The following is a 55,970-nucleotide window of genomic DNA, read 5'->3' as shown; positions in this document are numbered from 1 at the left end:
GCGGCTTTCGATCTTCGCGCCGCCGACGTAGCAGCAGTATTGATATTGGGTCGAGGTGCCGACCGAAATCGCGGCATTGCGGCGTTCGACCTGGTACACCGCAGCCTGCGCGTTCAAGTTGCCGTCGAACCAGCTGCCCTTGATGCCGAGCTCGAAGGTATCGCCCTCGATCGGATCGATCGGCTTGCCATCCGTGCCGATCGAATACGACTGCGGCTGATAGATCTGCGCATAGCTGAAATACGTCGTCATCGCCTGCGTGATGTCGTAGCTGAGCCCGGCGTACGGCGTGCGGACGTTTTTCTCCCGCGTGTAGAACTCGCGCGCGGTGAACAGGTTCTTGAAGTTGCTGTTGCGCAGGCCGATCACCGAATGCAGGCCTGCGAACCATTCGGAACGCAGCGTCGCGTAGGTGCCGGACTGGCGCTGCCCGCCGTAAGGCAGCAGCGGCACGTAGGTGGCAGGCGTGCCGGGCTCGGCGAAATCGCGGCTGCCGAAGTCGAACACGTCGACCGGCGGCTGCGTGGTGTAGAGGCTCACGCCGGTGCCGTCGCTGAACATGTCCTGCCAGTTCCAGCCGAGCACGAGTTCCTGCTGCAGGCCGAAGACTTCGAAGCTGCCGTCGAGCGTGATGTCGGCGAGCTTGGTGATGTTCGAAACATCGGTGCGGCTCGCCGCCAGCGCGGCGCCGGCTCCGCTGGCCGGGCTCACGCCGCCCTGGACATTGCCCTGCTTGTACCAGTAGTCGACCCACTGCTGCCCGAGGTTGAGCTTCAGTTTCCAACGCTCGCCGAGCTGTTGTTCGACGCGCGCGAACATTTCGCGCATATCGTCCTCGCGTCCCGACCAGTCGGTGCACAGGCAGCTGCTTCGCGGCAGCTTCAGATCGGCGCCGGTGGAGTAACGCGGCAGCCCCCAGAACAGACCTTCGCGATCGAGTTGCTCGAAGCTCGTGCCGACCGTGAACAAGGTGCTGTCGCTGAGGTCGGCCTCGAGCACGCCGTAGAGCACCGATTTCTCGGTGCTGACCGTGTCGTAGAAGTAGTGGCGCCGTTCCTCGGCCGCTGCGAAGCGTCCGCGCAGCTTGCCGTCGAAGGCCAGCGGCGAACTCACGTCCACCTGCGTGCGATAGCGGTCCCAGCTGGCGGCGAGCGCATCGAAAGTCACCTGCTGGTGATCGAGCGGACGCTTGCGCACGATGTTGACGGTGCCGCCCGGCGAGCCCGAGCCGGTGAACAGGCCATCGGAGCCACGCAGCACTTCGATGTGATCGATGATCGCCATGTCCGGCAGGCCGGTGTTGTACCAGAGGTTGTTGACGTTGACCGCGCCGCCGTCCATCTGCACCGCCATTGCGAAACCACGCGAATAGAACGTGGCGTTCGACGAGTAACCGCTGCCTTGGGCGACCGTCACGCCGACTGCCTGGCCGATCGCTTCTTCGGCTGTCGTCAGCGCTTGGTCGCGAATGCGCTGCGCGGTGACCACGGTCACCTGCTGCTGGATCTGCCGGGGCTCGCGAGCGGTCTTGCCGCCGACGGACACCGCCGGCGTGGTGTACGAGCGCGTGTGCTCGGTCATCGTCGGATCGCTCACTGCGGCCTCCACCTGCACGGCCTGCAGCAGTGTCACCCCACCGGCGACGGGCGGCTTGGCCGCGAGCCGATAGCCGCCCTCGATGGCACGCACGGCCTCCAGGTCGGTTCCGCCGAGCAGCTGGCGCAAGGCCTGGTCGATGTCGTATCGGCCGCTCACTCCGGGGCTGGTCTTGCCCGCCGCGAGCGAGGAGTCGAACGACAGCGAGATGCCGGTCTGGGCCGCGAAGCGAGCGAGTACGTCGGCGAGCGGCCCGGCCGCGATCGCGAAATCCCGGGCATCTTCGGCGGCCTGAGCCGAGGCCGGCGCGGCGACCAGCGCCGCCGACAGCGAAGCCAGCGGCAAGGCTGCCGCCAGCGGCAGCAGCATGAAGCGAACCCTCATTTCCCAACCCCTTTTTCGTCGTGCGGTCTGTGCGCCGCTACTCCCCATGCCCGGCGAAATTCAAAAAGGGGACAGGCCCAGGCCTGCCGTGCAAAAAAAATCAGCGAGCCCGTAGCGTCGTCCACCATTGCGAGCGCTCGACGCGCACCGGGAAGGTCTTCTCGATGAGCTTCAGCGCGCGGTCCGGATCGGAAACCTGATAGGCGCCCGAAATGCGCAGCTCGGCCACTTCCGGATCGCAGCGCAGCAGGCCGCGCCGGTAGCGCGAGAGTTCCGCCGCGAAATCGCCGAGCCTCTGGTGGTCGGCGACGAGCACGCCACCGAGCCAGGCTTGAGTCTCGATGCCCAGCGGCGATGGCGTCTGCGCCGAACGCTCGTCGAAGCGCGCCTGCTGGCCCGCATCGACGATCACGGCGGCCGAACCGCGCGCCGGCTGGATCTCGACGGCGCCTTCGCTCACCGCGACACGGCTGTTCCGCTCGAACTGCCGCACGCTGAAGCGCGTGCCGAGCGCGCGCAGGCGACCGTGTTCGGTTTGCACGAGGAAGGGCCGATGCGCCGCGTCGGCTGCGGTCTCGATATGGATTTCGCCGCGACGCAGCCGTACGAGGCGTTGCGCGGCATCGAAGCGCAGATTCACCGCGCTGTCCGTATTGAGCACGAGCCGGCTCCCGTCGGGCAGCGTGAGATCGCGGCGTTCGCCGACGCTGCTGTGCTCGTCCGCCAGCCAGTCGGCCGACGGCGCGGCGCGATACGCGAGCCAGACCGCGGGTCCGGCGCTCAGCAACAGCGCGAGCGTGCGCAGCGCGGCGCGCCGGCTGTGCGTCTGCGCGCGCTGCAGGGTCGGCAGGCCGATGCCGGCCGGAATGCTGCCGAGCGTCGCCGCGAGCTGCTCGGCGCGCGTCCAGGCGCGCTCGTGTTCCTCGCTGAGCGCTTTCCACTGGCGAAAACCCTGGCGATCGGCCTCGTCGGCCTCGCCCGAGTGCAAGGTCGCGAGCCAGAGCGCGGCTTCCCGCAGCACCTGCGGCGCGATCGGCTCACCTGATGCGGCGCTCATTCGAGCACGCTCAGGCACTGGGCGAAGGCCTGCACCATGTAGCGCTTGATCGTGCGCGTCGACACTCCGAGCCGTTCGGCGATCTGCGCGTAAGCCAGGCCTTCGAGCTGCGACAGCAGGAAGGCGCTGCGCACCGGCGCCGGCAGGCCGCGCAGCAAGCTGTCGACGCGCAGCAGGGCCTCGAAGACCAGCGCGCAGGTTTCGGGCGACGGCATCTCGGGTTCGGGCAGCGAGGCCAGCACTTCGAGATAGGCGCGTTCCAGGGCCTGGCGCTGGCGGAAGTTGATCAGCAGGCCCTTGGCGATCGTGGTCAGATAGGCGCGCGGTTCGCGCAGCAGTTCGCGCTCGCGCTTCTGCAGCACGCGCACGAAGGTGTCCTGCGCGAGGTCCGCCGCATTCTCGGTGCAATCGAGCTTGCGGCGCAGCCAAGCCTGCAACCAGCCATGATGGTCGCTGTAGAGCGTGTGGACGGGATGGACGGAATCGGCGGTCGAATCGGTCATGCGCGAAACCCAAGGCGGCGGTTGGGCCCTGGCTGCGCAAGCTGGCTGAGGCGAAGAGACGGCTAGTCTAACCGGCGAAACCGCAGGCCCGCAGCGCGCACGCCTCGGCACGGCATTGGTGAGCCCCGCTTATAAGGGCATGCGCTGCCACTGAACTAATCAGTTCAGCCAGCGTCGATTAGGATCGGTCACGGTGGCGCGAGCCGCCACATCCACGCCAGGCACGGAGCCCAGCATGAGCGATCACAGCGACATCACCCTCACCCGGCGCGGCGTGCTGATCGGCGGCGCGGCCTCGGTTGCTGCGTTTGCGGCACCTTCGCTACCGGCGGCGCAACAACCCGTGGTCCGCGCGCCCGTGCTGTCGACCGTGAAGCTCGAGGTCAACGGCAAACCTTATGAACTCGAGCTCGATACGCGCACCACCCTGCTCGATACGCTGCGCGAGCACCTCAAGCTCACCGGCAGCAAGAAGGGCTGCGATCACGGCCAGTGCGGTGCCTGCACGGTGATCGCCGACGGCCGCCGCATCAACGCTTGCCTGTCGCTCGCGGTGATGCATGAAGGTTCGAAGATCACGACGATCGAAGGCCTCGGCACGCCCGACAAGCTGCATGCGATGCAGGCTGCGTTCATCAAGCACGACGGCTATCAATGCGGCTACTGCACGCCGGGCCAGATCTGCTCGGCGGTCGCGGTGCTCGACGAGATCGAGCGTGGCGTGCCGAGCCACGTCAGCGCCGATCTGCTCGCCCGGCCGCAGCCGACAGCCGAAGAACTGCGCGAGCGCATGAGCGGCAACCTGTGCCGCTGCGGGGCCTACTCGAACATCGCCGAGGCGATGGCCGAAGTCGCCGGAGCGCGCGCATGAAGGCCTTCAGCTACGAGCGTGCGCGCACGCCGGCTGAGGCCGCCGCAGCGGCCGCGAAAACCAAGGGCGCGAAGTTCATCGCCGGCGGAACCAACCTGCTCGATCTCATGAAGCTCGAGATCGAAGCGCCGACGCATCTGATCGACGTCAACGGCCTCGCGCTCGACCAGATCACGGCCACCGAGGATGGCGGCCTGCGCATCGGCGCGCTCGTGCGCAACACCGATCTGGCCGCGGACGAGCGCGTGCGCCGCGACTACGGCGTGCTGTCGCGCGCCCTGCTCGCCGGAGCCTCGGGCCAGCTACGCAACAAGGCGACCACCGCCGGCAACCTGCTGCAGCGCACGCGCTGCCCGTACTTCTACGACACCAACCAGGCCTGCAACAAACGCCTGCCCGGCACCGGCTGCTCGGCGCGCGAAGGCTTCAGTCGCCAGCATGCGGTGGTCGGTGCGAGCGAGGCTTGCATCGCCACGCATCCGAGCGACATGGCGGTGGCGATGCGCGTGCTCGACGCGACCGTCGAAACCGTCAGCGCGAGCGGCAAGCAAAGGCGCATTCCGATCGCGGATTTCCATCGCCTGCCCGGTAAGACGCCGCATATCGAAACCGCGCTCGCGAGCGATGAGCTGATCACCGCCGTGAGCCTGCCGAAATCGGTCGGCGGCGTGCAGCTCTATCACAAGGTTCGCGATCGGGCCTCGTATGCGTTCGCGCTCGTGTCGGTGGCCGCGATCGTGCAGAAGGACGGCAACGGCCATGTCGCGATCGGTGGCGTCGCGCACAAGCCCTGGCGCGTCGAAGCCGCCGAACGCGAGCTTCCACGCGGTGCGCAGGCGGTGACGAAGCAGCTGTTCGCCGACGCCAAGCCGACGCACGAGAACGAATACAAGCTCACGCTGGCCGAGCGCACGCTGGCTTCCGTGCTCGCGCAGGCCCGCACGCAGAGCGAGGGCTGAGCGATGAAATTCGACACGCCCGCGGGCCGCAATCCGATCGATCAGCTCAAGGTCGTCGGCAAGCCCACCGATCGCATCGAAGGCCCGCTCAAGACCACCGGCACCGCGCCGTATGCCTACGAGCGTCACGACGTCGCGCGCAATCCGGCCTATGGCTACATCGTCGGATCGAGCGTGGCCCGCGGCCGCATCGAGACGATCGATCTCCACGACGCCCGCCATGCGCCGGGCGTGCTCGCGGTGGTGACCGCGGCCAACGCAGGCCCGCTCGGCAAGGGCAGCCGCAACGCCGCCAAGCTGCTCGGCGGGCCCGAGATCGATCACTACCATCAAGCCATCGCGCTCGTCGTTGCCGAGAGTTTCGAGCAGGCGCGCGCCGCCGCGCAGCTGGTTCGCGTGCAATACGCGCGCAGCAGGCTGTCGTCCGACCTGAGCCTCGCCCGTCACGGCGCCGCGCCGCCGAGCAGCGGAAAGCCCGACACCGCCGTCGGTGATTTCGCGGGTGCTTATGCGAGCGCTCCGGTGCAGCTCGACGTCACCTACACCACGCCGGGCCACGCGCACGCGATGATGGAGCCGCATGCCTCGATCGCGGCCTGGGACGGCGACCAGCTCACGGTGTGGACGTCGAACCAGATGATCGACTGGGGCGTCGGCGATCTGGCGACCACGCTCGGCATTCCGAAACAGAACGTGCGCCTGGTGTCGCCGTACATCGGCGGCGGCTTCGGCGGCAAGCTGTTCCTGCGCGCCGACGCGGTGCTCGCCGCGCTCGGCGCCCGTGCGGCAGGCCGCGCGGTGAAGGTCGCGCTGCCGCGTCCGCTGCTGTTCAACAACACCACGCATCGACCGGCGACGATCCAGCGCATCCGGCTCGGCGCGAGCGCCGACGGCAAGCTCAGCGCGATCGGTCACGAAAGCTGGTCCGGCAACGTGCCGGGCGGGCGGCCCGAACAGGCGGTGCAGCAGACTCGCCTGCTCTACGCGGCGCCGAACCGGCTTACGTCGCTGAGGCTCGCCACCGTCGATCTGCCCGAAGGGAATGCGATGCGCGCCCCGGGCGAAGCGCCGGGTTTGATGGCGCTCGAAGCCGCGATCGACGAAATGGCCGAAAAGCTCGGCCTCGATCCGATCGAATTTCGCATCCTCAACGACACCCAGGTCGATCCCGAAGATCCCAAGCGGCCGTTCTCGCAGCGCCAGCTGATCGAATGCCTGCGCCTCGGCGCCGAGCGCTTCGGCTGGAACCGCCGCAACCCCAAGCCTGCGCAGCTTCGCGACGGGCGCTGGCTCGTCGGCATCGGCGTCGCGGCCGCGTTCCGCAACAGCCCGGTGCAGAAATCCGGTGCGCGTGTCGGCGTCGATTCCAAAGGCATCGTCACCGTCGAAACCGACATGACGGACATCGGTACCGGCAGCTACACGATCATCGCGCAGACCGCGGCCGAGACCATGGGCGTCGGGCTCGATCGTGTGATCGTGCGGCTCGGCGATTCGCGCTTTCCGGTGTCGGCCGGCTCGGGCGGTCAATGGGGCGCCAACAGTTCGACGGCCGGCGTCTACGCGGCCTGCATGAAGCTGCGGCAGACGCTGGTCGACAAACTCGGCTTCGTTGCCGAAAAGACGAGTTTCAGCGACGGCGAAATCCGCTCCGGCAAGAAGCGCGTGACGCTCGCGCAGGCCGCGGGCGAATCCGGCGTCGTCGTCGAAGACAGCATCGAATTCGGCGAACTCAGCAAACAGCAGCAACTGTCGACGTTCGGAGCGCACTTCGTCGAAGTGGGCGTCGATGCGGCGACCGCCGAGATCCGCATCCGGCGCATGCTCGCGGTCTGCGCGGCCGGCCGCATCCTGAATCCCAAGTCGGCGCGCAGCCAGGTGATCGGCGCGATGACGATGGGCGCCGGCGCCGCGCTCATGGAGGAACTCGCGGTCGACAAGCGCCTGGGCTTCTTCGTCAATCACGACCTCGCGGGCTACGAAGTCCCCGTGCACGCCGACATTCCGCACCAGGACGTGATCTTTCTAGACGAGACCGACCCGGTGTCCTCACCGATGAAGGCCAAGGGCGTCGGCGAGCTCGGCATCTGCGGCGTCGCGGCAGCGGTAGCGAACGCCGTCTACAACGCCACCGGCATCCGCGTGCGCGACTACCCGATCACGCTCGACAAGCTGCTCAAGCAGATGCCGGCGATCGTCTAGCCAGCCTGGATCGCGCTCACGCGCAGGCTCCGCAGCACACGGGTTCCGCGCGCCTGCTTCTCGAGGCGAATGCTGCCGCGATGCGCGGTCAGCTTGCCCAGGGTGAATGTTATGTTATAACGTCACCAATACACCTTCGCAGCGATCCATTTGCTCATGGAATTTTTCCTAACATGACCACTTTGCCGGTCACGGTCCTATCCGGCTATCTGGGTGCCGGCAAGACCACGCTCCTGAATCACATCCTGGCCAACCGCAACGGACGCCGGGTCGCCGTGATCGTCAACGACATGAGCGAGGTGAACATCGATGCCGCAATCGTCGATGGCCGGTCGGCGCTGTCTCGCACGGAGGAGAAGCTCGTCGAGTTCAGCAATGGCTGCATCTGCTGCACGTTGCGCGATGATCTGCTCAAGGAAGTCACCCGGCTCGCACGGGAAGGCCGTTTCGACCATCTGCTGATCGAATCCACCGGCATTTCGGAGCCGATGCCGGTCGCGGCGACGTTCGCGGTACGCGACGAGGCAGGCTTCTCGCTCTCGGACCTCACCCGCATCAACTCGATGCTCACCGTCGTCGATGCGCAGAACCTGCTGCGTGACTACTGCTCGACCGACTTCCTTCGCGACCGCGGCCAGTCTCTCGGCGAAGACGACGAGCGCAATATCGTGGATCTGCTCGTCGAGCAGATCGAGTTCGCCGACACCATCGTCGTCAACAAAATATCGGAAGTCGATGCGGCCCAGCGGAGCGACGTGCTCGCCGTCATCAAGGGACTCAATCCCGGTGCACATGTGGTTTTGGCCGATTTTGGCCAAGCCCCACTCGATGAGCTGCTCGATACGTTCCGCTTCGATCCGGATCAGGCGGAGCGCAATCCGCGTTGGGCCAAGGAACTGCGCGGCGAGCACACGCCCGAGTCCGAGGAATACGGCATCACGAGCTTCGTCTATCGCGAACGCCGCCCGTTCCACCCTCGCCGCCTGTACGAGCTGTTCCAATCGAGCTGGGACGGCGTCATCCGTTCCAAGGGCTGGTTCTGGATCGCGAGCCGCCCTGATTTCGTAGGCCAGATGTCACAAGCGGGCGCCACCCTGACCCAAGGCGCCGTCGGTCTGTGGTGGGCAAGTCCGCGCGCCGACAAAGCGCCGCCGGAGGTGATGCAGCGACTCGCGCAACGCTGGGACCCGCTCTACGGAGATCGCACCCAGGAGCTCGTGTTCATCGGCATCGATCTGGACGAGGCTGCACTTCGCGCTCGCCTGGACAACTGCCTGCTCACCGATGAAGAACTCGCGCTCGACCCGATGCGATGGCGCGAGTTCGATGATCCGTTCCCGATATGGCGCATGGAATCCGCCGACGATGGATCAGCGACCTCGCGCTTCTGAGCGGCCTCATCATGATCGGCATGCGCGTGGTGGTGCTCACCGAACATTCGGCAGCGGAGCACTGATGCAAGCGGAATCGGATTCGCGCCTGCCGGTTTGCGTGCTGACCGGGTTTCTCGGCGCCGGCAAGAGCACCTTGCTGAACTTCGTGCTGCGCCACCCTGGCATGACGGGAACCGCCGTGGTGATCAACGAGTACGGAGCGGTCGGCATCGACCATCACCTCGTCGAATCCGCGCCGGACGATACCGAGCTGGTCGCGGATGGCTGCATCTGCTGCACGGCCAACGGGCAGCTCGCGGATGCGCTGATGAGCTTGTTCGGACGCGCGCAGCGGCGGCAGTTCGCACTCCGGCGCGTGATCGTCGAGACCACGGGCCTGGCCGAGCCGGGGCCGATTCTGCAGCAGCTGCTGCGACATCCCCAGCTGGCCGAACGCTTCGTGATCGACAGCGTGGTGACGCTGGTCGATGCGCTGAATGCGCCGACCACACTCGATAACCTCGACATCGCGGTACAGCAGGCCACCGGCGCCGATCGCTTGCTGATCACCAAGACCGATCTCGTCCACGAAAACGACGCTCTGGCGCTCGAACGACGGCTTGCGCAAATGAATCCCGACGCCACCGTCGAACGCGTCATCAACGGTGCGGCGCGGCCCGACCAGCTCTTCAGCGGCGCGCATCGACGGGCGGCCTCGGGCGAAGATTTCGGCGCTCTCTTCGCCAACGTCGATCGCTTCCGCTTCACGCCTGGCCCCTCGATCACGAAGTCCCCGGTAGTGGCGACCGCACCGGCCGATCAGGACATCCAGACTTTCAGCTTGATCCTCGACGAGCCCATTCCTGCCTCCACCTTCTACGGCTGGCTCTCGTTCCTGCGGCAGCTCTGCGGTCCCACGCTGCTGCGCATGAAAGGCATCGTGAATCTCGAGGGGCTGGCCACGCCGGTGGTGATCCACGGGGTGCAGAAGACCTTTCATCCCACACGGCAGCTGGCGGCCTGGCCCGACGAGGATCGCCGCACCCGCCTGGTTTTCATTACCCGTGGCTGGGGGCAGGACGTCGTCGGATCGACGCTGGACTGGCTGCGATCGCGCCGAACGCCCACGGCATGAGCGCTCCTGCGCTGGAGATTCAATCGCTGCGGTTCGCGTATCGCGATCGCGAGGTATTGCGCTTGGAAAGCCTCGTCTTGAATGCGGGTGAGACCTGCACGGTGCTGGGACCATCCGGTTCGGGCAAGACAACGCTGCTGCATCTGGTCGCAGGCTTGCTGCATCCGACGCAAGGCTTCGTCTCCATCGGTGGACAGCGCCTCGACGCGCTCGGTGCCGCCGCGCTTGACCGCTTCGGGGGCAGCGGCTTGGTATCGTGTTTCAGCGGTTGCATTTGCTTCCAGCGCTCAGCGTGCTCGACAACTTGCTGCTCGCGCAACGGCTCGCGCGCCAGCCTGTTGACTCCGATTCCAGCACCGCTCACGCACTGATGAAGTCGCTGGGCATCGACCCGCAGGCAAACCGCTATCCGTCGGCGCTGAGCCAGGGTCAGGCCCAGCGCGTCGCGATTGCCCGCGCACTGGTGCACAAGCCTTCGCTGTTGCTGGCGGACGAGCCGACGTCCAGCCTCGACGATGACAGCGCCGCGAGCGCTATCGCGCTGCTGCGCGCGCAAGCGAGAGCCGCGAATGCGGCTCTGCTCGTCGTGACCCACGACCAGCGCATTCGCGGAGTCCTCGACCGGGAGATTCGTCTGGGTGACAAGCCATGACCTGGCTGCGCCTGGCGGCCGCCAACCTGCGAGCCGCACCGCTGACGTCGTTCCTCAACGTGCTGCTGCTCGCGCTCGGCACCGCGAGCATCGTTTTTTTGCTGCTCATCGGCGAGCAGTTCTCGCGCACGCTCTCGCGGGACGCGCGCGGCATCGACTTGGTGCTCGGTGCCAAGGGAAGTCCGGTCCAGCTTATCCTGTCGAGCGTCTATCACGCCGATGTTCCGACCGGGAACATTCCCAAGCGCGAAGCCGATCGCTGGGCCACCGACCCCCGCGTCGCCCGAGCCGTACCGTTATCGCTCGGGGACAGCTATCGCGGTTTTCGCATCGTCGGCACCACCGCGGACTATCTGGCGCTGTACCGGGCGCAGCTCGCCTCGGGACGGCAATGGCAGGCGCCGATGGAAGCGGTCGTCGGTTCGGTGGCGGCGCGCGAGGCGAGCCTTGCGGTGAACGGCCAATTCTCGGGGGCGCACGGATTGGTCGCCGGCGGTCACACGCATGCGGGAAAGCCGTATCGCATCGTCGGCGTGCTCGCGCCGACGGGCACCGTGCTCGATCGCCTGATCCTGACGTCGCTGGACAGCGTGTGGGCGCTGCATGCACATCACCATGATGATGGCGATGAAACGCGTCAGGATCATGAATCGGGTGAAGATGAAGAACGCGACATCACCGCGATGCTGTTGAGCTATGCATCGCCGCTCGCCGCCACCACCCTGCCGCGGCAGATCAATGCGGCCTCGGGCCTGCAGGCCGCGGCGCCGGCATTCGAGATCACCCGGCTGCTGCAACTCGTCGGTATCGGGTTCGATGGGCTGCGCGCCTTCGCTGCGGTGCTGATCGCGACGGCTGGATTCAGCGTGTTCGCGGCGCTCTATGGTGCGCTCAAGGCGAGACGTTTCGATCTCGCCATGCTGCGATGCCTTGGTGCGACACGCGGCGAGTTGCTGCTGTGCCTGTTGATCGAAGGCTTCATGCTGGCCGCTCTCGGTGCGCTGCTCGGCTTCGCGCTCGGTCACGGAGCGATGGAGCTGCTCGGTCAGTGGCTGGCACGATCGCGCGGTGTCTCGGCCACGGGCCTGATCTGGCTCGGTTCCGAGAGCCTTCTGCTCGGAGGATTGCTCGTCGTCGGCCTGCTCGCCGCCGCGCTGCCGGCGCTGCAGGCCTATCGCACGGACGTCGCCCGCACACTGGCAGAGGCTTGAGATGCGCGGGATCCTGCTGTTGATTCTGGGGGCGATGGCCATCAGCGCTTGCGGCCAGTCCGTCAACGATTCTTCGCTGACGCCGGAAGAACAGCAGCTGAGGCCTGCAGGCGGTGGAGAAGACGCCGCACCCGCCGCCATCGAGAGCGACGGCGCGGCGCCGGATCTCGGCGAGTCCCCGGAGCCCATCGCAGCAGAGGACGCCAAGGCCGTCACCGTGCAGGTGTTTTCGGAGAGCGGCTACGTCAACGAGCGCAAGCAGTACGTGATCGATGTGCTCGAGCGGGATTACGCCTATCTGAGCGCACGGGTCGAGACGCCCGACGGCCGACCGGTTCGGGGCGCACAGATCACGTTCGCCACCCAGGGCAGCAGCCGTGTCGCGGGCGTCGAGAATCCGGCGGTCGGTGCGACGACCGATGAGAACGGCATGCTGGAGTTCGGAGTGGTTGGCGGAAGCATGGGGCTCGACCTCGTCAAGCTCCGCACGGGTAATGCGACGAGGGACATCGTGGTCAACGTCATCAGCCTCAAGGCCGCCGGCTACCAGTCGCTGATCGCCGTGAAGGGCGCCGTGAGCTGGGACGATCTCATGAAAGCCCGCGTCCGCTATGAAGGCGAGGTGATGCGTGCCGAGTTTCCGGCGAGCGTCGCGGCGCTGAGCGGCAAGGCGATCAAGCTCGTCGGCTTCATGATGCCGCTCGATCCCGACCAGAAGCAGATGCATTTCCTGCTGGCATCCAACCCGCCTAGCTGCTTCTTCCACGTTCCCGGCGGCCCGGCAGGCGCGATCGAAGTCTTCGCGGACAAGGGAATCGAAGCCTCGTGGGATCCGATTGCCCTGGAAGGCAGGTTCGAAACCGTCTCGCGCAGCGAACTCGGCGTCGTCTACCGTCTGCGGGATGCGCGGGTGATCAAGCCGTAGCGCGGCTGACCGTGCCAACCCGCCACGTCACGATTATCCTGTCGCTATGGCCACCAAAACTCCCGCCAAACGAGTCTCCATCATCCCGAGCGGTCTGCCTCCGGCCATGCTGCGTCGCGCCGAGAAACTCTGCGCCGATGCGGGCGAACAACTCACGCCGGCGCGGATCAATGCCTACGCGGAACTCGTCGCGCAGCGAAAAGCGGTCAGCGCCTACGAACTGCTGGCCTTGCTGGAGAAGCGCGAAGGAAGAAAATTCGCGCCTCTGACAGTCTACCGCCAACTGGATTTCCTGACCCGCGTCGGCCTCGTGCATCGGCTTTCATCGACGCAGTCTTTTCTCGCCTGCGACCATCCCGACCATCCGCACGAAGGGCTTTATCTGGTGTGCTCATCGTGCGGTCGCGCTGACGAGCTCGAATCGGACAGCCTGACTCAGCTGCTCGGAAAAGCGGCCAAGAGCCGAGGATTCAAATCCGAGAAACGCATCGTGGAAGTTCAAGGAATCTGTCACGAGTGCAGTCTGTCGTCATAGCGCCGATTCAAGTGCGCAACGTGACCGATGAAACCTACGGGCCTGGCACGGACTTCTTCGTGCCGGCTACGCCTTCGGCTGCTGAAGAATTTCGCCGAAACGCTTGAACGCGGCGACGCCGCCGGCCAGCAGCTCGGCATCGGAATCGTCGGCCAGGGCCAGCGCATCGAGTGCACCGACGAACTGCTTCCAGTGGCGCGCACGGCCTTCCGGGCTCGCGGCCAGGTGGCGCGCGCCGAAGCTTTCGCCGAGGCCAAGCTGCTGGGCTTTCTTGAACAGCGTCGCGGCGCCGAGCGTGGAGCCTTCGGACACGTAGATCCAGCCGATCGCCTCGGCATCGCTGATGCTCGCGGTGCGCTGCAGATCGGGCTGCGGCAGCGCCACGCCGAGATCGGCGAGGTCGGCTTCGGCCGCGCTGCGGCGGCTGCGTGCAGGCAGTTCGGGCAGCAGGGCCTGCAGCGCCGGTCGCTGGTAGAGCCCTTCGATCTCGCGCTGGAACTGGTACTGCGCCGCGGCAAAGCGGCCGAAGTTCTCGCGGCTCTCGAACGGAGCGATGCCGGCGACCACCGTGTGCAGGTGCTCGTGCAAGGCATCGGTGGCGGCGCTCAGGCGCTGGTGGCGCGGAGCGAGGGTGGGTTCGGCTACGGGGCTGCTCATCGGTTTCTCTCGAATCGTCGGTATCGGGACATCACCACCATAAGACGTTCGAGCGACGACGATATTGACCGTGAGTTTCCACACCGGCTCCACCAGGCACCTCAGCGTTCCCAGGAGGGCCGATCCGCCGCCTGCCGCCCGTAACGCTCGCGCGCCTGGGCCCAGACGCTCGCCTCGATCGCGCGCTCGTCGGCGAGCGCCTTGAGCGCGGCGATGACGATGGACCGCGCGTCCACTTCGAAGAACTCGCGCAGCGCCGCCCGCGTATCGCTGCGGCCGAAGCCGTCGGTACCGAGCGTGACGTAGCGGCGCGGCACGAAGGCGCGGATCAGCTCGGGCAGCGCGCGCACGTAGTCGCTCGCAGCGATGACCGGCCCCTGCGTGGCCGACAGCTGCTCGGTGACGAAGGCGCCTGGCGTCGTCAGTCCGTGGCGCTGCCGGCGCTCGCTTTCGATGCCGTCGCGATGCAGCTCGCTGTAGCTCGTCGCGCTCCAGACTGCGGCGGCGATGTTCCAGTCGGCTTGCAGCAGGCGCTGGGCTTCGAGCACCTCGGCCATGATCGCGCCAGAACCGAGCAGCTGGACCTGCGCGCCGTTGGCTTCGTTCGTGAGCGGATAGAGGCCGCGCAGGATGCCGTCGCGAACGCCTTCGTGCGCCGGCATCGACGGCTGCGCATAGTTGGCGTTGCCGACAGTCAGGTAATAAAAGCGATCCTGCTGCTCGACGAGCATCTCCTGCATGCCGGCCTCGAGCAGCACGGCGACTTCGTAAGCGAAAGCCGGATCGTAGGCCCGGCAGTTCGGCACGCCCGCGAAGGCCACGTGGCTGCTGCCGTCCTGATGCTGCAGGCCTTCGCCACCGAGCGTCGTGCGGCCCGCGGTGGCTCCGAACAGGAAGCCACGCGCGCGCTGGTCGGCCGCGGCCCAGATCAGATCGCCGATGCGCTGGTAACCGAACATCGAGTAGTAGATGTAGAACGGCAGCATCGGCAGGTCGTGCACGCTGTAGCTCGTCGCGGCGGCGATCCACGACGAAATCGCGGCGGCCTCGGAGATGCCCTCCTCGAGAATCTGGCCGCTTTTTTCCTCGCGGTAATAGAGCATCGAGCCGAGGTCTTCGGGCTCGTACATCTGGCCGAGCGGCGCGTAGATGCCGACCTGGCGGAACAGGCTCGCCATGCCGAAGGTGCGCGCCTCGTCGGCGACGATCGGCACGATGCGCTCGCCGATTTCCTTGTCCTTGAGCAGGCTGCCGAGCATGCGCACGACGGCCATCGTCGTCGACATTTCCTTGCCTTGCGCTTCGAGCGCGAACTTGCCGAAGTCCTGCGCCTTGGGCGGCGCCGGCGTTTGCGTCGAACGGCTGCGACGCCGTGGCAAGGCGCCACCGAGCGCTTCGCGACGCGCTTTCAGATAGCGCAATTCGGCGCTGTCTTCGGCCGGCTTGTAGAACTCCAGATGCTCGACCTGGGTATCGGACAGCGGCAGATCGAAGCGATCGCGGAAGGCCTTGAGGCTGTCGAGTTCGAGCTTCTTCTGCTGGTGCGTGGTCATGCGCCCCTGCCCGGCCGCGCCCATGCCGTAACCCTTCATGGTCTTGGCGAGGATCACGGTCGGCTGGCCCTTGTGCGCGATCGCGGCCGCGTAGGCCGCATGCAGCTTGCGCGCGTCGTGGCCACCGCGTTTCAGGCGGTCGATCTCGGCATCGCTCATGTTCGCGACGAGCGCCGCGAGTTCGGGCGTCTGCGAGAAGAAGCGTTCGCGGTTGTAGGCGCCGTCATTGGCCGAAAACGTCTGGAACTGCCCGTCGACCGTGCCCGCGAACGCGCGCAACAGCTCGCCCTGCGTATCGCGCGCGAACAGCACGTCCCAGTCCGAGCCCCAGAGCACCTTGATCACGTTCCAGCCGGCGCCCGTGAACAGGGCCTCGAGCTCGTCGACGATGCGGCTGTTGCCGCGCACCGGGCCGTCGAGCCGCTGCAGGTTGCAGTTGATGACGAAGGTCAGGTTGTCGAGCCGCTCGCGCGCGGCGAGTGAGAGCGCGCCGATCGATTCGGGCTCGTCCATCTCGCCGTCGCCGAAGAAGCCCCAGACGCGACGGCCCTCGGTCTGCAGCAGGCCGCGGTCCTGCAGGTAGCGCATGAAGCGCGCCTGGAACACCGAGTTGATCGGGCCCAGGCCCATCGAGCCGGTCGGGAACTGCCAGAAATCCGGCATCAGCCACGGATGCGGATAGCTGCAGAGGCCGCGTCCCGAGATTTCGCGCCGATAGTGCTTCAAGTGCTCTTCGTCGAGAAAGCCTTCGAGATACGCACGTGCGTAGACGCCTGGTGAGGAATGCGGCTGGAAATAGACCAGATCGGCCCCGTCCGCATGGCCGGCCGCCTTGAAGAAATGATGAAAGCCGACCTCGAACAGATCGGCCGCCGAGGCATAGCTCGCGATGTGCCCACCGAGCTCGGCCGAGGCCTTGTTCGCGCGCACCACCATCGCGAGCGCGTTCCAGCGGATCGCGGCCATCAGGCGTTCTTCGAGCTTCAGATCGCCCGGATAAGGGCCTTCGTGCTCGACCGCGATGCTGTTGCGATACGGCGTGACGCGCGCGCGCTTGGACTGCACGCCGCGGCCGACGACGTGATCGGCGAGCCGGTCGAACAGGAACTGCGCGCGCTGCTTGCCCTGCGTGCGCACGATCGCGTCGATGGCGTCGAGCCATTCGCGGGTTTCGGTCGGGTCGGCATCGGCAACCGAGCCGCTCGCGGAGAGCACCGTACCGGCACCGGTCGGAAAGTCGTTCGTATCGTTCATATCGCTCGTGAGTGAACGCGCCAGTAAGGGGCCCGATAAGCTACTCCAGGCCACGCAGGATAGGCTTCTGAGTTGGTGGTAAAAACGGTCGCTTCGCAGTGATTTATTCTTCCGCCTCGTTCTTTTCAGGTGGAATCCTCTAATGTCCCGGCCGACCACGCTCGATCACATCGACCTCGCGATCCTCGACCGCCTGCAGGCCGACGCGCGGCTCAGCAACGTCGAACTCGCGAAGGCGGTCAACCTCACGCCGACGCCCTGCTTCAATCGCGTCAAGGCGCTCGAAGCGGCCGGGCTGATCCGCAGCCAGGTCACGCTGCTCGATCCCGAAGTGCTCGGCCTGCGGCTCAACGTGTTCATCCAGGTCAGCCTCGAAAAGCAGCGCGAGGATGCGCTGAGCACTTTCGAGCAGGCGGTGTCGTCGCGGCCCGAAGTCATGGAGTGCTATCTCATGACGGGCGACTCCGACTATCTGCTGCGCGTGGTCGTGGCCGACATTCGCGAACTCGAGAGCTTCATTATGAGAAGCCTGTCGAAGATTCCCGGAATCTCGAATATCCGTTCGAGCATTGCGCTCAAGCAGGTGCGCTACAAGACGGCGCTGCCGCTGCCCGCCAGGGGCTACACGCTGGCACCGGCAGGCGACGCCCGTTGAAGCGGCTCAGCAGTCGTCGTTCTTCTTGACGCCGCGAATGTTCAGGGCGACGAGCCCGAACTGCAGTGCGACGAGTGCCCAGGCCTTGGCGTGCCAACCCCAGGCGACCCAGAGCACGTTGCTGACGAGATAGATCCAGAAGCCCCAGTTGCGCCGGGCCTTGCGTTGCGAAGCGACCAGCCAGGCCGCGAACAGGGTCGCGGCCATCGCCAGCCACTGGAGGGCGTCCCAGGCGATGGCGATCAGCTCGCCGAAACCTGGCGCGACTCGAGCTGCGCGCCTGGAGCGATCACGTCGAGCATCGGTGCGACGCTGGCCTGCGCCGGCTTGCTCGTCGCCACCACCCGGGACAGCGGGCGGAAGCGTGGAAGCATCGCCGCGGTCGGCGGGGCGTCGACCCAGTGGCTGCCGCAGGCGAGGCAGCAATACGGCTGCCCGACGACCCGCTCGCGCCCGCGAAAGCCGGCGGGCAGCACCAGAGGTTCGAGATAAACCGGCACGCGATCGGAATAGCTCAGAGACAGCAGCGATCGGCAGCCGAAGCAGTCCTTGCTCATGGCGCTTCCTGAAAAGACGAGGGTGTCGGGGCGACACGATAGGCTCGGTGTGTGAACCCAAAATGATTCGTGCCGCACCGTCATCGACCGCCCTGTTTCTCGCTGGTGCAGCTTCCGCGAGCCCTACGCCGGAATTTTCCCGATTACGCGAATCGCGGATGAAAAAATGCTCGATGACGGTGCATTTCGGGCGCAGCGGCGTCTCAGGCGCAGACGGCCGGATGGTTCTTGCGGTTCTGCAGCCGGGCCTGGCCGATCTTGCGGACCGGCCTGGAGCGGCGTTTGTCGGCGTAGATCAGCCCGGCGAGGATCAGGCCACAGGCGGCCGTCAGGGCGATCAGCGGAAGGACGAATTCGAGCGCGGAGAACGAGGGCATCGGGCGGAACCAGGATCATGCTGCACTGCAACAGGCTCAGTATCGCCCGCGCTGGGCTGCCAAGCAAACCCGGGGTGTCGGCGAGTCGTCCGTGTTGACGAGGTTTGCCCCGAAGTCGGCCGATAAGCTCGGACCTCGAACTTCTTGGAGGGAGGCTTTTCTATGGACGTGGTCGACTTTCTCAAACAGCTGCCCCAGGCCCTGGTTCCCGAAGAGGCCGCGGATACCCAGTGCGTGCTGCAATTCAATACGTCGAAGCCCACCTACGCGACGATCAAGGACGGCAGCTGCTCGGTCACCGAAGGCTCGGCCAGCGATCCGGACGTGACGATCACGATGGAAGACAAGGACCTCATCGAGCTGCTGCAGGGCAAGCTCAACGGCATGACCGCGTTCATGACCGGCCAGTTGCAGGTCGAAGGCGATCTGATGATGGCGCAGCAGCTGCAGACGATCTTCGATCAGTCCAAGCTCGCCTGAATCCGTCGGGATTTCCCGAGCCGCAAAGCGAAAGCCGGATCGATCGATCCGGCTTTTTTGTTGGACCCGGTTTCTTTCGGCGCCGCAACGGATCAGCGGCGGCGCAGCGCGCTCGTGAGCTTGATGACGCCGTTGATGGCCTTGATCGCCGAGTTCGGCAGGTTTACGGGCTTGGCGAGCATCTGCGCGACCATCTTCTTGTACTTGTCCGAGTACGGCGGAAACATCAGGTTCGGATCGGTGATCGGCGGGCCTTCCTCGACCACGGCGCGCGCGTTCGAGCATTCGAGGAAGCTGAAACGCCCGCCGATGCGCCCGATGCCGCTCGCGTTGACGCCGCCGAACGGCAGGTGCGGATTGGTGCCCGATTGGATCAGGTTGTGATTGACCACGGTGCTGCCCGAGGTCGTGCGCGCGAGAAACCAGTCGATCGCCTCGCGATCCTTCGCGAAGATGTACGAGCCGAGCGGTTTCGGCCGGCTGGCGATTTCGGCGATGACCTCTTCACGCCGGTCGAACGGCAGCACGCAGAGGATGGGCCCGAAGATCTCCTCCTGCATGATGCGCATCTGCGGCGTGAGATCGGTCAGAACGGTCGGTGAAATGAACAGATCGTCCGCGTCCGTTTCGCCGCCGAAGGCCAGTGTCGCTCCCTTTTCGAGCGCATCGTCGAGCAGGCTCTTGATGCGATCGAAATGCCGGCGATTGACGATGCGCGGCAGGTCCGGCGAGTGGCGGAAGCCGCGGCCGTCGGCGTCGTACATCGCGCGCATCGCGCCGCCGAGCTGCTCGACGAACTCCGCCTGCACGCTGCGGTGCACGAGCGCGTAGTCCGGAGCGAGGCAAACCTGCCCGCAATTGGCGACGCGGCCCCAGGCGATCTTGCGGCCTGCGTCGGCCAGGTCGGCGCTCGCATCGACGATGACCGGATTCTTGCCACCCATTTCGAGCGTGACGGAAGCGAAATGCTCGGCCGCGGCGCGCATCACCAAGCGCCCGACCGCGTGGCCGCCGATGAAGAAGATGTGGTTGAACGGCAGCGACAGCAGCTCGCCCGCGACTTCCGGCCCGCCCTGCACCACCGCGAACTCATCGGGCTCGAAGACGCTGGCGACGATGTCGGCGAGCACCTGCGCCGATTGCGGCGCTAGCTCCGAAGGCTTCAGCAGCATGCTGTTGCCGGCCGCGATCGCGCCCATCAGCGGAACCAGGCCGATCGCGATCGGCGCGTTCCAGGTCGCCAGGTTGAGCACCACGCCCTTGGCCTCGTACTGCACGTAGCAGCGCTTGCCGAGCGTCATGATCGTGCCCTGCACGTCCTGGCGCTGCATCCAGGATTCGAGATTGCGCGCGATGAACTCGGCTTCCGACGTCACCATGAGCAACTGCGCGTCGATGTCGGTATCGCAAAGCCGCAGCTCCTTGCGGCCCGCCTCGAGGATCGCGGGCCGCGCGTCGAGCACGGCCTTGGCGAGCTTGCGCAGCTTGTCGGCGCGAATCGCAGCCGGGCTGCGCGCAAGCAGGGGCGCCTTGGTCTTGAGCCGGGCGAACAGCGTGCCGAGTTCGCTGTCGGTCGTTTTTTCGAATGCGGGAGCGGCAGCGTTCACGGTGATCTCCGGCTCGCTCAGGCGCCCTTGCCCAAGGGCTTGTAGGCGGGAATCTTGAAGGTCATTCGCATCATGCTTTCGAGCTGGCTGTCGGACATCAGCCGGCGCATGAGGCCCATCGGCTTGACGTCCTTGCCGAGATATTCCATCGGCGCCCACTTCTTCTTGTCGAGAATCTTCAGCGTGCCGTCGAGCGCCTGCTCGGGCGAGCTGCCGGTTTTCTCGAGCATGTCGGGCAGCACCTGCGTGACGACCTTCCGCAGATAAGGGTCGTAGACCTCGCGCACGGCCGCGGGCTGCTCGCCCCAGGTGCGCTGGGTGTTCGCATGCGAGTTCGCGGACATCGCCGTCAGCACGCCGCCCGGAATGATCGACGTCACCTGGATGCCGAACGGTGCGAGCTCGTGACGCAGGGTCAGCGTCATGCCGTGGATCGCGTGCTTGCTCATGTTGTAGGCGCCCGCCCCGACCGGATTTGCGAGAATCGCGCCCGAGCTGTAATTGGCGATGCGCGAGCCCGGCGCGTTGCGGCGAACCAGCGGCAGAAACGCCTGGATCACGCGCAGCTGCCCGAACATGTTGATGTTGAACAGGCGCTCCACGTCGGCAAACTTCGCGCCTTCGAGCACGCCGACGCCGACGTTGGCGACACCGGCCACGTTCATGAGCAGATCGAGTCCCTTGCCGGCCAGCGCATCGGTGACCACCTTCGCGCTCGCCGTCACCGATTCGCCGTTCGACACGTCCTGGTCGACGACAACGATATTGCCGCCAGTGACGAGATCGGTCGGCGCACCAGGCAGAACGCCCGCGAACACGCGCCATCCGCGCTTCGATAGCGCCTTCACGAGCAGGTTCGCCTGCCCGACGTTGGCGCCCGTGATGAAAGCGGTCTTCTGCGCCGTGCTGTCGTTCTTCGCCATCGTTCTCCCCTGCCCCTGGCTCGTCGTTATCGTTTCGTTGCGTGCAGTGCGGATCAGTGACCGCCGCGCGCGGCCGCGTCCGGACTGAACTGCGCAGGCGTCAGCGGTATGTTGATCTTCCACCAGTCCTTGCCGCGCTCATTGACGAGATAGCCGGCCTCGTAAACGCCCGAGGTCAGGTCGTGATAGACCGAGACGCCACGGTGATAGGTCTTGGATTCCGGCGAGTAATGGAAGGTCACGTAATTCGCGCGCCAGAGCTGGCCGCGGCTGTCGTAGGCATCGGCCCAGTTGACGAGCCAGGTGTCTTCGTCGGCGTAAAGCTCGCGCTTGCTGTAGATGTGGCGAACGCCCTGCTTGAGCGTGCCCTCGATCACCCAGACGCGATGCAGCTCGTAGCGCACGTAGTCGCCGTTGATCGTGTTGGGCTTGACGAGATCGGCGTACTTCACCGACGGATCGTTGATCTTGAAGTTGTTGTACGGAACGTAGAACTCCTTCTTGCCGACGAGCTTCCAGGTGTAGCGCTCGGGCGATCCATTGAAGCCGTAGTCGTCGTCGACCGTGCGCAGTCCCGCGGGCGGAACCGGATAGTCGAAACCCACTTCGGGCGCCTGGCGCACGCGTCGGATACCGGGCTGGTACTGCCAGCTCTGCGTCGCGTCGGCCGAGAAATCATTCGGCTGATAGCCGACCGCGACGAAGCCCTTCTGCCGCTCGGGCAACTGGAAGCCCTGGTAGAAGTAGGCGTTGACCTTCTCCTGGAAGCTCTTGGGCTTGCCGGGCTGGTTGCCGATGTTCATGGTCATGAACTTGGCGCGGCCCCAGGCGATGTTGCCGTCGGCATAGACGTCGGCGATGTCGCAGACCGCGGTTTCGGTCCATGGGCGAATCGAGTTGACGACGTTCCACATCGCCTCGATGCCGCTCTGCGGGAACGGGAACGGAATCGAACCCGTGGTGCCGGTGATGCCCTTGCCCTCGTGGATCACTTCGGCGGTCGTCGCGTTCTTCTTCGCGGTTTCGCATACGCCTTCGCCATAGCCGAAATCACGATGACTCGGATAGACGTTCATCTTGAAGGTCTGCGGATATTTCTTGAGCAGGGCCTTCTGGCCCGCAGTCAGGCTCGCCGCGTACTTGTCCGCGTTCTGCGCGGTGATCGTGAACAGCGGCTTCTCGTCCGCATACGGGCCGGGCTCGTAGCTGTTGCTCTTCTTCACGCCGGGCCAGTTGTCGGTCCACTTGCCCGAATACGCCGGCACGCCGCCCGGTGTGCCAGCCTTCTCGGCGCCCAGACAGGTGTAGGTGGCGCCACCGAGTTCGGCGGCCTTCGCCTCGGGCACTTTGGCCTGCACGATCGAAGCCTGAAGGCTCAAGCCGCTTGCGATCAGGCCGGCCAGGAATGCGTTGCGATTCATTATGGTTTTCCTCCTGCACGGTTCTGCGAGGATGCTGCGCGCCGGCTTCGCCCCGCGCCTCATCCATATCGACGAGCGCAAACGGACGAGCCTTGCCGTCTTTTCAGCGATAGTCTTCGAGCAGCTCGAGTGCCACGCGGGTTTCGTCGGCGGCGCGGCTCTCGATGTCGTTGACGACGAATTTCTCGAACTGTCCGCCGACGACGGGAATCTTCGCCTCGATGCACCAGTCGAGCGTGACGATGCAGCCGTCACCGTCTTCGGCGATCGAGGAATCGCAGGACATCTGCAGCGGCATGCCCTTGGTCTCGACTTTCACCACGCCCTTGCGCTCGGCGAGATTCCAGTGCTCTTCGTTGATTACGGTGGTTTCGCCGGCCTTCTTGCCGCCCGGCATCGTCACCGGAACGCGGCGCTCGATGCGAATGCGGAACTGCTGGCCGTCGAAGGCGTGATCGAGGATTTCGTACTTCGGAAGGCCGAGCTTCTCGAGCTTGCGCGCATGGAAATCGCGATCGGTCAGCATGCGCAGCACGGTCGCCGCCGGCGCCGGATAGCGCGTCTTCATCGGATGCTTGGTCATCAATCCTCCGCTATCGCCGCTAGGCGAAGCCTGATCTTTTTGTGCCGTTCCTCTCTCCCGCTTGCGGGAGAGAGTCCCTCGCGCAGCGAGGGGAGAGAGGGTTCTTATGAGTGAGGGAGCACGCTTTCGGGCCTTCCCTCTCCCGGCGCTACGCGCCACCCTCTCCTGCAAGCGGGAGAGGGGAAAATCAGCGCCTTCGATTCGCTGTACGTTGACTCACTCTTCGTAGATCTCGAACGCCGACTTCGGCGATCCGCACTCCGGGCAGATCCAGTCGTCCGGCAGATCCTCGAAGCGCGTGCCAGCGGCGATGCCGTGTTCGGGCATGCCGACCGCGTCGTCGTAGATGAAGCCACAGATCACGCAGATCCAGCGCTTCATCTGTGCGTCCGTGGCGGACTTTTCAGCGGCTTCGGCGGTGCTCATCAGGCCGCCTTGCGCTGCGCCTGGCGATTGGTCTTGACCTTGAGCCGGGTGATGCGGCGCGCGTTGTGATGGTTGTAGTCGTAGTCGATCTCGCCGTCGCCGTTGGCGAGCTCCGCATGCGGGAATCGCTTCATAAACTCGGTCAGCATGAGCCCGCCCTGCACGCGCACCAGATAGGTGCCGATGCAGAAATGCGCGCCGGCGCCGAAGACCAGGTTGCCTTCGAGGTTGCGGCGGATGTCGAGCTTGTCCCAGTCCGGATACTTGGCCGGATCGTGCCAGGCCGACGGCAGGTTGATCATCACCGCCTGGCCCTTCTTGATCTGCTGGCCGTGGAAATCCTGGTCCTCGGATGCGAAGCGGAAGAACGGGAACTTGCCGAACGACCCCCAGCGCAGCAGCTCGATGATCGCGTTCTCCATGAGTTCGGGTTGCGCGCGCAGCAGCTGGTACTGATCGGGGTTCGACAGCAGACCGTGGATCACGTAGGTGTGCAGATCGGTGGCCGTATCCGAGCCCGCGGTGATCAGCGCGAGAATGATCGAAACGATGTCGTAGTCGTCGAGCTGGTCGCTGCCGTCGCGTGCGGACACCAGGCTACCGAGGAAATCGGTGCCCGGGCTCTCGGCCGCGCGGCGCTTGGCGATCTCGTCGAGGAAGAACTTGAGCCCCGGCAGCGTGCCGTTGATCGCATCGTCGCGCTGCTTGGCCGGCAGGTTGATGCGCGTGGACTTGACCACGTTGACCGCGAATTCGTGGAAGAACTCCTCCATCTCGGTCGGCACGCCGACCATGCGTGCGATCGAGCGCGCCGGCAGCTTCTCGGCGATCGTCGAGTAGACGTCGAACTCCTCCGCATCGGCCGGGATCGAATCGAAGCATTCCATCACGAGGTCGCGGATCTTGCCGTCGATCTTGCCCATCACCGGACGCGAGAACGCCGGCATCGTGAGCTTGCGCAGCTTCAGGTGATCGCGCGTCGACACCGTGAACAGCGAGTGGTCGAACACGCGGTCGTAGTCGTTCTTGTCGGCTTCGGCCTTGGCCGGCGGCGCATGTTCCCAGACACGATAATTCGGCGTGAAGATGTTGTTCTTGAGCATCTCCGCGCAGTAGTCGTGCGAGTTGACCATCCACATCTGCAAATCCTTGTGGTAGGCCACCGGGAATTCCTTCACGAGCCGCTGCCAGGTCTCGCGCGGCTGGCGGATGAAATCCTTCGAGTACGGATTGAACATGCGGCGATCGATCTCGATCCGGCCACTGGCTGCGGGTGCTGCGGTCATGAAAGCGACTCCTCTTATGATTTCGGCGAACGGCCCGGCGAAGGGCTCGACAAGGTGCGCAGCGAACTCGGCAGCGTCTCGCCACGGCGCGCCGCGATGCCTTCGAGCATCAGGCGCAGGGAATCCAGCCAGTCGCGCGATTCGGCATTGACATAGGTGTCGAGCACCGAGCGCGTGTGCTTGAGCGTTTCGGCCTCGCGCAGGGCGGCGGCCTCGCGCAAAGCCTGATCCATCGGCGTGCCGAGCGCTCGTGCGGACATCACCGAGATGGCGGCCACCGAAGCACCGATCGCGAGCATCGCGGCCGCGTGATGCAGCTGCATGCCTTCGTCGAGACTGAAGCCCTGGCGCGTCATCGCATCGAGAAAGCGCTCGAGAAAATCGAGCTCGATGTCCGGGCCCATCGTGCCTTTCATGAGCTCGTGGACGAGCTGCGGTTCAGCAACGAAGGATTCGTACAGGCTCAGCGCATAGCCGGTCGCGACCTCGGACCAGTGCAGGTCTTCGCGCTCGGGAGCGCGGCGCTTGAGCGTGAGCTCGAAAGCGGCCATGCGCACGAGTTCGTCGCGGCTGCGGATGTGCTTGTAGAGCGTCGGCACCGCGACGCCGAGATGATCGGCGACGCGCTTGAGCGTCACGCCTTCGAGACCGATCTCGATCGCCGCCGCGATGATCGCCTGTGTCGAAACCCGCGGCGGCCGACCGACGCGCGAACCCTTGCGGGGCTCGCCTGCCGGCTTGGAATCGGTGGCCGCTTGGCTGCGCATCGTGTGCTTGGCTTTCGGAGATCGGGGCATGGCTCGTGTCCAAATGAGCTTCGCAAACGGGCGCGCAGCTGTCCTACTCAGCTTGGACTAGCTGGCAACCGCCAGACCCTTGCGACGCTCGTTCCAGAGGAATTCCGCCCGCTGACGAACCCCTTCATTCATCACCGCGAAGCCCGCCCGCAGGCGCCGTCCGAGCACACTACGCACGAGCGGCATGAGCCATCCCTGAAGGCGGAAACAGGATTCGTAGACGCAGCGCGCCTCGTCGAGCGATTCGATGGAATGGGAGCGGCGGCTCGACAGCGCGCCGAGCGGAACCGGCTTCATGCTGTAGGCGAAGCCGCGACCCGCGACGAAATCGGTCATGAACTCGCGCTGCCACTGCGGCCTGGAGAACAGCTGCACATGCAGATCGATGGCATCGCCCGGCTCGAGCGTCGAGCGCGCCTCGATGCAGAAGCGATTCCATTCGGGATAGCGCGGCAGATCGCTGATGACCTCCCAGACCACCGAGGCCGGTGCCGCGATTTCGAGCTTGCGATCGATCAGAAAGGCCATGGTGATCAGACTTCCACCGGTTGAGCGAACTGCTCGCGCACGAGCCTGCGCAGGACTTTACCGAGCTCGTTGTAAGGCAGCTGATCGCGAAACGCGATCGTCTGCGGCACGCGCGAAGACCGAAGCCGGCTCTTGACGAGCGCCTGCAGTTCTTCGGCCTCGGCTCGCGCCCCGGCATGCAGCACCACGGCCGCCGCGACCGCCTCGCCCCATTGCTCGTCGGGCATCGCGACGACGGCCACGTCCGCGACCGCCGGATGCGAAAGCAGCACGTCCTCGATTTCGCCGGGCGAGATGTTCTCGCCTCCGCGAACGATGACGTCGTCGGCCCGGCCATCGAGGAACAGGTAGCCGTCGGCGTCGAGGTAACCGCGATCCCGCGTCGGAAACCAGCCGCCGTCGTCGAGCTGGCTGCCCTGCTGCTGGTATTCGCCCGAGACCTGCGGACCGCGCACGAACACGAGGCCGGCCTGCTCGGGGCCAAGCACCGCGCCCTGCTCGTCGCGTATTTCGATCTCGACCGCCGCGGTCGGCCTGCCGACCGAGGACAGCCGACGACGCAGCGCCGGCTCGCTGGCCGCAATCGCGGCGCGGTGATCGTCGGGACCGAGCACCGTGATCGTCGAACTGGTTTCGGTGAGTCCGTAAGCATTGGTGAAGTTCACGCCGGGCAGCAGGCGCATCGCGCGTTCGATCGTCGTCTGCGGCATCTTGCCTCCGCCGTAGGCGAGCGCACGCAGGCTTTGCAGCGGAACGGGCCTGTCTTGCAACTGCTCGACGATGCGAACCAGCATGGTCGGAACCACAAAGGCGTTGCTGACCTTCTCGCGTTCGACGGCGGTGATCCAGGCGGCAGGCTCGAAGCTTTCGAGCTGCACCATGCGCCGGCAGGCGTAGGTCGAGCTCAGCACCGCCGAAATGCCGGCGATGTGGTACGGCGGCACCGTCACGAGAATCGCGTCGTCTTCGTCCGCGCTCGCGAACTCGACCGTGCCGACGATGTAGCCCATGAGGTTTTCGTGGCGCAGGATCGCGGCTTTGGGCTGGCCGGTGGTTCCGCTCGTGAACAGCTGCACCGCGACGGCGCGCGGATCGTCGCCGGGCTCGATCGCGTCGGCTTCCGGCAAGTCCAAAAAGCTTTCGCGATCGATCACGCGCACGCCATCGATCGCATCGACGAGCGGCGCATGCTCGCGACCGGCGACGATGACGGCCGGCGCGATGCGCTGGATCAGCGCATTGATCTCGGCGCGCGTGAGCCGGTAATTGAGCGGCACGTACGGAATACCCGCGTAGGCCGCGGCGAACAGCGCGACCGCAGCGGCCGGGCTGTTGACGTCGAGCAAGGCCACGCGCTCGGCGCCGCTCTGGCGCAGATACGCGGCCGCCGCGAGCGCCTTGCGCTTGAGCGCTTCGAAGCTCAGCCGATGGCCGCCCGAGACGATGGCGATACGCTCGCCGAAGGCTTCGGCGGACATGTCGAGCAAGGTGGCGATGTTCATGCGGGTCGCTCGATGCGGTGGTTAGTCCGACGACGGCAGCTGCTTGGCCTGCTTGATGTCGAGCGCCTCGCCACCGAGCGAGAGCGTGCCCTTGCCGCCCTTGGTGCACAGCAGTTCCAGCGATTCGTCCGCGTTGACGTAGCGCTTGCCGATCAGCGTCTCGCCCTCGACGGCGCCTGCGGGCGCTTCGCTGGCGGCCGCGTTCGCGGCGAGCATCTCCGCTCCGCCGCATTGCAGCGTGTGTTCTCCGGCCGGCGCTTTCACGACCATCACCTGCACCTCGCTGACCGCACTCTTGTAGCGGCTGCCGGCCTTGAGCAACGTCCCCATTGTGTTCTCCGGATATCGAAATCGGTTGTCTGGAATGGCGTGAATCGCGGCCCGATCAGGCCTGCGCCGCATCGGCGGCCCAGCGGCCGATGCGTTCGAACAGCCGCGCTCGTGCCGCGAACAGGAAATGGCTGTGGCCCGCCTGGTCGAGTACCTGCAGCGTGACGTCGTGGCTGCGCGTGAACGCAGCCGGGATCGCATGCGCGGCTCCGGTCAGATCGAGATCGCCGACGCCGATGAAGGTCGGTACACCGATGCTCGCGCAGGCCCGGGCGACGTTGCCGGGCATCATCGCGAGCATCGCGGGCACCGGCAGCATCGGCGCGAGCGCGCTCTTGAGCGCGGCCATTCCACGCGGATCGGCCTTGGCTCCGGCGAACAGATCGCTCGGCGCCTCGCCGCGCTTCATCGCGCTCGGCACCGCGCCGAACTGCAGGCGCGCAAGGCGCACGAGTTCGTCGTCCTGCAGCGAATCCGGCGTCGCCGAATGCGCCTGCGGAATCAGGTACTGCGGCAGGCCCGCGGTCGAAAAGCCGAGCGCGGCGAGCGCCGCGTGCGTACCGAACTTCGCCTGCTGCAGGCAGGTCAGCAACGCGCCCATCGAATGGCCGACGCCGATGCTGCGCAGATCCGGCAAGGCCGGCAGCTCTTCGACCAGGCTGCCGTCGCGCAGTCCGGCGAGCAGCGCCGAAACCGCGCGCTCGTTCGCGCGAACCAGCAACTCGGGCGTCAGCGCGTAGACGTCATCCGGCCGATCGCTCTCGCCGACCCCGAGCGTATCGACGAGCACCACGAGATAGCCGCGGGAATTCATCTGCGCCGCGAAGCTGAAATCCCCGCCCCCATCGGCGGGCACCAGGTCGAAGAATCGCCGGTTCATGCCGCCACCCGGAACGCAGACGAACACGCTGGCCGGTTCGTGCAGGTGCTCCGGCCAGCAGAGCTCGAGCGCAATCGTCATCGGACGACCGTCTATCTCGACGCCGCTGTCGAGCCTCAGCGTGCGCCGTCTGGCAGACGGTGCCGTGCAGGCCTGCGCCGCGGACGACATCGAATCAGCCGCGCCCGAGGATCGCGCCGGCCATGCCCGAGGACACCAGCACGTGCTCGACCCTGGCGACCTGGTTCACCGCGCTTCCGCGCACCTGGCGCACCATCTCGGCGATGCTGTTCATGCCGTGGATGTAAGCCTCGCCGATGAGTCCGCCATTCGTGTTCACGGGCAGGCGGCCATCGAGCTCGAGATTGCCGGCGGCGACGAAATCGCGCGCCTCGCCGCGCTTGCAGAAGCCGAAGGCTTCGAGCTGCTTGAACACCTGCGGCGTGAACGCGTCGTAGAGCATCGCCGCCTGGATGTCGTCGGGCTTGAAGCCGGTTTGCGCATAGAGTCGCTTGGCCGTGCCTTCGGCCTCGGGCATCAGCGCGAGATCGGCGTCGTGGTAGTAGTTCGAAATGACTTCGACGTTGTACGGAATCGACTGGCAGGCGCCGATGATCTTCACGGCCGGCTGGCGCAGATCGCGTGCGCGTTCGAGCAAGGTGACGAGGATCGCCTGCCCACCGTCGGATTCCTGGCAGCAGTCGTAAAGCCTCAGCACGGGCTCGACGATCCAGCGCGCGTTCTGGTGATCGTCGAGCGTGATCGGCTTGTCGTAGAACCAGGCCTTCGGATTGCGTGCCGCATACTGGCGCTGCACCACCGACACGCGGCCGAAGTCCTCGTTCCTGATGCCGTAACGCTGCATGTAGCGCTGAGCCGCGAGCGATTCCCAGGTTCCGGGCGTCATCGCACCGAACGGTACGCACCAGAGCAATGAGCCGGTGCCGTTGCCTGCGCTGTAGCTGCCGCCGCTCTGGTTCTGGCCGAAGCGATACTGGCTGCGCTCGTTCATCGCGCGCCAGATCAGCACGTTCTTGCAGAGCCCCGCGTTGACGAGCGCCATCGCCTGGTAGATCGTCGCGACCGCAGCCGCGCCGCCGCCCGGAATGCGCGCCGTATACGCAAGATCGCGCACACCGAGGCAGCGCGCGAGCGTGATTTCGTCGCTGTTGTCGAGCGTGAACGTGAGCATGCCGTCGATGTCGCGCGGATCGATGCCGGCGTCGTCGCAAGCCGCTTTCGCGCATTCGGCCGCGAGCTGCAGCTCGCTGCGGCCCGATTCCTTCGAGAACTCGGTGGCACCGATGCCGGCGATCGCGGCCTCAACGAAACCGCGGCTCATCGTTGCTGCTCCCGTGGACGGAACACCGGCACCTTGTGATTGCCCGCGGTCTCGACGAACGCGACCTGCACCGGCAGACCGGCGGTGATGTCTTCGAAGGCGATGCCTTCGACGTTGGAGACGAAGCGGATGCCTTCCTCAAGTTCGATCACGGCGACCGTCGGTGGCTCGCGAAAGCCGTAGGCCGGTGGATGCAGCGGCCGGATCCAGGTATAAACCGTGCCGCGCCCGGACAGCGGCACTTCGCGGCGTTCGAGGCTGTGGCAGTGAGGGCACATCGGCCGCGGCGGAAAGCGGAAGCGCTCGCAGCTGCCGCATTGCTGGCCGAGGAACTGCTCCTGATCGGCCGCATCCCAGAAGAACTTCGCATCGGGCGTGACGATCGGCGCGAGCCGGATGGGTTTGTTCGGCTTGGCTTCGGTTTCGGTGGGAGCGGAGCTCATGCGGCCTTCCTCGGTGGCATGCGCGGCATGCCCGCGAAGCCGATGGCGAATTGTTCTTCGAGCAGCTTGATCTGCGCCTCGTCGTAGCCGAGCTCGGCGAGGATCTGCTGCGTGTGCTCACCGACGATCATCGGCCGGCCCTGGATCACGCCAGGCGTGTCGGACAGATCGACGAGCAGGCCGATCTGGTCGAGCTTGCCGACGTGCGGATGCGCATACGAAGTCACCCAGCGGCGCTGCTGGAACTCCGCGTTCTCGTGCAGCTTGAGCGAGAAATCTTCGGAGACGATCTCGACCGGAACGCCGGCCTTGTCGAGCTTTCCGAACCACTGTTTGGCGTCGTCGGAAGCGAAGCGCCCGGCGAGCGCCGCTGCAAGCTCGGCGTCGTGTCCTGCACGTGACTCTGCCGTCGAGAATCGCGCATCGCCCGCAAGTTCCGCGAGTTTCAGCAAAGCCTCCCAGTGCGCCGGCTTGGCGACGACCAGGCACAGCCAGCCTTTTTTCGTCTCGTACAGGCGATGCCCGGCCGAATAGCCGTACTGCTGGCCATCGATCTTCGGTCTGTCGAAGCCGCTGCCATCGGGCTTTGCGACCGCATACGAGGTGTTGAGCAAGGCCGCGTTGATGATCGAGGTATCGACCATCTGCCCTTCGCCCGTGCGATCGCGATGGTAGAGCGCCTGGATCACGCCGACGGCCGACAGGAATCCGTTTCCGGTGTCGCCGAAGCTCGTGAGGCTCCAGAGCGGTTTGCCGCCATCGTGCATGCCGCCGTCTTCGTATTGAATGCCCGACAGGCAGGCGCCGGTCTGGTCGTTGCCTGGCAGGCCCGCACGCTCGCCGGTTTCGAAGCCGCGCGTGTGGCAATAGATCAGGTCGGGCTTGAGCTTCTTGAGAGACTCGTAATCGATCTTCAGTCGCTCGGCCGCGTCGTAGCGCATGTTGTGATGCACGACATCGGCCTTCGCGAGCAGCTTGTGGAAGATTTCCATCGCACGCGGATCCTTGAGGTTCAGCGTGATGCTGCGCTTGCCGCGGTTCGCCATGTAGGCGATGTGCACGCGGTGCCAGAACATGTCGTAGAGCCCATTGATCTTGATGACCGTGGCGCCGAGATCGCTGAGCAGCTGCGTGCCGAAAGGCCCGGCGATCGCGAGCCCGAGATCGAGCACGACGATGCCTTCGAGCGGCGCCTTGAGCTTGGGATTCTTCGCGGTTTTCGCCGTCAAGGCCTGTGCCTTCGCGGCTTCAGCCTTGACCTGATCGGTGTGCTCGCCGACACGCGGCGCATGCGCGCCGGGTTTGGATGGATTCGCGCTCAGCCGATACGTCTGCCCGACCGTGCGCAGCGGCCCGAGATCGGGATCGGTGGTCTCGACCACGCAGCCGTCGGCGAGAAACAGCGGATCGACCAGCGAGGCCTCGGCCGAGCGCACGTTCTGCATCGTCATCTCGGCCTTGGCGGCCGCTTCGACCCAATCCTTGGCGGGAAACTTGGCGATCGCTTCGGCGAGAATCGGCTGGTAATGCGACATCACGAGCAGTTCCTCGGGCCCGGTGCCGAAGCGATCCGGATCGTTCTGCACGGTCAGGTCCGGCGAGGCGTCGAGCTGGTCCCCGGACGAAGCGCTCAGGATGAAGCGCGGGTTCGGAACCCAGTTGTGGATCCACTCGCCATCGGCCGCACGAAACTGTCCTTTCGGCGCCTTGCTGCCGAGTATCCACGAATCGAATCCGGGCGCGTCGATGTTCTCGGCGCGCATCCAGACGCCGGCCGCACCGGCCATCGCGCCTTGTAGCAGCGAGGTCTCGACATGCTGTCCGCGACCGGTGTGCTCACGCGCACGCAGGGCCGCGTTGATGCCGACGCTCGCCGAGAAGAACGCGCCGAGGCTCGGCCAGTGCGAGGACGGAAACAACGGCCCAGGCCGTGCGGCGCCTTGTACCCAGTCGTAGGGGATATCGAGATCAGGGAAGGGATCGTCACGGCCTGCGAGGTGATTCAAGGCGCCTTCGGGCCAGCCGCGCTGTTCCCATTGCAGGCCCGTGCGCGCGGCGACGAGCGCGTCGTAGGCCGGGCGATCTGCGTCCTGCGTGCCGCGGCCGTAGCCCGTGATCGAGCAATAGACGAGGCGCGGATTGAGCTTGGCGAGCGTCGCGTAATCGATGCCGAGGCGCTCGGTCACGCCCGGCGCATAGCTTTCGACGAGCACGTCGGCGGCTTTGACGAGCGCGAGGAAGCTCTGCTTGTCGGCCTCGTTCTTGAGATCGAGTACGGCACTGCGCTTGCCGCGCTGCCAGACCTTGTAGCCGAGCTGATCGCGAAACGGATCGCCGCCCGGAGGCTCGATCTTGGTGACGTCGGCGCCGTGATCGGCCATCAGCATCGCCGCCATCGGGCCGGCGATGCCCCAGCTCAGGTCGAGAACGCGTATGCCTTGTAGAACTCCGGCCATCGTTGCACCTGCCGTGGTTGGGTGTGTGGTGTGGCAAGACGGCTTGCCAGCGTTGGGGGAAAGTAGTCGGCGGGCGGTGGAGGTGCCTGCTGCAAATGGACGAGCCTGGCTTTGTCTGGTTTGGCTTTGCGGTGAGCCTGCTGAGCTCTGAGAGCTTTTGACCTCGCCGGTCGGGCCTTACTTTCTTTGCTTGTGCAAAGAAAGTAAGCAAAGAAAGCACACCCTGGTGACGCACTTTCGCTACGCGAAAGTCCCCTGCGCTGCTCACGTGCTCGGGGCAAGAGTTTCGACGCGACATCCTGTCGCGACGAAACTCGGCGGACATCCCTGTCCGCCGACCCCTGCGCGCGCTGCGCTGCTCGGTGCGTCACAAGGCACTGGAAAAGCGAACAGCAGAAGCAACTACTTCCTGCAGTCCCCTCTCCCGCGCGCGGGAGAGGGTGGTCCGTCAGGACCGGGTGAGGGGGGTGCTTTGGCTTCGATCCACAACAAAAGCCCCTCTCTCCCCTGCTTCGCAGGGACTCTCTCCCGCATGCGGGAGAGAGGAACGGCAATGGCGACATCAGCTGTTAGCGGCGAGGCGAAGCGAGCCGCTAGTTGTTGATGTTCAACCCCTGGCAGCGCCGGCTGGAGTGGCGCGCGCAGGGGTCAGCCGGACAGGACGTCCGGCTGAGCTTCGCCGCGACACGATGTCGCGTCGAAGCGACCCCGAGCACGTCGCTCCAGCCGGGGACCCGTTCGTCGCTACGCGACGAACGGGCGCGGACTTCGGGGCCTGCTTTCTTTGCTTACTTTCTTTGCAGGAGCAAAGAAAGTAAGGCCCGACCGGCAAGGTCAAAAACCCTCAGGGTTCAGCCAAACCCCGAGCGGAGCATCAAACAAAGAAAGCCCCTCTCTCCCCTCGCTACGCGAGGGACTCTCTCCCGCAGGCGGGAGAGAGGACCAACACAACGCATTTCAGGGCACGGACTGCCGTGAAACCCGCCGAACCGAAACCTCCGCAGTCCGCGGCACCGCAGCCACCCGCCCCTTCCCCCCATCCCGAAACAACCACGCCCCGAGCGCCGGCAACAGGCAGATCGCCCCGAGCATGTTGTAGAGAAACATGAACGACAGCAGCAGCCCCATGTCCGATTGCAACTTCAAGGCCGACAGCGTCCAGGTGCCGACCGCCACCGACATCGTGATCGCCGTGAACACCGCCGCGCTGCCGCGCTCCTGCATCGCCTCGGCGAACGACTCGCGGAAACAGAGCCCCGCATCCATGTGATGCCGAACGCGCTCGAACAGGTAGATGCCGTAATCCACGCCGACGCCGACGCCGAGCGCGATCACCGGCAATGTCGCGACCTTGAGCCCGATGCCGAGCACGGCCATGAAGGCATTGCAGAAGATCGACACGATGGTCAGCGGCACGATCACGCAGAGCGCCGCCTTCCACGAACGGAAGGTCAGCAGGCACAGCAGGGTCAGCGCGCCGAAGATCGCGAGCAGCATCTTCACTTCGGCTTCGGCGACGGCCTCGTTGGTCGCCGCCATCACGCCGACGTTGCCGCTGGCCAGGCGCATCGTCACGCCTTCGACCGGATTCGCCTCGATGAACTTCTTCACCTCGGCCACCGCATGCGCGATCGTCGCGCCTTCGTGGTCGTTCATGAAGATCAAGGTCTGGATCGCGCGGCAGCCCTCGGTGTTGAGCCCGAGCGCGGGTTCGAATGCGCGCGAGCCGGTCGACAGGCCGACTTCGGATCGCGGCAAGGCGCGCCAGCGCAGATTGCCTTCGTTGAACGCGGAGATCACCAGCTTGCCGATGCCCGCGACGCTCGTTACCGAGCGCACGCCCGGCACGCCGCGCATGTAAAGATCGAAGCGGTCGACGAGGCTGATGACCGGATAATGCAGGCAGGAATCGCCTTCGAAATCCGGCGCTTCGACGATCACGCTGAGCACGTCGACGCCGATGTCGTAGGAGCCTGCGATCGTGCGGCCGTCGACGTTGTAGCGCGAATTCTCGCGAAGTTCGGGCGCTCCACTGCCGGAATCGCCGACGACGAGACCGCGCGACAGCACACTGGTGCCGGCGACGAGCAGCAGGCAGACGCCGAGCACGTACAGCGCGCTGCGTTCCTCGGCGCATTTGCCGACCGCGAGCCAGACCCGGCTCAGGCCGCTGGCGCCCGAAGTGCGCCAGGGCTGCTTCCAGCTCGAAGCTTCGAGCCGGATATGCGTAAGGATGATCGGCAGGATCATCTTGTTCGTGACGATCATGAGCAGCACGCCGAGACAGGCCGTGAGCCCGAGTTCGTGCACGATCGGAATGTCGATGAACATGATCACCGCGAAGCCGAGCGCGTTCGTGAGCAGCGCGACCGAGCCCGGCACGAACAGTTTGCGGAACGAGGCGCGCGAGGCCTCGATCGCCGTCGCCCCGGCGATGATCTCGGTGCGCCAGGCGTTGGTCATCTGCACCGCGTGGCTCACGCCGATCGAGAAGATCAGGAACGGTACGAGGATCGACAGCGGGTCGATGCCGAAGCCGATCAGCGGCAGCGCGCCGAGCAGCCAAAGCACCGGCAGCAAGGCCACCGTCAGCGCGGTGAACGTGATCCTCGGCGAGCGTGTGTACCAGAACAGCAGTCCAGCCGTGATGACGAAGGCCAGCAGGAAGAAGCCGATCACGCCGAGCAGTCCGTGGATCACGTCGGCGAGCAGCTGGGCGAAGCCGATGATGCTGACTTCGATGTTCGGATCGTTGAACTGCTTGCGCAGCGCCTCGAGCCGCTTCTGCACTTCCCAGTAGTCGACCTTGCTGCCGTCGTTCGGATCGTAGTCCTGCAGGTCGGCGCGGATCAGCGCGCTCTTGAGGTCGTTGGCGACGAGCAGGCCGAGCTGGCCGGAGTTCTCGACGTTGTGGCGAACCTGCGCGAGCTGCTCGGGCGTGCGCGCGAATTCGGCCGGAACCACCGGCGCACCGCGAAAGCCGTCTTCGGTGATCTCGATGTAGTAGACGTCGGGCGTGAAGATCGACGAGACCTTGGTGCGGTTGATGCCTGGAATCGAGAACACCTCATCGGTGGCCTTCTGCATCGATTCCATGAACTCGGGGTTGTAGATGTCGCCCTGGCCTTTCCAGCGCAGCGAGATCAGCATCGTGTTCGCGCCCGAGAAGTTCTGCAGGTAGCGCATCATCGTCTTCATGTACGGATGCTCGACCGGAATCAGCTTCAGGAAGCCCGGGTCGAGCTTGAGCTGGGTCGCGCTCGCGGCGAAACCGAGGGTGAGCACGATGAAGACGACCGACAGCAGATGGCGATGCGCGATCAACAGATCGGAGCAGCGGTTGACGAAGCCTTCGAGCAATTTCACTTCGCAGCTCCTGGCTTCAGATGCAGCACCACGCCGGCTTCTCCACCGGTGATCCAGCGGCCATCGTCGAGCGCGACGATGCTCGCGAGCGCCTTGCGGCCGTCCGGACTCACGCGTGCGAACGTCGCGCCGCCATCGGTGGACTTGAGCACCGTGTTTGCATCGCCGACGAGCAGTACGCTGCCGTCCTTCGCGAGCGTCGCCGCGGAGATCGCGCCGCTCGTGGGCACCGCGAGCTTGCGCCAGTGCGTTCCGCCATCGTCGCTGCGAAACACCTGGCCGCGCATGCCGTAGGCGAGCATTGCATCGCCATTCAAGGCGAGCACGCCGAAGAACGAGCCTGCGTAGATCGAAGGCAGCGCCTTCCAGCTGTCGCCGTTGTCGGTCGAGCGCATGAGCAGGCCGCGTTCGCCGACGAGCACGAGCGCGCCCTCGGCCGCGCGCGCAACGCCGTAGACGTGACGATCTTCGCCACTGCTGCTGGCGCCGCCACCATCGTCTCCGAACGGAAACGCCTCGGGATCGGCCTGCGCAGCGGCGGGCTTTTCGGCTGCTGGTTCGTCGGCACTCAGCGAGACGCGCCGCCAGTTGCTGCCGCCATCGTCCGAAACCTGCAGCTCGCCGAAGCCGCCATAAGCGAACAGTCGCCCGTCGTAGGGGCCGGTGACGCCGAGCAGCACGCTGCCCTGTTCCGCATCGAAAGCCACTTCCTTCCAACTGCTGCCGGCATCGTCGCTGCGCAGAATCCAGCCATCGTGGCCGACCGCGATCGCGCTGCGCTCGCCAGTCGCGAGCACCTGCGTGAGCGACGATCCACGCGTGTGATCGACCCGCGCGCTGCGCCAGGGGCCTTCGGGTTTGTCCGCGATCAGGATGTTGCCTTGCTCGCCGACCGCCACGACCCGCGTGCCGACCTGGGCGAGTCCGGCGACGAGCAAGCCGTCGGGCCGGACCGTCGAAGCCGCCATCGGCGGCATCGGCCGATGCGAAAACGAATACAGTGCGGCGCACAGCACCGCGAGCGCGAAGCCGATCGCCGGCCATCCCACGCTCGCGTGGGTTTTCACCTCGTACTGCTCGATCGCTGCGGTCATCGCTCTTGCCATCTCGTCTTCCTCCAGCCTTGCCGCTGCGGTGCTTGCCGCCTCGGTCCTGATTTCGCCGCATCGCCCGGGCGCTGCGGTTTCGCCGCCTGCATCGGGCTCAGCGCGGAATCTCGAACAAGCCGGCCGCACCCATGCCGCCGCCAACGCACATCGTCACGACCACGTAGCGCACACCTCGACGCCGGCCTTCGATCAGCGCATGTCCGACCATGCGAGCGCCACTCATGCCGAACGGATGGCCGATCGCGATCGCACCGCCATCGACGTTGAGGCGCTCGTTCGGAATGCCGAGCTGGTCGCGGCAATACAACACCTGCGCCGCGAAGGCTTCGTTGAGTTCCCATAGCCCGATGTCGCCGACGCCGAGCCCATGGCGTTCGAGCAGGCGCGGAACTGCGAGCACCGGACCGATGCCCATTTCGTCGGGCCTGCAGCCTGCGACCGAACTGCCGCGATAAATGCCGAGCACTGGCAGTCCGCGATGCCGCGCTTCTTCGGCACTCATGAGCATCACGGCGGCCGCGCCATCGGAAAGCTGCGAGGCATTGCCCGCGGTGACATGCTGGCCCTGCTTCACCCATTGCCCGTCCTTCCACACCGGCTTGAGCGCGGCGAGGCTTTCGAGCGTGGTATCCGCACGCGCGCCTTCATCGCGGGCGAGCGTGACGGTCTGTTTGTCGGTCGGCTGGCCTTGCTTGTCGAACAGCTGCTTGACCACGCTGATCGGCACGATCTCGTCGTCGAAGCGGCCCGCGGCCTGTGCGGCGGCCGTGCGCTGCTGGCTTTGGAACGCGTATTCGTCCTGCGCCGCGCGCGTCACGCCGTAGCGTTCGGCGACGAGTTCGGCGGTTTCGATCATCGGGATATAGGCGGTCGGCTCGGCCGCGATCGCGGCTTCGGACACCGAGCGGTACTTGTTCTTGTGTGCGTTCTGCGTGAGAGAAATCGATTCGACGCCACCGGCGATGATGATGCGCTGCTCGCCGGCCATGATGGTCTTGGCTGCGCTCGCGATCGTCATGAGTCCCGACGAGCACTGGCGATCGAGCGTCATGCCCGGCACGCTGTCCGGCAGCCCGCCCGTGTAGGCGCAGAGCCGGCCGAGGTTGTAGCCCTGGGTTCCCTGCTGCGCCGCGCAGCCGATCAGCAGGTCTTCGATCTCATCGGGCGCGACGCCCGAGCGCTGCACGAGTGCGCGCACCACATGGCCGCCGAGCACCGGCGCTTCGGTGTCGTTGAAGGCACCGCGATACGCCTTGCCGATGGCGGTGCGTGCGACGGAGACGATGACGGCTTCGGTCACGTGTGAACCTCTCGCTAAAAGTAGTAGCGCGACAGCAGATCGACGACGCAGGCCGGCCGCGTTTCGTTCTCGATTTCGATCGTCAGTCGCGTGGTGGTCTGCAAGCCGCCGTCGCGCGTGGCTTCGGCGGCGATGAGTTCGCCGACCGCGCGGATGCGCGCGCCGCACTTCACGGCGTTCGGAAAGCGCAGCCGATCGCTGCCGACGTTGACGCCCATCTTCATGCGCACGTCGATGAGCTGGGGAAGAAAAAACGCGCACAGCGATACGGTCAGAAAGCCGTGCGCAATGGTGCTGCCGAAGGAGCTTTGTGCAGCGCGCACCGGATCGACGTGGATCCATTGATGATCGCCGGTGGCATCCGCGAAGGTGTCGATGCGCTGCTGATCGATGGTCAGCCAGGGCGTGACGCCGAGCGATTGCCCGATGGCGGCGAGCAACGATTCGGCGGATTCGAAGACGATGGGCATGCGAATCTCAGGCGCGCTGGCTCGAGGCCGAAATGGTTTCGCCGACCAGGTAGGAGGCGTAGTCCGAGGCCAGGAACACGATCACGTTGGCGATCTCCCAGACTTCGGCGGCGCGGCCGAAGGCCTCGCGACTCGCGAGCTCGCTGAGCAGCGAAGCCGGCGCGGTCTTCTTGAGATGCTCGTGAAACGCGATCGACGGCGACACCGCGTTGATGCGAATGCCGAACTCGGCCGCTTCGAGCGCCGCACAGCGCGTCAACGCCATGACGCCGGCCTTGGCCGCCGCGTAATGCGCCTGCTCCTTCTGTGCGCGCCAGCCGAGCACCGAGGCATTGTTGACGATCGCGCCCTTGCCGCGCGGCTGCATGCGCTGAAGCATCGCGCGCGTCATGCGGAACGTGCCCGTCAGCGTCACGTCGAGCACGCGATTCCATTCATCGTCACTCATGTCGACGACGCGGCGACTGCCGCCGAGGCCCGCGTTGTTGACGAGCACGTCGACGCCGCCGGTGCTGCGTTCGGCGAAATCGACGAGCGCCCGCACCTGCGGCTCCTGCGTGACATCCGCGAGCAGGCCTTCGACGACACGATCCGGAAACTCGCCACGCAGCGTGTTGAGCGCTTCACCGAGCCGGCGCTCGTGAACGTCGGCGATCACGAGCGCGCGTGCGCCTTCTTCGAGCATGCGCCGGGCAGTGGCGAAGCCGATGCCGCCTCCAGCGGCCGCGGTGACCAGCACGCTGCGGCCTGCGAGCAGTCCGTGCGGTGCGACGTATTCGGGTACGGAAGCGATGGCGGTCATGGACGGTCCAATGGGCTGATCGCAGTGTGGCCGCTTGGACGCGCTCGAAAATCAGCCGGAAGGGTGAGATTCGAACGAGGCCGCTTGCTTTGCCCCCGCTGAGGAATGTTTGCTCGTAGGCACTGGAAGCCCCTCTTTCCCCTCGCTACGCGAGGGAATCTCTCCCGCAAGGCGGGTGAGAGAAACATCAAAGAGCGGGCTTACATTGCGGGTCCCCTCTCCCGCTTGCGGGAGAGGGTGGTCCGAAGGACCGGGAGAGGGAATGCTTGGAGCACGCGCACGCTTTCCCAACGAACCCTCTCTCCCCGCCTTTGGCGGGACTCTCTCCCGCAAGCGGGAGAGAGGAAAAGCGGCAGCTATCCCTACGCCGCCGGACGCGGCTCCCTGGGCATACCGAGCCCGCGCTCCGCAATCAGATTGAGCTGAATCTCGTTGGTCCCGCCATAAATCGTGTCGGCGCGCGAGAAGAAGAACAGCTGCTGCAGCGGACGGATCCGCGGATCGTCGCTCGGCACCTCACCGGCCTCGCCGAGCACGTCCATCGCGAGCCTGCCGAGGTCGCGATGCCAGTTGCTCCAGTAATACTTGTAGATCAGCGCCTCGCGGCCGAGGCTCGTCGCCTCACCGGCCAGCATGCGCAGCGCGTTGTAGCGCAGGGTGCGCAAGCCGATGGCAGCCTGGGCGATGCGATCGCGGATCGACGGATCGCGATCTCGCCCGCAGGCCTTGGCGGCCGCGACGACGCAATCGAATTCGTGCGCGAAGCGCATCTGCTGGCCGAGCGTGGAGACGCCGCGCTCGGCTTCGAGCAGCGACATCGCCACCTTCCAGCCTTCGCCGGGCTCGCCGACGAGCGACTGCGCATCGGCGATGGCGCCGTCGAAGAAGACTTCGTTGAATTCCGAGCCGCCGCCGAGCTGGCGGATCGGCCGGATCTCGATGCCCGGCTGCGCGAGCGGCAGCAGCAGAAAGCTCAGTCCCTTGCCACCGTGGCTACCGGGCTCGCTGCGCGCGACGACGAAGATCCAGTCCGACTCGTGCGCGAGCGACGTCCAGATCTTCTGCCCGCTGACGCGCCAGCTGCCGTCGCCCTGGCGCTCGGCGCGCGTCTGCACATTGGCCAGATCGGAGCCCGCGTTCGGTTCGGAATAACCCTGCGCCCAGTACGTGCGGCCCGCGACGATGTCGGGCAGGAATCGCATCTTCTGCTCGGACGTTCCGTAGCGAATCAGCGTCGGCCCGATCAGGCCTTCGCCGATGTGGCCCATGCGGCCCGGGCCGCCGGCGCGCGCGTATTCCTCGTGAAAGATCACCTGCTGTTCGATCGATAGTCCACGGCCGCCGTATTCGACCGGCCAGCCGACGCAGGTCCAGCCTCCGGCCGCGAGTTCGCGCTCCCATTGCTTGCGCAGCTCGGGTTCGAATTCTTCGTCGCCCGGACCGCCGCGATGCTGCAGGCGCGCGAATCGCCCGCTCAGGTGCTCGCGCATCCAGGCCGCGACTTCGGCCCTGAACATCTCGTCGGCGCTCATGCGAACACGCGCTCGGCGATACGCTCGCGCAAAGCACTCGCGGTGCCCATCCAGTGCGCGCCGGCCTGGGCTCGTTTGAGATGCAGCTGCGGATCGTATTCCCAGGTGAAGCCGACGCCGCCGTGCAGCTGTATCGCTTCCTGGGCGCAGTTGAAGTAAGTGTCTTTCGCCAGGGCCAGCGCGAGTGCGCATTCGTCCGCCAGCAACCGGCACTCGCCGATGCTGGATGAGGGAGCGCTGTCGATCGAAGCAAACAGAGCCGCAGCCCCATAAACCATCGACCGCAAAGCCTCGACCTCCACCATCATTTGCGCACAGCGATGCTTGACCGCCTGAAACGAAGCGATCGACCGCCCGAACTGCTTGCGCTCGCCGACATAGGCGACCGTCATGTCGAGACAAACCTGCGCTCCACCGAGTTGTTCCGCAGCCAGACACAAGCGCGACAGCGCAGCGGCTTTCGGCACGTCTTCGCGCTTCGCGTCGAGTCGCAGCGCCGGCGCGGCTTCGAGCGCGATCGACGCGAATCGACGCGTGCGGTCCCAGCCGGCGATCGGCTCGCATCGCGCCGCTTCGGCGCGGACCGCGAACCAGCCGACGCCATCCTCGCAGCGAGCCGGCAGTAGCAGCAGCTCGGCGCTCGCTCCATCGACGAGTCGATCGACACGACCGCCCACCTGCCAGCGACCTTCCGCGCAATAAGCAGTCAACAGACTGCGAGGCTGATCACCGGCGCCGTCCGGCATCGCTGCGCTGATCCGCAAGCGACCTTCCGCAAGCTTCGGCAGCCAGCGTTCGCGTGCTGCCTCGTCGGCCGCATACAGCAGAACTGGCAAGGCCAGCGCGACGGTCGAAAAATACGGCGAGCAGAACAGCCGACGGCCCATCGGCTCGAACAACTGCACGAGCTCGACGGCGCCGAGCCCGAGCCCGCCGTGCACCTCCGGCACCGCCATCGCGCACCAACCGAGTTCCGCTGCGATGTGCTCCCAGGCCGCCGCGTCGAATCCCGCTTCCGATTCCATCGCGGCCCGTGTCCGGGCCGAGCTCGCGAGTTTCGCGAGCACCGAATCCGCGGACTCGCGGATCATGCGCTGCTCGTCGCTCAGTGCGAGGTTCATGCGCGACGCCCCACTCAGGTGCCGTAGACCTTCTGCGGCTTCTGCCCCTTCGCGATCAGGCTCTCGATCGCATCGCCGATCGCCTCGGGTTTCCAGCGCGCCTGGTTGTCGATCACCTCGCCGGTGCGCCAGCCGTCGGCGACCGAAATCTGCCCGCCCGCCACCTCGAACACGCGTCCGCTGACCTGCGCAGAAGCCGCGCTGCAGAGCCAGACCACCAGCGGCGCGACGTTGGACGGATGATAGAAATCGAAGCCCGCGTCTGGCGCTTTCATGGTGTCCGCGAACACCTGCTCGGTCATGCCGGTGCGCGCAGCCGGAGCGAGCGCGTTCGCGGTGATGCCGTAGCGCCGGAGCTCGGCCGCCTGCACGAGCGTCAGCGAGGCGATGCCGCCCTTGGCCGCCGCGTAGTTGCTCTGCCCGACCGAGCCTTGCAGACCCGCACCCGAACTCGTGTTGACGATGCGAGCGTCGACCTTCTGGCCCGTCGCCTTGACCTGATCGCGCCAGCGCTGCACGAGCGTGCTCGCGATGCAGAAATGGCCTTTCAGATGCACCTTGACGACGAGATCCCAGTCGTCCTCGCTGAGCGAGGCGAACATGCGATCGCGCACGATGCCGGCGTTGTTGACGACGCCGTGCACGTCGCCGAAGCGCGAGACGGTCGCCTCGACGATGGAGCGCGCGCCGCTCATCGAGGTGATGTCGTCTCCGTTGGCGAGCGCGGCGGGCCCGAGTTCTTCGGCGACGGCCTGCGCCGCCTCGAGCTTGATGTCGTTGACGAGCACCTTGGCGCCTGCGGCGACGAGCGCTCGCGCGTATTCGCGGCCGAGGCCCGCTCCGGCGCCGGTGACGATGATGATGCGGTCTTCGCAGATGCGGCTCATCTCACAGCCTCTCGATGATGGTCACGTTGGCTACGCCGCCGCCTTCGCACATGGTCTGCAGGCCGTAGCGGCCCTTGGTGCGTTCGAGCTCGTGCAGCAAGGTCGTCATGAGCTTGGCGCCGGTCGCGCCGAGCGGATGCGCGAGCGCGATGCCGCCGCCGTTGACGTTGGTCTGCTCGTGCGGATAGCCGGTTTCCTTGAACCAGGCCAGCACCACCGGAGCGAAGGCTTCGTTGATCTCGACGAGGTCGATGTCCGACAGCTTCATGCCGGCCTTCTTCATCGCCACGCGCGTCGCCGGGATCGGCGCCGTGAGCATGAAGATCGGATCGTCGGAATAGACGCTCAGGTGATGGATGCGCGCGCGCGGCGTGAGCCCGTAGCGCTTGAGCGCCTGCTCGGACACGATCAGTACGGCCGCGGAGGCATCGCCGGTCTGGCTCGATACGCCGGCCGTGATCGTGCCGCCCGGCGCGAGCGGTTCGAGCTTGGCCATCTGCTCAAGTGAAGTCTCGCGCGTGGTCTCGTCGTGATCGAGACCGGCGATCGGCACGATCTCGCGCGCGAAGCGGCCTTCGGCGATCGCGCGACGCGCACGCACATGGCTTTCGAGCGAGAACGCCTCCATCTCGCGACGCGAAATCTCCCACTTGTTCGCGATCAGCTGCGCGCCGTGAAACTGCGACACCGGCTCGCTGCCGAAGCGCTGCGTCCAGCCCTTGCTGCCCGAGAACGGATCGTTGAACCCGAGCGGCTGCGCGGCGAGCATCGCCGAGCTGATCGGAATCTGGCTCATGGTCTGCACGCCGCCGGCGATCACCACGTCCTGCGTTCCGCTCATGACCGCCTGCGCGGCGAAGTGAATCGCCTGCTGGCTCGATCCGCACTGGCGATCGATGGTCACGCCCGGAACGTGCAGCGGCAATCCGGCCGCAAGCCAGCTCGTGCGCGCGATGTTGCCGGCCAGCGGGCCGATCGCATCGAGGCAGCCGAAGATCACGTCGTCGTAGTCTTCGGCCGGAATCGCATTGCGCTCGACGATGGCCTTGAGCGCATGCGCGCCGAGGTCGGCGCCGTGGATGTTCGCGAGCGTTCCGCGCCGCTTGCCCGTGGGCGTGCGCAGCGCGTCGACGATGTAAGCCTGTGCCTGAGCCATCAGAAGTTCCGGTAGTCCTGCAGATTCTGGAAAGTGGTGCCCGGCCCGATCTCGACCGATTCGGCGAAGATCGCGGCGCTCACACGCTGCTTGTGGAAGATGCGATCGCCCCAGGCCGCGTCGAGCGCCCAGGCGCGCTTCATGAACATCTGCAGATCGGCCTCCCAGGTGTAGCCCATCGCGCCATGCGCCTGCAGTGCGTTGCGGGCCGCGAGTCGCGCGGCTTCACCGGCCGCGAGCTTGGCGTGCGAGACGTGCACGGCCGCATCGTCGAGTTCGTTCGCGAGCGCATAGGCCGCGCGATGCAGCACCGGCTCGGCGAACTCGATCTTCACGGCGACGTCGGCGAGCTGATGTTTGACCGCCTGGAACGAGCCGACCGGCTTGCCGAACTGCTTGCGCTGCGCCGCGTGATCGACACCGAGATCGACCATGCGCTGGGCCAGCCCGAGCAGCTGGGCCGAAAGCGCGAGCGCTCCGCGATCGAGCAGCCGCGACCACAGCGCGCGGCCGTGACGCGCCGAACACAACCGTGTCTGCGGCGACGGCGTCCACTCCACCGAATACAGGCGGCGCGAAGCGTCGATGCTCGGATGCAGGCTGCACCGCGCAGCCGAGGGCTTCAGCGCATGAATCTCGTCCTCGTGCCACATCAGCAGCAGATCGGCAAGTTCGGCATCCGCGATCAGCGGATTGATCGGATGGCCGATCGCGATGCGTGCGCTGCCCGCGGCGATGCGCGGCAGCCATTCGCGCTTGAGCGAGACGTCGGCCGGCAGGTTTTCGATCAGCCAGGCACCCAGATACGCGGTGTCGGACAGCGAATCCGGAATCGCGTAGTAGCCGAGTTCGGCCTGCACGAGCACCCAGTCGAGATCGCCGAGGCCCATGCCGCCGTGCGGCTCGGGAACCGAGATCGCGGTGAGCCCTTGATCGGCGAACTTGGCGCGCAGCTCGCGCGAACGGCCGCTACGCGTTTCCCAGATTTCGCGCAGCATTTCGGGCGCCGCCTCCACCATTAGGAATTTGCGTACCGCATCGCGGTAGGCGAGCTGTTCTTCGCTGAAAGTGAAGTCCACCCTAAACCCTCGGCAGGCCGAGCATGCGCTCGGCGATGATGTTGCGCTGGATCTCGTTGGTGCCCGCGTAGATCGGTCCGGCCTGCGAAAACAGGAAGCCGTCGAGCCAGCCGTAGCGATTGCCGAGCGCGGCGGCTTCCTCGGGCTCGGTGACGAGTTCGCCGCTCGCACCGAGGATCTGCATCGCGGTCTCGTGCATGAGCAGGTCGAGCTCGGACCAGAAGATCTTGTTGGTGCTCGCCTCGGCGCCGATCTTCGCGCCCTTGCCGAGCTTGCAGGCGGTGCGATACGTGGCGAGCGCGTAGGCCTCCGCACCCATCCAGCTGCGCATGACCGCGTCGCGGATCGCGGGGTCGGCGTCCGCGCGCTCGCGATTGCGCTGGTAGAGCTGCATCAGCATGCGCGCGGTCTGCTGGAAGCGGCCCGGCGAACGCAGCATGAGCCCGCGTTCGAAGCCGGCCGTCGCCATCGCGATGTTCCAGCCCTCGCCTTCGCCACCGAGCCGGTTCTCGACCGGCACGCGCACGTTGTCGAAGAAGATCTCGGCGAAGCCCGGCAGCCCGTTGAGCTGGCGGATCGGGCGGATCGTGATGCCCGGCAGGTTCAGCGGCAGCAGCACGAACGTCAGCCCGTGATGGCGCTGAGAATCGGGCTCGCTGCGGAACAGCCCGAACAGCCAGTCGGCCCAGACCGCGCGCGTGCTCCAGGTCTTCTGCCCGTTGAGCACGTAATGGTCGCCATCGCGAACGGCCTTGCTGCGGATCGCCGCCATGTCCGAACCCGCGCCGGGTTCGCTCCAGCCTTGGGCCCAGATGTCGTCGCCGTTGGCCATGCGCGGCAGGAAGCGCGCCTTCTGCTCGTCGGTGCCGTACTCCATGAGCGTCGGCGCGAGCAGGAAGATGCCGTTCTGGTTCACGCGCAGCGGGGCGCAGGCGTTCCAGTATTCCTCTTCGAAGATCAGCCATTCGATCAGGTCGCAGCCGCGGCCACCGAAGGCTTCGGGCCAGGTCACCGCGCTGTAGCGGCCCTTGGCGAGCTTGGCCTCCCAGGCGCGATGCTCCGCGAAGCCCTGTTCGGTATCGAAGCTCTGCAGCGGCGTCTTCGGCACATTGGCCGCGAGCCAGGCTCGCACCTCCACGCGAAACTGGCGCTGCGGCTCGGTGTATTCGAGCCTCATATCTTGGCTCCGGCACGACCATCGAATTGCGCATCGCGCTTTTCGACGAAGGCCCGGCGCGTCTCGGCCGAATCCTTGCTCATGTAAGCCTGCAAGGTGAAGCCCTGTTCCCAGCGATACTTGTCCTCGAGATTGCCGTCCTCGATGCCGTTGAGCGATTCCTTGGCGAGCCGGATCATCGGCCCGCTCTTGGCTGCGATCTTCGTCGCGATCGCAAGCGCCGCTTCGCGCAGCTGCTCGTGCGGCACCACGCGCTCGACCGCGCCGAGGCGATGCGCCTCCGCTGCGCCGATCGGCTCGCCCGTGAAGTACATCATGCGCACCTTCTGCACCGGGAACAGCCGCTGCAGGTGCGCACCGCCGCCCATCGCGCCGCGATCGACTTCGGGTACGCCGAAGCTCGCGTCATCGGCCGCGACGACGATGTCAGCCGCACCGGCCAGCCCGATGCCGCCGCCGAGCACGAAGCCGTGCACGGCCACGATCACCGGCAGCGGATTGCGATGCACGGCTTCGAAACTGCGGTAATTGCCCGCGTTGACCGAGACGATGCGGTCGGGATGCGCATCGAGCTCCTTGATGTCGACACCGGCGCAGAAGCCGCGGCCCTCGGCGCGCAGCAGGATCACGCGCGCCTCGGGCAGCCGGCCGATGCGCTCGATCTCGTCGGCCAGCGCATGCCAGCCGGCGTCGTCGAGCGCATTGACGGGCGGACGCTGAATCACCAGTTCGGCGATGCCGTCGGTGATCGTGGTGCGGAAGGGCTGGCTCATGCGGTTCTCGCCGACAGTGTCGGAATCGCGGTTGTCGGGATGGTCGCGGTCGTCGAAACCGGGGCCTGCAGACGCGACAGGCAGTGCTCGGCTTCGGCGACGATGGCCGCGATGAGTTCGGCGACCGGCGGCAGCGCGTCGATCACGGCGGCGACCTGTCCGCTCGGCAGCACGCCTTCATCGGGATGTCCGTCGACCATGGCTCGTTGAATGATGACGGGCGCGTTCGCGGCCATCATCGTCTGTATGGCCGAGTCGCCTTCGCGCATCGCGCCGGTGAAGGTCTTGAGCATGTGGCCGATCGACATGCCGGTCTGGCGTCTCCAGCTCCAGGCGCTGCGCAGCGCGACGAACAGGCGCGACGGTAGGCCGCCGCGTTCGAGCCGCAGCAGGAATTCGTTGTCGATCATGCGCTGCGGCATGCCGTCGAGCGCGGTCGAAGCGCGGATGTTCGCGGCCTCCCGCACATCGAGAAAGCGCTGCAAGGTCGCGCGCGGAACCGGCGACTCGGCCGTCATTAGAAAGCGCGTGCCCATCGCGATGCCCGCCGCGCCGAAGCCCAGCGCGCCCGCGAGTCCGCGCCCCGAATGGAAGCCGCCGGCCGCGACGACCGGAACCTTCACCGCGTCGAGCACCTGCGGCAGCAGCAGCGTGGTCGGCACGCTGCCCGTGTGACCGCCCCCCTCGCTGCCTTGCACGGTGATGAGGTCGGCACCGAGTTCGACGGCCTTTTGCGCATGCTTGAGCGCACCGACCGTCGGCATGCACAGAATGCCGGCCTGCTTGAAGCGGGCGATGGTCTTCGCATCCGGCCCGCGGCCGTAGCTGACTGCGCGAATGCGATCGCGATGCTCGATCAGCGTATCGATGACCTCGGCCGCGTTCGGCTGGAACATGTGGAAGTTGACGCCGAACGGACCTGCGCAACGCTCGCGCACGAGCGCGATCTGCTTGCGCAGCGTCGGTGTCGACATCACCGCCGCGGCGAGAAAGCCGAAGCCTCCGGCATGCGTGGTCGCGCTCACCAGATTAGCGTCGGCGACCCAGCCCATCGCGGTCTGCACGATCGGATAGCGGCAGCCGAGAGTGCGCGTCAGTTCGGTTTGCAACAGGCTCGCCGTCATCGGCTCACCCCTGTTTCTTGTTCGCGGCCGCCATCGAGCGTGCGTCCTGTCCGCCGAGGCTGTTGCCCTGCGTCAGATCGCTTTGCGCATGCGCGAAGTGATGCATGTGAAACACCGCATCCATCGCCGTGCGCTTGCCGCGCAAATCCTCGACGTGATGGATCGCCTGCTTGGTCAGCCAGAGCCCGAGCCGGCCCTTGGCGGAAAGATTCTCGGCGATCGCGCGCACTTCGCTTTCGAGCTGGTCGCGCGGCACGATGCGATTGACCATGCCGAGTTCGTAGGCGCGCTGGGCGCTCATGCGCTCGCCGAGCAGGATGAACTCCTTGGCCACGCGCGGCGGCAGCTCGAAGGCATGCGCGAAGTATTCGACGCCCGGTATGCCCATGCGCTGCACGGGGTCTTGAAAGAAGGCGTCATCACTCGCGACGATCAGGTCGCAAACCCAGGCGAGCATGAGCCCGCCCGCGATGCAGGCGCCCTGCACCATCGCGATCGTCGGCTTGGAAACGTCGCGCCAGCGCCGGCACATGCCGAGGTAGACCTCCTGCTCGCGCGTATAGAGCAGCTCGGCTCCGGGCTTGTTGACGTGCTCGGGCAGCAGGTGCACGCGGTCGAAGGACTTGTGCAGGTCGCGGCCCGGCGTGCCGATGTCGTGCCCGGCCGAGAAGTGCTTGCCGGCGCCCGCGAGCACGATGAGCTTGACCGCATCGTCGTCGACCGCGCGCCGGAACGCGGCGTCGAGCGCGTAGGTCATCTGCGAGTTCTGCGCGTTGTTGTACTGCGGCCGATTCATCGTGATCCAGGCCGTCGCATCCTCGACGCGATAGAGAACGGCCTCGTCGGTCTCGTACTGAATCTCAACGGTCTTTGGCTCGATGAGATCGCTCATGCGCCGACCTGCGTGCTCGCGCGCAATGCAGGCGGATTGTTCTTGAGCTGAGCGGCCCGCAGATTGTGCGGATCGAGCCGGGCGATCAGCGCGAGCTGCTGCGCATCGGGCAAGGCGGTTTCGCCGAGATCGGCGGCACGCTGCAGCGGAAAACCGGTAGCGGCCTGCACTTGATCGAAGCTCACGCCCGGATGCAGCGAGCGCACGCGCATCGCCGGGCTGCCGTCATCGGTACGTGCTTCGAAATCGAGCACGCACAAGTCGGTAACGATGCGCCGCAGATCGATGAAGGCCGTGTTCATGCCTTCGGAGAAGCGCTCGCGCCGATAGCCGACGCCCGAGACCATGTCGACTTCGCCGGAGACGAACACGCGCGTGTTGTGCTGCGGCACGAACATCGAATTGATGTGGCAGAGGCTGTTGCCCGGCAGGCCGCGCACGCCGAGCATCGCAGCCTTGGGCTTGGCGTAGTCGCCGACCACCGACAGGTTGCTCTGCCCCCAGCGATCGATCTGCGTCGGCCCGATCATGGCGTGGCGGCGGCCGCCCCAGACGCATTCGAACACGCGATCGAACGGCAGATAGCCTTCATAGCGCGGTACGTAATCCCCACGCGGTCCGAGCGGAACCGGCTCGGATACCAGATAGGCCTCGCTGTCCGTCATGAGCAGCTCGGGCGAGTGCGTGAGCTTGGCGAGGCTCGCGCCGAGACGTGGAATCACGCCGATGCCCGAGGCCAGCAGTTCGCCGTTGTCGCGCCAGGCTTCGCTCGCGGCGACGATCATGAGTTCGGCCAATGAGATGGTTTCGTGGCTCATGTCAGAACATCGGCTGGCGCAGGCGGCCGAGGCGTTCGGCTCCACCGATGCGGTTCAGATATTCGGCCTCGCCGCGCGAGACGAATTCCTCGACGTAGCGCTGCCAGCCACCGTCCTCGGCCGCGCTCGCGCCGTAACGTTTCAGATGATCGAGATCCCAGCCGTAATCGGGGCCCAAGTACGTCGGATGCGCGCCGCCCCTGGCTTCGACGACACCGCGCACGAGATAGCGCTCGAAGCCATTCTGGCGCGCGTCTTCGGCGCCCAGTTCGAGCTTGTCGCGCAGGCGCTCGGTGCTCACGTAGCAGGCATCGGCCGCGCGCGCGAACAGGGGATCGAAGAAGGTATCGGCCCCGCGCAGGAGCGTATTGCCGAGCCGATCGGCCTCATTGACGTGCAGCAGGGCCGCATCGAGCTTGAGCGCCGGCATCGCGACGTAGACTTCGCCGTCGTCGTACGGTGAGCGCACCGTCTTCAGGCGCGGGCTGCGCGCGAGCACGTCGCTGCCGAGGCCGACGCGCGTCGGCAGAAACGACATGCGCATCGCGGCCGCGCGCAGGCCCCACTGGAACATGCCCTCGTCGTATTCCTCGATCTCGATCGCCCCGCTCTCGCGCGCCTTGCGGTAATACGGTTCGAGCGGAATCGCGTCGAGCGTGACGAAGGCGAAGATCAGCTTGCGGACCTTGCCGGCCGCGCAGAGCATGCCGACATCGGGCCCGCCGTAGCTGACCACGGTCAGATCGCGCAGCGGCGAGCGCAGGATTTCGCGCACGAGCGCCATCGGCTTGCGGCGTGGCCCCCAGCCACCGATACCGAGCGTCATGCCGCTGCGCAGTTCGGCGACGACTTCGGCTGCGGTCTTCTGTTTGTTCAGTGCCATGTGTTTTCGTGAGCGCGCGGGCAATCAGGCGAAGCCGACCGAAAAATCGTGGCCCCAGATCGACACCTGCTGGGTCTGCGTGGTCTGCCAGGTCGCCGGATCGACTTCGATGCCGCCCCAGCCGTATTCGAGCGCGAAGCCGCCCGGCGTCATCATGTAGAACGAGGTCATGCGATCGTTCTCGTGCTGGCCGAGCGTCGCCATGAGCTTGACGCCGTGCTCGATGCGGCGCTGATCCGCGCGTTCGACCTCGGCCTTGTCCTCGACTTCTAGCATCACGTGCACGCAGCCGCTGGGGCTCGGCATTTCGGCGAGCGCAAGGCTGTGATGGCGGCCACTCGCCGCATGCAGGAAGTAGATGCGCATGCTTGGCGCGTCGGGCGCCGGCTGAAAAACGAAAATGTCCGACAGCCCGAAGCCAAGCACTTCGCGAAAGAACTTGAGGCTCGCATCGAAGTTCAGCGTCGGCAGCACCGTGTGGCCGACACCGAACCTGCCGGTCTTGAAGCGCACGCCGATTGGCGAAACGAAAGCCGACTCGCCGCCGGTGCGCCCACAACTGAGCTCGTGAACATTGCCGGATGGATCGACGAAGCTCGCGAGCGCTTCGACCTGGCGTGCAGCAAGGGTCTGCGCATCGGCCGGCGTGACTTCGACGCCGGCCGCGCGCACCGCAGCGACGGTCGCCTCGAACGCGGCGCGATCCGGCAGCTCCCAGCCCGAGGCGTAATAGCGATCCTCGTCGCCCGGCACGATGGCGATGCGGTACGCGCGCTCGTCGAGCTTCAGGTACAGCCCGCCGTCGGGCGCCGGCGCGGCCTGCGCACCGAGCACCTGTTCGGCATAGCGCTGCCAGGCCGGAACGTTTCTGCTTTGCGCGACGAAGTAAGCGAGCGCCTGTATGGATGAGGCCATGGCGAATCGGCACCGGATGCGGGTTCGAGGCCATTATCGAGACGGCCCCTGTCGCACTCTTCATCCGATGGGGTGAGGCTCGGCGCAGGCGCTTGGCCGAGTCTGGCGGCCTCTTCCGACGCCACAGGAGCCTTGCGATGTCCGCCGACGAGCTCGCCTCGCGCTGGGACTTGCCGATCGAGCCGCCGCTCACGGTCGACCCCGGACAGCATCCCTGGAGCGAGGCCGCCGACCTGGTCGTGGTCGGCGTCGGTGGAGCCGGCATCGCCGCCGCGCTCGAAGCGCTGGAGCGCGGCGCCAGCGTGATCGCGCTCGATCGCTACGGACTCGGCGGATCGACCAAGGCCAACGGCGGCGTGTTCTATGCCGGCGGCGGCACCGCCATCCAGCGCCAGGCCGGCGAGCAGGACACGGCCGAGGAGATGTTCCGCTACCTCAAGATCGAAACCGACGGCGTGGTGCAGGACGAAACCCTGCGCCGCTTCTGCGACGAGAGCGTCGAGACCGTCGACTGGCTGCTGCGGCACGGAGCCCAGCTCAGCAGCGCCTTGTGCAAGGACAAGACCTCGTACCCGCCGCTCGACAAGTTCCTCTATCACTCCGACAGCTCGCTGGCCGCGCCCTATGCGCGACTGGCCAAGCCGGCGGCGCGCGGACATCGCGGCTACACCACCAACGGCAAGAAAGCCTGGGGACTCGGCGGCGCGATCTACGATCCGCTGCGCGAGGCGGCGCTGAAGCTCGGGCTGAAACTGCATGTGCATGCGGAGGCACAGCAGCTCGCGATCGATGCGGGCGGTCGCGTCGTCGGCGTGAAGGCGCTCGTGATTCCGGCCGATTCGCCGGCGCATGCGGCCTACGCGCGCTGCATCGCTGCAGCCTCTCAGTGGCTCGGCGCCCTGCCGCCGAGCTTTCCGCTCGCCGGACTCACGCAGCGCATCGGCCAGCGCTACCTGCGCAAGGCCGCGGCGATCGAGCGCCAGCATCGCGTGCCGCGCTGGTATCGCGCGCGTCACGGCGTGCTGTTGTCGACCGGCGGCTTCGTGATGAATCGCAAGATGATCGGCGAGCTCGCGCCGAAATACAGCGCCGGCATGCCGCTCGGCACGCTCGGCGACACCGGCAGCGGCATCGCGTTAGGCGTCGGCGCCGGCGGCGCCTTCGATCTGCCGCATCGCATCAGTGCCTGGCGCTTCATCAATCCGCCGCTGGCCTGGGCCAAGGGCGCGCTCGTGAACCAGCGCGGCGAACGCTTCGTCAACGAGATGCTGTACGGCGCGAGCATCGGCGACGCGATGGTCGAGCGTAACGGCGGCAAGGCCTGGATCGTGCTCGACGCGAGGCTGCGCCGCGATGCGATGGCGCAGGCGCGCGATCCGTCGACGGTGCCATTCCAGCGCGATGTCGCGCTCGTGAATCTGTGGTTCAACGCCAAGCAGGCACCGACGCTAACTGCACTGGCCGATCGCATCGGCTTCGATCGCGAAACGCTGGCCAGGACGATCGCCGACTACAACAAGGCTGCACGCGGCGAGATCGACGACGCCTTCGAAAAGCGCAGCGGCGAATGCGCCGAAATCAGCGAAGGCCCGTTCTATGCGATAGACGCCTCGATCGATTCGAAGTGGCTGCCGCTGCCGACGATGACCGTCGGTGGCCTGCGCGTCGACGAGCGACGCGGCCTGGTCCGTCGCGCCGATGACAGCACGATCGACGGCTTGTATGCGGCCGGCAGAACGGCGGTCGGCATCTGCTCGAACATCTACGTCAGCGGACTCTCGTACGCGGACTGCGTGTTCTCGGGCCGCAGGGCCGCGCGTGATGTCGCCGCCGCACTCGCTGGCGACGCACGCCAGACCGCCGAAGCCTGAGCCCGACATGCTCGACCTGCAAACGATCTCCGACCGGCTCGAAATCCAGCAACTGCACGCCGACTATTCCGGCGCGATCGACCGCAAGAACTGGGATGCGCTCGATCGCGTATTCACGCCCGATGCCTGGATCGACTACAGCGCGATGGGCGGCATCAAGGGCCGCTATCCCGAGATCAAGCGCTGGCTCGCCGAAACGCTGCACTGGTTTCCGCACTACTACCACCTCGTCAGCAACCTGCAGCTCGAAATCGACGGCGACACCGCGAACAGCCGCATCGTCTGCTTCAACCCGATGGTGATCCAGCCGCAGGGCGGCAAGAAGACGACGATGTTCTTCGGGTTCTGGTATCTCGATCGGCTCGTGCGTACGGGTGATGGCTGGCGCATTGCGGAACGAATCGAGGAGAAGTGCTTCGATTGCAGCTTGGCTCCAGCGGTGACGAAAGCTTGAAGCCTCGCGTGTGTGCACGCGCCAGCGTGCCGGTGCGTGCACACACGCGTCAGGCGCGACTCAGCCCGACCCCTGCTTCCCCGGATTGCTCAACGCCATCCTGAAACAGCAGCCGCGCCAACCGATCGACGTTACCGACCTGGGCTGGAGACGGCAGATGGAGCACGCACTCGCCGATGCGTATCAGGTTCTCGGTGTTCTTCGAGCTGGCGTCGAGACAGAGAATGCAGCGACAACCGAGCCAGCATGCCGGGCGAGTTCATGACGGAGAGGCTCGCAGTCGTGAAGTTTCTGCGAGTCTTTGATTGCCAACGCTTCAACACACTCCGAATCTTGCTACGGCCGCATAGGCTACCTTCCGACATCTGTCGCGGACAGGGCGTGCAACCACAGCGAGCGCCGCCCTGGAACATGCGCTGATCGCCAGGTTCGGCACGCTGAGGCGTGTTCCGCTGCCGCTTCTGCTGCGATCAAACAACGGCTTAGTACGCCCAGACGCTGGGTGGCGCATTGCGAAGCGAATCGAAGAGAAGTGTTTTGATTGCAGCTTGGCTTGAGAAGGAGGCAAAGCCTCCTGAGTCCGTGTCAACGGCAGCTCAGTGCTAGAAGCAGTCCATCACGAGAGTCGGCTTCTCCGCCGCGTAGTCGGACTGAAGCGTTTTTGACGCCTGCATTCGTAGGCGCTTTCTCGGAAAGCGTACCCATGCAGTCCGCCGCACGATTTCAGCGCTGTGATGAGTAGGAGCGGCTGGTTTCGATCCAACCGCTCCTCTCTGCTCAA

General features: G+C 66.0%; 54 protein-coding genes (2 of these 54 running past the window's edge). 14 read left to right on the top strand and 40 right to left on the bottom strand.

Features of this window, described 5'->3' with window-relative positions; all coding sequences use genetic code 11:
- The 3 genes from AC3WUM_RS18900 to AC3WUM_RS18890 all read right to left on the bottom strand — a co-directional run.
- Window positions 1-1,980 carry the 5' portion of a TonB-dependent siderophore receptor gene (locus AC3WUM_RS18900; protein WP_492412155.1) on the bottom strand. 486 nt of this gene lie to the left of the window's left edge, so 1,980 of the gene's 2,466 nt are visible here — the first part of the coding sequence; its start codon is at window positions 1,978-1,980; its stop codon lies beyond the left edge, outside the window.
- A 100-nt stretch (window positions 1,981-2,080) separates the two neighbouring features.
- Window positions 2,081-3,037, bottom strand: a complete 957-nt coding sequence (locus AC3WUM_RS18895) for a FecR domain-containing protein (RefSeq protein WP_492412154.1) — start codon at window positions 3,035-3,037, stop codon at window positions 2,081-2,083.
- Window positions 3,034-3,540 (bottom strand): sigma-70 family RNA polymerase sigma factor, encoded by a 507-nt coding sequence (locus AC3WUM_RS18890; protein ID WP_492412152.1) that lies wholly within the window; start codon window positions 3,538-3,540, stop codon window positions 3,034-3,036. Before AC3WUM_RS18890 ends, AC3WUM_RS18895 begins: the two co-directional genes overlap by 4 nt.
- Window positions 3,541-3,793: 253 nt before the next feature.
- Here AC3WUM_RS18890 and paoA point away from each other — a divergent pair, with 253 nt between their 5' ends.
- The 10 genes from paoA (at window position 3,794) to AC3WUM_RS18840 (ending at window position 13,403) form a co-directional block, all read left to right on the top strand.
- Window positions 3,794-4,411, top strand: a complete 618-nt coding sequence (gene paoA, locus AC3WUM_RS18885) for an aldehyde dehydrogenase iron-sulfur subunit PaoA (RefSeq protein ID WP_492412276.1) — start codon at window positions 3,794-3,796, stop codon at window positions 4,409-4,411.
- Window positions 4,408-5,370: an FAD binding domain-containing protein gene (locus AC3WUM_RS18880; protein ID WP_492412150.1), complete on the top strand. Its 963-nt coding sequence runs from the start codon at window positions 4,408-4,410 to the stop codon at window positions 5,368-5,370. The genes paoA and AC3WUM_RS18880 overlap by 4 nt, the downstream gene beginning before the upstream one ends.
- Before the next feature lie 3 nt (window positions 5,371-5,373).
- Window positions 5,374-7,572 (top strand): aldehyde oxidoreductase molybdenum-binding subunit PaoC, encoded by a 2,199-nt coding sequence (gene paoC, locus AC3WUM_RS18875; protein WP_492412148.1) that lies wholly within the window; start codon window positions 5,374-5,376, stop codon window positions 7,570-7,572.
- A 173-nt stretch (window positions 7,573-7,745) separates the two neighbouring features.
- A complete protein-coding gene (locus AC3WUM_RS18870) occupies window positions 7,746-8,963 on the top strand; it encodes a GTP-binding protein (protein ID WP_492412146.1) in 1,218 nt (405 codons plus the stop codon).
- A gap of 64 nt (window positions 8,964-9,027) precedes the next feature.
- Window positions 9,028-10,080, top strand: coding sequence for a CobW family GTP-binding protein (locus AC3WUM_RS18865; RefSeq protein WP_492412144.1), 1,053 nt, complete (start codon window positions 9,028-9,030; stop codon window positions 10,078-10,080).
- Entirely contained in the window at window positions 10,077-10,451 is a 375-nt protein-coding gene (locus tag AC3WUM_RS18860; protein WP_492412142.1) for an ATP-binding cassette domain-containing protein, read from the top strand. The genes AC3WUM_RS18865 and AC3WUM_RS18860 overlap by 4 nt, the downstream gene beginning before the upstream one ends.
- Window positions 10,337-10,732, top strand: coding sequence for an ATP-binding cassette domain-containing protein (locus AC3WUM_RS18855; protein WP_492412141.1), 396 nt, complete (start codon window positions 10,337-10,339; stop codon window positions 10,730-10,732). Before AC3WUM_RS18860 ends, AC3WUM_RS18855 begins: the two co-directional genes overlap by 115 nt.
- Window positions 10,729-11,943, top strand: a complete 1,215-nt coding sequence (locus AC3WUM_RS18850) for an ABC transporter permease (protein WP_492412139.1) — start codon at window positions 10,729-10,731, stop codon at window positions 11,941-11,943. The genes AC3WUM_RS18855 and AC3WUM_RS18850 overlap by 4 nt, the downstream gene beginning before the upstream one ends.
- 1 nt (window position 11,944) lies before the next feature.
- Window positions 11,945-12,868, top strand: coding sequence for a DUF3299 domain-containing protein (locus AC3WUM_RS18845; protein ID WP_492412137.1), 924 nt, complete (start codon window positions 11,945-11,947; stop codon window positions 12,866-12,868).
- Window positions 12,869-12,914: 46 nt separating this feature from the next.
- A complete protein-coding gene (locus AC3WUM_RS18840; RefSeq protein WP_492412136.1) occupies window positions 12,915-13,403 on the top strand; it encodes a Fur family transcriptional regulator in 489 nt (162 codons plus the stop codon).
- A 66-nt stretch (window positions 13,404-13,469) separates the two neighbouring features.
- Here the strand turns inward: AC3WUM_RS18840 and AC3WUM_RS18835 are convergent, their stop codons facing one another.
- Window positions 13,470-14,060, bottom strand: coding sequence for a biliverdin-producing heme oxygenase (locus AC3WUM_RS18835; protein ID WP_492412134.1), 591 nt, complete (start codon window positions 14,058-14,060; stop codon window positions 13,470-13,472).
- Window positions 14,061-14,161: 101 nt separating this feature from the next.
- The gene (gene mdeB / locus AC3WUM_RS18830) at window positions 14,162-16,867 is read right to left on the bottom strand and encodes an alpha-ketoglutarate dehydrogenase (RefSeq protein ID WP_492412133.1); all 2,706 of its coding nucleotides are present in this window, start codon (window positions 16,865-16,867) and stop codon (window positions 14,162-14,164) included.
- A 142-nt stretch (window positions 16,868-17,009) separates the two neighbouring features.
- Here mdeB and AC3WUM_RS18825 point away from each other — a divergent pair, with 142 nt between their 5' ends.
- The gene (locus AC3WUM_RS18825) at window positions 17,010-17,522 is read left to right on the top strand and encodes an Lrp/AsnC family transcriptional regulator (RefSeq protein WP_492412131.1); all 513 of its coding nucleotides are present in this window, start codon (window positions 17,010-17,012) and stop codon (window positions 17,520-17,522) included.
- 6 nt (window positions 17,523-17,528) lie between these two features.
- Here the strand turns inward: AC3WUM_RS18825 and AC3WUM_RS18820 are convergent, their stop codons facing one another.
- From AC3WUM_RS18820 to AC3WUM_RS18810, 3 genes are all read right to left on the bottom strand, one after another.
- Entirely contained in the window at window positions 17,529-17,729 is a 201-nt protein-coding gene (locus tag AC3WUM_RS18820; RefSeq protein WP_492412130.1) for a hypothetical protein, read from the bottom strand.
- Window positions 17,730-17,764: 35 nt separating this feature from the next.
- Window positions 17,765-18,079: a hypothetical protein gene (locus AC3WUM_RS18815; protein WP_492412128.1), complete on the bottom strand. Its 315-nt coding sequence runs from the start codon at window positions 18,077-18,079 to the stop codon at window positions 17,765-17,767.
- Window positions 18,080-18,282: 203 nt separating this feature from the next.
- Window positions 18,283-18,456 carry a hypothetical protein gene (locus tag AC3WUM_RS18810; RefSeq protein ID WP_492412127.1) on the bottom strand — a complete coding sequence of 58 codons (174 nt, stop codon included), beginning with the start codon at window positions 18,454-18,456 and terminating at the stop codon, window positions 18,283-18,285.
- 162 nt (window positions 18,457-18,618) lie between these two features.
- On the opposite strand from AC3WUM_RS18810, the gene AC3WUM_RS18805 reads away from it, so the two are divergent.
- Window positions 18,619-18,936 carry an SCP2 sterol-binding domain-containing protein gene (locus AC3WUM_RS18805; RefSeq protein ID WP_492412125.1) on the top strand — a complete coding sequence of 106 codons (318 nt, stop codon included), beginning with the start codon at window positions 18,619-18,621 and terminating at the stop codon, window positions 18,934-18,936.
- Window positions 18,937-19,028: 92 nt separating this feature from the next.
- Here AC3WUM_RS18805 and AC3WUM_RS18800 read toward each other — a convergent pair whose 3' ends face one another.
- The 31 genes from AC3WUM_RS18800 to AC3WUM_RS18650 all read right to left on the bottom strand — a co-directional run bounded on the left by AC3WUM_RS18800 (window position 19,029) and on the right by AC3WUM_RS18650 (window position 52,864).
- Window positions 19,029-20,543 (bottom strand): aldehyde dehydrogenase family protein, encoded by a 1,515-nt coding sequence (locus AC3WUM_RS18800; protein WP_492412123.1) that lies wholly within the window; start codon window positions 20,541-20,543, stop codon window positions 19,029-19,031.
- Between the two features lie 17 nt (window positions 20,544-20,560).
- Window positions 20,561-21,466 (bottom strand): SDR family NAD(P)-dependent oxidoreductase, encoded by a 906-nt coding sequence (locus AC3WUM_RS18795; protein WP_492412122.1) that lies wholly within the window; start codon window positions 21,464-21,466, stop codon window positions 20,561-20,563.
- A gap of 53 nt (window positions 21,467-21,519) precedes the next feature.
- Window positions 21,520-22,887, bottom strand: a complete 1,368-nt coding sequence (locus AC3WUM_RS18790) for a DUF1329 domain-containing protein (RefSeq protein ID WP_492412121.1) — start codon at window positions 22,885-22,887, stop codon at window positions 21,520-21,522.
- A gap of 103 nt (window positions 22,888-22,990) precedes the next feature.
- Window positions 22,991-23,470, bottom strand: coding sequence for a DUF2505 domain-containing protein (locus AC3WUM_RS18785; protein ID WP_411887269.1), 480 nt, complete (start codon window positions 23,468-23,470; stop codon window positions 22,991-22,993).
- 216 nt (window positions 23,471-23,686) lie between these two features.
- Window positions 23,687-23,896: a rubredoxin gene (locus AC3WUM_RS18780; protein WP_492412120.1), complete on the bottom strand. Its 210-nt coding sequence runs from the start codon at window positions 23,894-23,896 to the stop codon at window positions 23,687-23,689.
- Complete coding sequence (locus tag AC3WUM_RS18775) at window positions 23,896-25,182, bottom strand: cytochrome P450 (protein WP_492412119.1); 1,287 nt, start codon at window positions 25,180-25,182, stop codon at window positions 23,896-23,898. Before AC3WUM_RS18775 ends, AC3WUM_RS18780 begins: the two co-directional genes overlap by 1 nt.
- A 14-nt stretch (window positions 25,183-25,196) precedes the next feature.
- Window positions 25,197-25,979 carry a TetR/AcrR family transcriptional regulator gene (locus AC3WUM_RS18770; protein WP_492412117.1) on the bottom strand — a complete coding sequence of 261 codons (783 nt, stop codon included), beginning with the start codon at window positions 25,977-25,979 and terminating at the stop codon, window positions 25,197-25,199.
- 57 nt (window positions 25,980-26,036) lie between these two features.
- Window positions 26,037-26,507: an SRPBCC domain-containing protein gene (locus AC3WUM_RS18765; RefSeq protein ID WP_492412116.1), complete on the bottom strand. Its 471-nt coding sequence runs from the start codon at window positions 26,505-26,507 to the stop codon at window positions 26,037-26,039.
- 5 nt (window positions 26,508-26,512) lie between these two features.
- Window positions 26,513-28,009 carry a class I adenylate-forming enzyme family protein gene (locus tag AC3WUM_RS18760; protein WP_492412114.1) on the bottom strand — a complete coding sequence of 499 codons (1,497 nt, stop codon included), beginning with the start codon at window positions 28,007-28,009 and terminating at the stop codon, window positions 26,513-26,515.
- Between the two features lie 21 nt (window positions 28,010-28,030).
- On the bottom strand, window positions 28,031-28,339 hold the full coding sequence (locus AC3WUM_RS18755; protein ID WP_492412113.1) for a hypothetical protein: 309 nt from the start codon (window positions 28,337-28,339) through the stop codon (window positions 28,031-28,033).
- Window positions 28,340-28,394: 55 nt separating this feature from the next.
- Window positions 28,395-29,390: an alpha/beta fold hydrolase gene (locus AC3WUM_RS18750; protein WP_492412111.1), complete on the bottom strand. Its 996-nt coding sequence runs from the start codon at window positions 29,388-29,390 to the stop codon at window positions 28,395-28,397.
- Window positions 29,391-29,394: 4 nt separating this feature from the next.
- A complete protein-coding gene (locus AC3WUM_RS18745; protein WP_492412109.1) occupies window positions 29,395-30,561 on the bottom strand; it encodes a thiolase C-terminal domain-containing protein in 1,167 nt (388 codons plus the stop codon).
- Window positions 30,558-31,004 carry a Zn-ribbon domain-containing OB-fold protein gene (locus AC3WUM_RS18740; protein WP_492412108.1) on the bottom strand — a complete coding sequence of 149 codons (447 nt, stop codon included), beginning with the start codon at window positions 31,002-31,004 and terminating at the stop codon, window positions 30,558-30,560. Before AC3WUM_RS18740 ends, AC3WUM_RS18745 begins: the two co-directional genes overlap by 4 nt.
- A complete protein-coding gene (locus AC3WUM_RS18735; RefSeq protein ID WP_492412106.1) occupies window positions 31,001-33,460 on the bottom strand; it encodes a CaiB/BaiF CoA transferase family protein in 2,460 nt (819 codons plus the stop codon). Before AC3WUM_RS18735 ends, AC3WUM_RS18740 begins: the two co-directional genes overlap by 4 nt.
- Before the next feature lie 957 nt (window positions 33,461-34,417).
- Window positions 34,418-36,826: an efflux RND transporter permease subunit gene (locus AC3WUM_RS18730; protein ID WP_492412104.1), complete on the bottom strand. Its 2,409-nt coding sequence runs from the start codon at window positions 36,824-36,826 to the stop codon at window positions 34,418-34,420.
- Entirely contained in the window at window positions 36,823-37,932 is a 1,110-nt protein-coding gene (locus AC3WUM_RS18725) for a WD40/YVTN/BNR-like repeat-containing protein (RefSeq protein WP_492412102.1), read from the bottom strand. Before AC3WUM_RS18725 ends, AC3WUM_RS18730 begins: the two co-directional genes overlap by 4 nt.
- A gap of 97 nt (window positions 37,933-38,029) precedes the next feature.
- Window positions 38,030-39,235 carry an acetyl-CoA C-acyltransferase gene (locus AC3WUM_RS18720; protein ID WP_492412101.1) on the bottom strand — a complete coding sequence of 402 codons (1,206 nt, stop codon included), beginning with the start codon at window positions 39,233-39,235 and terminating at the stop codon, window positions 38,030-38,032.
- Window positions 39,236-39,249: 14 nt separating this feature from the next.
- Window positions 39,250-39,705: a MaoC family dehydratase gene (locus AC3WUM_RS18715; RefSeq protein ID WP_492412098.1), complete on the bottom strand. Its 456-nt coding sequence runs from the start codon at window positions 39,703-39,705 to the stop codon at window positions 39,250-39,252.
- A 7-nt stretch (window positions 39,706-39,712) separates the two neighbouring features.
- On the bottom strand, window positions 39,713-40,507 hold the full coding sequence (locus tag AC3WUM_RS18710) for an SDR family oxidoreductase (protein ID WP_492412096.1): 795 nt from the start codon (window positions 40,505-40,507) through the stop codon (window positions 39,713-39,715).
- Window positions 40,508-40,869: 362 nt separating this feature from the next.
- Window positions 40,870-42,039, bottom strand: a complete 1,170-nt coding sequence (locus tag AC3WUM_RS18705) for an acyl-CoA dehydrogenase family protein (protein ID WP_492412094.1) — start codon at window positions 42,037-42,039, stop codon at window positions 40,870-40,872.
- Window positions 42,036-43,160 (bottom strand): acyl-CoA dehydrogenase family protein, encoded by a 1,125-nt coding sequence (locus AC3WUM_RS18700; RefSeq protein ID WP_492412092.1) that lies wholly within the window; start codon window positions 43,158-43,160, stop codon window positions 42,036-42,038. The genes AC3WUM_RS18705 and AC3WUM_RS18700 overlap by 4 nt, the downstream gene beginning before the upstream one ends.
- 14 nt (window positions 43,161-43,174) lie before the next feature.
- Complete coding sequence (locus tag AC3WUM_RS18695; protein WP_492412090.1) at window positions 43,175-44,047, bottom strand: SDR family oxidoreductase; 873 nt, start codon at window positions 44,045-44,047, stop codon at window positions 43,175-43,177.
- A gap of 1 nt (window position 44,048) precedes the next feature.
- Window positions 44,049-45,203 carry an acetyl-CoA C-acetyltransferase gene (locus AC3WUM_RS18690; protein WP_492412088.1) on the bottom strand — a complete coding sequence of 385 codons (1,155 nt, stop codon included), beginning with the start codon at window positions 45,201-45,203 and terminating at the stop codon, window positions 44,049-44,051.
- On the bottom strand, window positions 45,203-46,282 hold the full coding sequence (locus AC3WUM_RS18685) for an acyl-CoA dehydrogenase family protein (protein WP_492412087.1): 1,080 nt from the start codon (window positions 46,280-46,282) through the stop codon (window positions 45,203-45,205). Before AC3WUM_RS18685 ends, AC3WUM_RS18690 begins: the two co-directional genes overlap by 1 nt.
- A gap of 1 nt (window position 46,283) precedes the next feature.
- Window positions 46,284-47,459: an acyl-CoA dehydrogenase family protein gene (locus AC3WUM_RS18680; RefSeq protein WP_492412085.1), complete on the bottom strand. Its 1,176-nt coding sequence runs from the start codon at window positions 47,457-47,459 to the stop codon at window positions 46,284-46,286.
- A complete protein-coding gene (locus AC3WUM_RS18675) occupies window positions 47,456-48,232 on the bottom strand; it encodes an enoyl-CoA hydratase family protein (RefSeq protein ID WP_492412083.1) in 777 nt (258 codons plus the stop codon). Before AC3WUM_RS18675 ends, AC3WUM_RS18680 begins: the two co-directional genes overlap by 4 nt.
- Window positions 48,229-49,356, bottom strand: a complete 1,128-nt coding sequence (locus AC3WUM_RS18670) for an NAD(P)H-dependent flavin oxidoreductase (protein ID WP_492412081.1) — start codon at window positions 49,354-49,356, stop codon at window positions 48,229-48,231. Before AC3WUM_RS18670 ends, AC3WUM_RS18675 begins: the two co-directional genes overlap by 4 nt.
- 4 nt (window positions 49,357-49,360) lie before the next feature.
- Window positions 49,361-50,248: an enoyl-CoA hydratase gene (locus AC3WUM_RS18665; protein ID WP_492412079.1), complete on the bottom strand. Its 888-nt coding sequence runs from the start codon at window positions 50,246-50,248 to the stop codon at window positions 49,361-49,363.
- Window positions 50,245-51,066, bottom strand: a complete 822-nt coding sequence (locus AC3WUM_RS18660) for a CoA-transferase subunit beta (RefSeq protein ID WP_492412078.1) — start codon at window positions 51,064-51,066, stop codon at window positions 50,245-50,247. Before AC3WUM_RS18660 ends, AC3WUM_RS18665 begins: the two co-directional genes overlap by 4 nt.
- A 1-nt stretch (window position 51,067) precedes the next feature.
- A complete protein-coding gene (locus AC3WUM_RS18655; protein ID WP_492412274.1) occupies window positions 51,068-51,943 on the bottom strand; it encodes a CoA transferase subunit A in 876 nt (291 codons plus the stop codon).
- A gap of 30 nt (window positions 51,944-51,973) precedes the next feature.
- Window positions 51,974-52,864: a VOC family protein gene (locus tag AC3WUM_RS18650; protein ID WP_492412076.1), complete on the bottom strand. Its 891-nt coding sequence runs from the start codon at window positions 52,862-52,864 to the stop codon at window positions 51,974-51,976.
- Window positions 52,865-53,001: 137 nt separating this feature from the next.
- On the opposite strand from AC3WUM_RS18650, the gene AC3WUM_RS18645 reads away from it, so the two are divergent.
- Together AC3WUM_RS18645 and AC3WUM_RS18640 are read left to right on the top strand one after the other, a co-directional pair.
- Window positions 53,002-54,735 (top strand): FAD-binding protein, encoded by a 1,734-nt coding sequence (locus AC3WUM_RS18645; protein WP_492412074.1) that lies wholly within the window; start codon window positions 53,002-53,004, stop codon window positions 54,733-54,735.
- A gap of 7 nt (window positions 54,736-54,742) precedes the next feature.
- The gene (locus tag AC3WUM_RS18640) at window positions 54,743-55,189 is read left to right on the top strand and encodes a nuclear transport factor 2 family protein (protein ID WP_492412073.1); all 447 of its coding nucleotides are present in this window, start codon (window positions 54,743-54,745) and stop codon (window positions 55,187-55,189) included.
- Between the two features lie 777 nt (window positions 55,190-55,966).
- On the opposite strand, the gene AC3WUM_RS18635 is transcribed toward AC3WUM_RS18640, so the two are convergent.
- Window positions 55,967-55,970 carry the final stretch of a putative quinol monooxygenase gene (locus AC3WUM_RS18635; protein WP_492412071.1) on the bottom strand. It continues 299 nt past the right edge of the window, so only the last 4 of its 303 coding nucleotides appear in the window; its start codon lies beyond the right edge, outside the window — the gene reads right to left on this strand; the stop codon is at window positions 55,967-55,969.

The sequence above is a fragment of the Hydrocarboniphaga sp. FW305-C-57 genome (assembly GCF_058783045.1).
The sequence above is the reverse complement of the archived record's forward strand: the minus strand, read 5'-3'. Positions and strand labels throughout refer to the sequence as shown.

Bases quoted from the DNA above. Each gene is read 5' to 3' on its own strand.
- AC3WUM_RS18645 (WP_492412074.1), top strand. From the start codon at position 53,002: ATGTCCGCCGACGAGCTCGCCTCGCGCTGGGACTTGCCGATCGAGCCG.
- AC3WUM_RS18795 (WP_492412122.1), bottom strand. From the start codon at position 21,466: ATGGCGAAGAACGACAGCACGGCGCAGAAGACCGCTTTCATCACGGGC.
- AC3WUM_RS18700 (WP_492412092.1), bottom strand. From the start codon at position 43,160: ATGAACCTCGCACTGAGCGACGAGCAGCGCATGATCCGCGAGTCCGCG.
- AC3WUM_RS18670 (WP_492412081.1), bottom strand. From the start codon at position 49,356: ATGACGGCGAGCCTGTTGCAAACCGAACTGACGCGCACTCTCGGCTGC.
- AC3WUM_RS18870 (WP_492412146.1), top strand. From the start codon at position 7,746: ATGACCACTTTGCCGGTCACGGTCCTATCCGGCTATCTGGGTGCCGGC.
- AC3WUM_RS18740 (WP_492412108.1), bottom strand. From the start codon at position 31,004: ATGAGCTCCGCTCCCACCGAAACCGAAGCCAAGCCGAACAAACCCATC.
- AC3WUM_RS18860 (WP_492412142.1), top strand. From the start codon at position 10,077: ATGAGCGCTCCTGCGCTGGAGATTCAATCGCTGCGGTTCGCGTATCGC.
- AC3WUM_RS18710 (WP_492412096.1), bottom strand. From the start codon at position 40,507: ATGACCGCCATCGCTTCCGTACCCGAATACGTCGCACCGCACGGACTG.
- AC3WUM_RS18820 (WP_492412130.1), bottom strand. From the start codon at position 17,729: ATGGCCGCGACCCTGTTCGCGGCCTGGCTGGTCGCTTCGCAACGCAAG.
- AC3WUM_RS18850 (WP_492412139.1), top strand. From the start codon at position 10,729: ATGACCTGGCTGCGCCTGGCGGCCGCCAACCTGCGAGCCGCACCGCTG.
- AC3WUM_RS18715 (WP_492412098.1), bottom strand. From the start codon at position 39,705: ATGCCCATCGTCTTCGAATCCGCCGAATCGTTGCTCGCCGCCATCGGG.
- AC3WUM_RS18890 (WP_492412152.1), bottom strand. From the start codon at position 3,540: ATGACCGATTCGACCGCCGATTCCGTCCATCCCGTCCACACGCTCTAC.
- AC3WUM_RS18725 (WP_492412102.1), bottom strand. From the start codon at position 37,932: ATGGCAAGAGCGATGACCGCAGCGATCGAGCAGTACGAGGTGAAAACC.
- AC3WUM_RS18775 (WP_492412119.1), bottom strand. From the start codon at position 25,182: ATGACCGCAGCACCCGCAGCCAGTGGCCGGATCGAGATCGATCGCCGC.
- AC3WUM_RS18695 (WP_492412090.1), bottom strand. From the start codon at position 44,047: ATGAGCCGCATCTGCGAAGACCGCATCATCATCGTCACCGGCGCCGGA.
- AC3WUM_RS18675 (WP_492412083.1), bottom strand. From the start codon at position 48,232: ATGAGCCAGCCCTTCCGCACCACGATCACCGACGGCATCGCCGAACTG.
- AC3WUM_RS18755 (WP_492412113.1), bottom strand. From the start codon at position 28,339: ATGGGGACGTTGCTCAAGGCCGGCAGCCGCTACAAGAGTGCGGTCAGC.
- AC3WUM_RS18825 (WP_492412131.1), top strand. From the start codon at position 17,010: ATGTCCCGGCCGACCACGCTCGATCACATCGACCTCGCGATCCTCGAC.
- AC3WUM_RS18770 (WP_492412117.1), bottom strand. From the start codon at position 25,979: ATGCCCCGATCTCCGAAAGCCAAGCACACGATGCGCAGCCAAGCGGCC.
- AC3WUM_RS18815 (WP_492412128.1), bottom strand. From the start codon at position 18,079: ATGAGCAAGGACTGCTTCGGCTGCCGATCGCTGCTGTCTCTGAGCTAT.
- paoC (WP_492412148.1), top strand. From the start codon at position 5,374: ATGAAATTCGACACGCCCGCGGGCCGCAATCCGATCGATCAGCTCAAG.
- AC3WUM_RS18845 (WP_492412137.1), top strand. From the start codon at position 11,945: ATGCGCGGGATCCTGCTGTTGATTCTGGGGGCGATGGCCATCAGCGCT.
- AC3WUM_RS18880 (WP_492412150.1), top strand. From the start codon at position 4,408: ATGAAGGCCTTCAGCTACGAGCGTGCGCGCACGCCGGCTGAGGCCGCC.
- AC3WUM_RS18705 (WP_492412094.1), bottom strand. From the start codon at position 42,039: ATGAGCGCCGACGAGATGTTCAGGGCCGAAGTCGCGGCCTGGATGCGC.
- AC3WUM_RS18790 (WP_492412121.1), bottom strand. From the start codon at position 22,887: ATGAATCGCAACGCATTCCTGGCCGGCCTGATCGCAAGCGGCTTGAGC.
- AC3WUM_RS18810 (WP_492412127.1), bottom strand. From the start codon at position 18,456: ATGCCCTCGTTCTCCGCGCTCGAATTCGTCCTTCCGCTGATCGCCCTG.
- AC3WUM_RS18660 (WP_492412078.1), bottom strand. From the start codon at position 51,066: ATGAGCCACGAAACCATCTCATTGGCCGAACTCATGATCGTCGCCGCG.
- AC3WUM_RS18840 (WP_492412136.1), top strand. From the start codon at position 12,915: ATGGCCACCAAAACTCCCGCCAAACGAGTCTCCATCATCCCGAGCGGT.
- AC3WUM_RS18690 (WP_492412088.1), bottom strand. From the start codon at position 45,203: ATGGCTCAGGCACAGGCTTACATCGTCGACGCGCTGCGCACGCCCACG.
- AC3WUM_RS18745 (WP_492412109.1), bottom strand. From the start codon at position 30,561: ATGAGCCGCGGTTTCGTTGAGGCCGCGATCGCCGGCATCGGTGCCACC.
- mdeB (WP_492412133.1), bottom strand. From the start codon at position 16,867: ATGAACGATACGAACGACTTTCCGACCGGTGCCGGTACGGTGCTCTCC.
- AC3WUM_RS18650 (WP_492412076.1), bottom strand. From the start codon at position 52,864: ATGGCCTCATCCATACAGGCGCTCGCTTACTTCGTCGCGCAAAGCAGA.
- AC3WUM_RS18750 (WP_492412111.1), bottom strand. From the start codon at position 29,390: ATGTCGTCCGCGGCGCAGGCCTGCACGGCACCGTCTGCCAGACGGCGC.
- AC3WUM_RS18895 (WP_492412154.1), bottom strand. From the start codon at position 3,037: ATGAGCGCCGCATCAGGTGAGCCGATCGCGCCGCAGGTGCTGCGGGAA.
- AC3WUM_RS18785 (WP_411887269.1), bottom strand. From the start codon at position 23,470: ATGACCAAGCATCCGATGAAGACGCGCTATCCGGCGCCGGCGGCGACC.
- AC3WUM_RS18865 (WP_492412144.1), top strand. From the start codon at position 9,028: ATGCAAGCGGAATCGGATTCGCGCCTGCCGGTTTGCGTGCTGACCGGG.
- AC3WUM_RS18735 (WP_492412106.1), bottom strand. From the start codon at position 33,460: ATGGCCGGAGTTCTACAAGGCATACGCGTTCTCGACCTGAGCTGGGGC.
- AC3WUM_RS18765 (WP_492412116.1), bottom strand. From the start codon at position 26,507: ATGGCCTTTCTGATCGATCGCAAGCTCGAAATCGCGGCACCGGCCTCG.
- AC3WUM_RS18835 (WP_492412134.1), bottom strand. From the start codon at position 14,060: ATGAGCAGCCCCGTAGCCGAACCCACCCTCGCTCCGCGCCACCAGCGC.
- AC3WUM_RS18665 (WP_492412079.1), bottom strand. From the start codon at position 50,248: ATGAGCGATCTCATCGAGCCAAAGACCGTTGAGATTCAGTACGAGACC.
- AC3WUM_RS18680 (WP_492412085.1), bottom strand. From the start codon at position 47,459: ATGAGGCTCGAATACACCGAGCCGCAGCGCCAGTTTCGCGTGGAGGTG.
- AC3WUM_RS18780 (WP_492412120.1), bottom strand. From the start codon at position 23,896: ATGAGCACCGCCGAAGCCGCTGAAAAGTCCGCCACGGACGCACAGATG.
- AC3WUM_RS18805 (WP_492412125.1), top strand. From the start codon at position 18,619: ATGGACGTGGTCGACTTTCTCAAACAGCTGCCCCAGGCCCTGGTTCCC.
- AC3WUM_RS18760 (WP_492412114.1), bottom strand. From the start codon at position 28,009: ATGAACATCGCCACCTTGCTCGACATGTCCGCCGAAGCCTTCGGCGAG.
- AC3WUM_RS18640 (WP_492412073.1), top strand. From the start codon at position 54,743: ATGCTCGACCTGCAAACGATCTCCGACCGGCTCGAAATCCAGCAACTG.